Source organism: Sphingomonas kyeonggiensis (genome assembly GCF_030812785.1).
Lineage (GTDB): Bacteria > Pseudomonadota > Alphaproteobacteria > Sphingomonadales > Sphingomonadaceae > Sphingomonas > Sphingomonas kyeonggiensis_B.
On record NZ_JAUSTJ010000001.1, the window covers coordinates 1051240 to 1106542 of the forward strand.

Genomic DNA, 55303 nt, shown 5'->3' on the forward strand with positions numbered 1-55303 from the left:
CCATTTGCGCCGGCATGGAAGAGCCGCACCTTACCGCAGACTCGCAGAACAAGGCGCCGCTCGCGTTCGGCGAGTTCGTCAGCCTGATCGCCGCGATGATGGCGCTGACCGCGCTCGGCATCGATTCGATGCTTCCAGCGCTACCGGCGATCGGCGCGAGCCTGGGCGTCGACGAGCCCAATCACCGCCAGTATGTGATCACCGCCTTCCTGATCGGCTTCGCCTTCGCCCAGCTGATCTATGGCCCGCTCTCGGACCGGTTCGGCCGGCGCCCGGTGCTGGCGATCGCGCTGACTTCCTATGTGGTGACCAGCGTGGTGGCGGCGGCCTCGGGCAGCTTCACCCTGTTGCTGATCGCCCGCGCGGCGATGGGCGCCTCGGCGGCGGGCGCGCGCGTCGTCTCGGTGGCGCTGGTGCGCGATTGTTTCGCCGGGCGTTCGATGGCGCGGGTGATGAGCCTGGCCTTCATCGTCTTCATGGCCGCGCCGATCGTCGCGCCCAGCCTGGGCCAGCTGATCCTCTATGTGGGTTCCTGGCGGCTGATCTTCTGGGCGATCGGCGGCGTCGCGACGCTGGTGGTGCTGTGGTTCTGGCTGCGCATGCCCGAGACGCTGGGGCAGGAGGCGAGGCTGTCGCTCAACCCGGTGCGGGTGATCGGCGACTATGCCCTGATGCTCCGCGACCGCCAGGCGGTGGGCTATACGATCGGCATCATGCTGCTGTCGGGCGGCATGTTCGGCTTCATCGGGTCGGTGCAGCAGGTGATGGAGGATGTGTTCCACGCGCCCGAGCTGCTCGCGGTGGTCTTCCCCTGCGTCGCCTCGACCATGGCGCTTGGCTCGTTCCTCAACTCGCGGCTGGTGATGAAGGTCGGCATGCGCCGGATCTCGCATACCGCGCTGATGGGCATGATCGTCTTTGCCGCGATCCACCTCGCCATTGCCTGGACCGATCTCGAATCGATCTGGAGCTTCACCATCCTCCAGGCGCTGATGATGGGCTGCGTGGGCCTGTCCACCTCCAACTTCTCGGCGATGGCGATGGAGAAGATGGGCGAGATCGCCGGCACCGCCTCGAGCCTGCAGGGCTTCGTCACCACGCTCGGCTCGGCGCTGATCGGCGCGGCGATCGGCCAGGCATTCGACGGCACCACCGTGCCGCTCTATGCCGGATTCCTGCTTATGGGCCTCATCGCTTTCGTGGTAGTGCTGGTCACCGAGCGCGGACGGATGTTCCGGCCCAGCTGAGGGAACGCGCGGGGCATCCCCGCCGTTCGCACTTTCGGAAAGCTCCGCCGTCGTGGCGGGTGCAAGGCGCGAGGTAGATGATGGGTGGCTATCAGGTTCCCGGGCGTGGTCCGGGCGACGACGGTTTCGACGAGGAGGGCTATGACGAGAGCCAGCGCGCCGAGATCCTCGAGACGACCAATGACGGCCCGAGCGACGGCAACCTCCTGACCGACCTCGTGCCCGATTATGGCGATGACGACGATGACGATGCGGACGACCTCCGCATGGTCGACGACGAGATCGGCGAGGAGGATGACGACGCCGAGGAGGATGCGCGCGCCATATCCGAGGACGAGGTCCAGGAGGATTTCGACGAGGACGACCTCGAGGATGATGACGATCTCGACGATGCCGACGAGGATGCGCTCGAGCCCTGACCTCGCTACGTATTGACCTGCGCCACGGGGCGGCGGAACATGCCGTCCCATGGCCAGGGACCCCAGGATAGACAGCTATATCGAAGGCCGCGCCGAATTCGCGCGGCCTATCCTTTCATGGATCCGCGAACGCTTCCACGCCGCGGTGCCGGAGGTGGAGGAGACGATCAAATGGTCGCATCCCTTCTTCACGCTCGGCGGCAAGCCGCTGGCCAACATGGCGTCGTTCAAGGCGCATGCGAGCTTCGGCTTCTGGAACCGCCAGGACAATGAGACCGGCAAGGAAGGCGAGGCGATGGGCCAGTTCGGCCGGATCGAATCGCTGGACGACCTGCCGCCGGCCGAGGAAGTCGAGCGGCTGATCCGCGAGGCGGTGGTGCTGCTCGGCGAAGCGAAGCCGGCCCGTCCCCGCGCCGCGCCCAAGCCGGAGGCCGAAGTGCCGCCCGAGCTGACCGAGGCGCTTGCGGCGGACGATGCGGCAGCCGCCACCTTCAACGCCTTCCCGCCGGGCTGCCGGCGCGAATATTGCGAGTGGATCGCCGAGGCCAAGCGCCCCGAGACGAAGGCGAAGCGCGTGGCCGAAGCGGTGAGCTGGATGCGAGAGGGCAAGCGTCGGAACTGGAAATACGAGAATTGTTGACCGCTTCTCCCTCTCCCCGCTGGCGGGGGGGGGGAGAGCGGGGGAGAGGGGCGTGACGTAGCCGCGCCGCCCTGCGTCATCGATCAAGACACACTGCCCCTCTCCCCGATCCTCTCCCCCAAGGGGTAGAGGGAGAGCGCTTGCCATCCTCTTTCCTCTATGTGATGTCACAACATCATAACGAGGAGAAGTGCCATGGCCCGTGTCGTCCGTGCTCGTCGCATCCCCGATACCGCCCCGATCGGTGCGATCAACATCACTCCGTTGATCGACGTGATGCTGGTGCTGCTCGTCGTGATCATCATCGCCATTCCGATCGCAAGTCATGAAGTGCCGGTCGAGCTGCCCTCTGGCCCGAGCACCGTCACCGAACAACTGCCCCCGGCCGTCCTCGCCATCGACCGCCAGGGTGCGCTGACCTGGAACGGCGAGTCGGTGCCCGACGCCGCGCTGCCCGATCGGCTCGCAGCACTTCAGCAATCCGGCGCGACGCTCCATCTCCAGACCGATCCCGAGGCGCGCTACGAGCGGTTCGACGGCATCCTCGCCGTAGTGAAGCGCGCGGGCATCACCCGGCTTGGATTCGTCGGCAATCGTCCGCTGGAGGACTGACGGAACAGGCGCATCCGGCTAGACGTTCGTTTCGTTCCCGACGAACAAGGACCCCGGATGCGCCTGACCATCATCGCCCTGCTCGCCCTCGCTGCCTGCTCCAGCCAGCCGCCTGCGGCCAATACCAGCAACATCGTGCAGAGCGAGGAGACCAACATCACCGCCGACGCCTCGCCGGCGCCGCTCGACAAGGCGCCGATCGCCAAGGACAGCGAGGTCCGCTTCCGCTGCATGGACGGGGTGCGGATCGTGGCGCGCTTCGATGCGGACAAGGGGACGGCCACGCTCACCCGCGCCGGCCGGACGATCCGGCTGAAGCAGGAGCGCATGGCCTCGGGCATCCGCTATTCGGACGGGGGCACGGTCTTCCAGGGCAAGGGCGACGACATGTCGTTCGAAGCGTCCGGCCAGCCGCCGATCGCCTGCACGGCGATCCGCCGCTGAGTTTCGGCACCCCGGCCTAACCCCCGGCGAAGTTCCTCAGCACCGCGAGGTCGCCATCGCTGATATTGGCGCCGGTTGCGTCCTCGAGCGCGGCCGCCGCCTGGTGGCTTTCCTTGTCGCCGAAGCCGATGAAGGTGACGGCGGTGAAGATCACGCCGGCCGCCCAGAACAGGGCGGCCCAGCGGCTGCGGAAGATCCGGGAGGGGCGGCGCGGGATCATCGTGCCGGGATAAGCCGACACGATGAAGGCTGCGCTTCCGGACGTGGTTAAGCTAGAAGGCGCGCATGGCCAGCTACACCGCCACCATCACCGCCGGGCCCGAAGACATCGACGAGCTCGGCCATGTCAACAATGCCGTCTGGGTGAAGTGGATCCAGGACGTTGCGGTGGCGCATTGGTACGCCGTCGCGGCGCCGGAGCATAGCGACGCCTATATGTGGGTCGTGACCCGGCACGAGATCGATTATCGCGGCAACGTCACCGAAGGCGAGACGGTGGTCGCCGAAACCTGGGTCCCCGAGCCCCCGCGCGGCGCACGTTTCGACCGGCACATGAAGTTCACCGGCGCGGACGGCAAGGTGCGGGTCGAGGCCAAGACCACCTGGGCGATCATCGACCGGGCGAGCGGCCGGCTGATCCGCGTGCCGGCGGAGGTGGCGGCGCCGTTTCTCCAATAGCCGTCATCCCGGCGAAAGCCGGGATCTCAGGCAATGGCGCGGGACAAGAGCCGCACGAGATCCCGGCTTTCGCCGGGATGACGATTTTACCCGCTATTCCTCAGCGCCGTAGCGATCGCGTTGATCGACAGCAGGATGCCCTCGCCGATCCGCGGATCTTCCTCGCCCGCACGATGGCGCTTGAGCAGCTCGATCTGGAGCAGGTTCAGCGGCTCGATATAGGGCAGGCGCAGGCGGATCGAGGTCTCCAGCCCGGCATGCTTCTCGAGCAGCCGCGTCTGGCGGGTCGCCTGGAGCAGACCGTCATGCGTCTTCTGCCAGCCCTCGCGGATCCGGCCGAAGATCGCGTCACGAAGGCCCTCGTCCTCGACCAGAGCGGCATAATGCGCGGCGATCTCCATGTCGGATTTGGCGAGCACCTGCTCCATGTTCGCCAGCGTCGAGGCGAAGAGCGGCCAGGCCGTCGCCATCTCGCGCAACAAACCCTTGTCCTCGAACTGTTCGATCGCCTGGCCGACGCCATACCAGCCCGGCAGCATGATCCGCGCCTGTGCCCAGCTGAACACCCAGGGGATCGCGCGCAGATCCTCGATCGCGTCGCTCTTCTTGCGGCTGGCCGGGCGCGAGCCGATCTTCAGTCCGGCGATCTCGGCGATCGGCGTCGCCTGGCGGAAGAAGCTGGTGAAGCCCTCGGTCTCATAGACCAGCCCGCGATAGGCCTTGAACGCGGCGTCGGAGAGCTGGTCCATCGCCGCGGCGAAGCGCGCCGCATCGGCGGCACCCAGCTTCTCGGGCTCGAGGCTGGCGAGCAGGGTCGCCGATGCCATCGCTTCCAGGTTGGTCTGGGCGCTTTCGCGCGTGCCGTATTTGGCGGCGATGATCTCGCCCTGCTCGGTCACGCGGATGCGGCCCTGCACCGTGCCCTTGGGCTGGGCGAGGATCGCCGCGAAGCTCGATCCGCCGCCGCGCCCGACCGCGCCGCCGCGGCCATGGAACAGCTGCATGCCGAGGCCGGCCTTCTCGAACACCGGCTTGAGCGCAGTCGAGCCGCGCGACAGCTGCCAGGTCGAGGTCAGATAGCCGCCGTCCTTGTTGGAGTCGGAATAGCCGATCATCACTTCCTGGTGGCCGCGCTTCGCCGCGATCACCGCGACTTCGGGCAGGCCGAGCCAGGCCTCCATGATCGCCGGCGCGCCTTCGAGATCGCCGATCGTCTCGAACAGCGGGATCGCCATGATGTGCGCCTGGGGCTCGTCGCCGGGGATGTAGAGGCCTGCTTCCTTGAGCAGGATATGCACTTCGAGCAGGTCCGACACCGACTGCGCCATCGAGACGATATAGTGGGTGATGCACTGGCGGCCGTATTTGGCGTGCGCCTGCGCCGCGGCGCGGACGATGGCGAGCTCGGAGGCGGTCTCCTCCGAATATTCGGCATAGGGGCTGGTCAGCGGCCGGGCATTGGCCAGCTCCTTGCGCAGGATCTCGACGCGCTTGTCCTCGGGAAGCGCCGCATAGTCGTCCGCAACGCCGCCGGCCTTGAGCAGCTCTGCGATCACGCGCTCGTGCACCGCGCTGTTCTGGCGCATGTCGAGCGTGGCGAGGTGGAAGCCGAAGGTCTCGACCGCGCGGATCAGCCGGCCGAGCGCGCCGCCGGTGGCGAGGGGGCCCTGGCCCTCCTCCGCCAGCGCGTGTGCGACGATCACCAGCTCCTCGCGGAAATCGGCCGGCGTCGCATAGGGCTCGGCGGCGATCGCGGCGGGGCGGGGCGGGGCCTTGCCGGTCAGCTTCTCGTGCGTGGCCGAAAGCCGGGCATAGACGCCGGTGATCGCGCGGCGATAGGGCTCGTCGGCGCGGCTCTTCGCCTCGTCATGGCTGGCCTCGGCGAGCTTGAGCAGCGCCTCGCTCACCTGGACATGCTCGGTCGAGATCGACAGCTCGGCACCCAGCGCGTGCACCGCGTCGAGATAATAGCCGAGCACCGCCTCGGCGGCGCGAGCCAGCGCGAACTGCATCGAATCGGCGGTGACGAAGGGATTGCCGTCACGGTCGCCGCCGATCCAGCTGCCGGGGCGCAGGAACGAAGGCGCCCGGCCGCCCAGCGCGCGGTCCCAGCGGGCATAGAGCGCCGGCAGCACGGGCAGGAAGATGTCGCGGAGGTAGGAAAGCGCGGTCTCGACCTCGTCGGCGACGCCCAGCTTCTCGCGGCGCAGCACCCGGGTCTGCCAGAGCAAAGCGATCTGGCGGAGGATCGCTTCCTCGACCTGGTCGCCATCCTCGGTCTCGGCCACGCCGCGGTCGCGCAGCAGCATCAGTTCGGCGATCCGGTTCTTGTGGTCGATCATCGACTTGCGGCGCACTTCGGTCGGGTGCGCGGTGAGCACCGGGGCGACCAGCGCCTGGTCGAGCAGCGCCATCACCGCGTCGCGGCCGATGCCTTCGCCTTCGAGCCGTTTGAGCGCCGAGGCGATGTCGGCATCCTTCTCGGTCGCGACGCCCTGGCGGTCCTCGGCCAGGTTGGCGAGCATCGAGAAGAGCATGAAGCCGCGGGTGAAGTCGAGCGTCTCGTCCAGGCTCAGCCGGTCGAGCCCGCGATCCACCGCGCCGGCACCCGCCACGCCGCGCGCGCGGTCGACCGAGGTGGAGCGGATATATTCGATGCGCTTGAACAGCTCCTCGCCGCCATAGGCACGGATCACGTTGCCGAGGAGTCGACCGAGGAAGCGAACATCCTCGTTGTTTGCGATTGCGAGGCTAGCCATGAGGCGCGTTGCTGCACTGCGAAATGTTACGAGGTCAACGCGAAAGCGCTTGGGGCCGTGTTTAGTTTCGCTTGTCGTCGCAAAGGTCTGAGGAATCAGCGTGCAAAGACGCTGGCATCCTCCATCCAGTCGGCCACGCCCGGATCGTTCTCGATCAATGCGTCGGGATCCTGGGTCGGCGGGGCGAGATCGGGGCCGAGGCCGAGCGAATCGGGAATCACCACCATGGTGGTGCCGGGCCCGACCACTTCGGCCAGCGCGCGGCGGAACGGATCGCTGCCCTGGAAGCGGCCGGCATCGGGCGCCGCATAGCTGGCGGTGGCGCCGATCTGGCCCGGCAGGGTCATGCGCTGCCAGCGATAGTCGCCGCCCGTCACGTCCTGTAGCACATAGGCTTGGGTGCGCTCGATCACCCCGTCGAACGCCACCGGCGCCGATCCGATCTCCACGCCGTTGCGCAGCACCACCATCCGCCGGTCAGCGCCGCTGACCACGATCGAGACCGGGCCCGAACGCGACAGCTCGGGGCGCCATACCGCCGGGCCGGCGGGGAAGGCGGGGCTGGTCGGCTTGGGACCCACGCGCAGCGCCGGCGCCTGGTTGGTGACGATCACGGTCATGCCCAGGTCGGTCTCGTCGAACAGTAGCCGGGCGAATTCGTGCGGCAGGCGGATGCAGCCATGCGAGGCCGGATAGCCGGGCAGGCTCCCGGCGTGCAGCGCGATGCCGTACCAGGTCAGCCGCTGCATGAACGGCATCGGCGCGTTCGAATATTTGCTCGAGCGGTGCCACTTCGCCTTTTGCAGGATGGTGAACACGCCGGTCGGCGTGCGGTGCCCCGCCTTGCCGGTCGACACGGTGGAGACCGCGATCGGCACGCCGTTGCGATAGGCGACGACGCGCTGGGTGGCGATGTTGACCACCACCAGCATTGGCCCGCGCGGCGCGATCTCGGGCACCCAGATATATTGGCCGGGCTTCAGCCGCGCGACCGAGTCCATGACGGTGCCGGTGTTGATCGGCTGCATCTGCGCGGTACCCGCAGTCGCCAGCAACCCGCAGGCGGCGGCAAGCACAAGCGCGCGGATTCGCGTCGATCGGAACAAGATTCACCCCGGAACTGACGTCATGACACCCTATCAGCGCGGAGCCGTAACGGAAACGGGCGGTTGCAGGAAAGCTGTTAGTCCCTAGCTTGGGCGCATGAGTCCCGCCGACGGCATCGCGAAACGGCTCCGCGGAGCGCTGATCGGCCAGGTGCGCGCGGTGTTCAACGACCAGGCCCGCGGCGAGAAGCCGGTCCAGCGCAAGCCGGACGAGAGCCTGTTCGGCCCGGAATCGGTGGTGTGGCGGGTGCACGGCGACGTCACCACGATGATGGTCGGCGGAGTGACCGCGCTGCTCCTCCAGATGCTCCACCCCGCGGTGCTGGCGGGCGTGTGGGACCATTCTACCTTCCGCGGCGACATGCTCGGGCGATTGCGCCGCACCGCGCGCTTCATCGCGGTGACCACCTATGGCTCGGCTGCCGAGGCCGAGGCGATGATCGACAAGGTGCGCGACGTGCACACCCGGGTGAAAGGCGTGTTGCCGGATGGCACGCCCTATGCCGCCGACGATCCGCATCTTCTCGCCTGGGTGCATGTCACCGAGGCGGTGAGCTTCCTCGACGCCTGGATCCGCTATGCCGAGCCGGACATGTCGCGCGCGGATCAGGACAGCTATTTCGCCGATTTCGCCCGCATCGCCGAGGCATTGGGCACGGTGGACGTGCCGCGCAGCCGGGCCGAGGCGGAGGCGCTGATCGCGCGGATGCGTCCCGAACTGGTGGTCGATGCGCGCACCCGCGAAGTCGCGCGGATGGTGCTCGACCAGCCGGCGCCAAGCGTTGCGGTGAGGCCCTTCCAGGCGCTCACCTTCGGCGCGGCGGTCGATCTTCTGCCCGGCTGGGCGCGAACGATGCACGGGCTTTCGGGCGCCGGGCTGGCCACGCCAGCGGTGCGCCTCGGCACGCGCGGCGTCGCCAACACGCTGCGCTGGGCGTTTCGTTAGTCTTCGCTGGTCTCTGCGCCAGTCGCAGGCGCTTCTTCGTCCTCCGCCAGCGCGATCGAGACGGTGCCCCGGCCCCGGCGGGCAAGCCCGATTTCCTTCGCTGCGGCGCGGGAGATGTCGATCAGCCGGCCCTTGCCCCAGGGGCCGCGGTCATTGATCCGCACGACCACGCTGCGCCCGGTCTCGACATCGGTGACGCGCACGCGGGTGCCGAAGGGCAGGCTGCGGTGCGCGGCGGTGAAGTCGCTGGGGTCATAGGCTTCGCCGCTGGCGGTGCGCTTGCCGGCGAAACGGTCGGCATAATAGCTGGCTTCGCCCGTGGCGATCGCGGCTTCGGGCGCCAGGCCGGGCGCGTTGGCATGGGAGATCGCGCAGGACGACAGCAGCATCGCCGCAATGGCGAATGCCATCCCCCGTTCGAACCTTGCCCCCATTACCCACGCCTTGATGTTGTCCCCGGCGCGGGCCTGCCGCCGATCGGTGAACAAATCCACACCGGCAGGCGGATAGTGCGTCATGTCGTGGCGGTGCGGCGACGAGCCGCACCGCCGGGGTGCGCTCAGGCCGCGTCGAAGGCGAGCGTATAGGTATAGCTGCGATAGGGAGTCGCCGATCCCGCCGGCGCCTCGGTACGGTGGCGGACGAGGATCAGGTAGACGCCGGCATCGCTCGGGTGCAGCGCGAAATTGCCCTGCGCGTCGGACTTGACCGTGCCGACGATCTTCTTGCCGTCGTAATTGCCGGTGGCGCGGAACAGGGTGACTTCGGTGTCCGCCAGCGGCTTGCCGTCGAAGAGCAGCCTGAACTTCGCGTCGCTGCCCGCGCTGATCTCGCCCGGATGGGTGATCGCCTGCACTTCCAGCGCGGTGCCGATCGGCCTGAGCGCGCCGCTGCTCGCCGCACCCCGCGTGACATAGGCCTCGGCCAGCGTGGTGCTCTGCACCGCCACTTCGCGGGAACCGGCGGGCGGCGCGCCGTCCTCGCCGGCGATGATCCACTTGCCGCCGACCCAATACATCTTGCCCATCCGCCCGAGCCGCTGGCCGCTGGTCAGGCGATAAGTGCCCTCGGCCGACAGGTCCGCCTCGAAGATGGTCAGGTCGCGCAGATAGGTCGGCTTGCCGACTTCGCCGCGGGTGCCGTCGGGCTTGATGAAGTGGAAGGGCGCGTCCTTCATCCCGATCTCGGGCACGAACGCATCCTCGCCGAACGCCGAGGTGACGGTGACGTGATCGCCCTTGCCTACGTCGAACAGGGTGGGGAGGAGGTAGGGCATGTGCGCCTGGGCAGTGCTGCCCAGCGCCAGCGCCAGCGCGGCAAGCGCGCCCGACGGGATCAGTTTCGGAAATCGCATGATCGGCCCCCATGAAGCATTGAGGATCAATTATTGCGATTCACTATCAATCGCAAGTCTTGCATCGATCCATCGCGGCTTTGATTTGGACGGCCTGCGGCCATCCAATAGCCAGCGACCGAACCTGGCCTCCATCCGGGTGAAGGCCGGCGAGCATGACGCGCGAGTTGCGGGCCGGGCTTCTTGCGGGAGCCGGCAGGCGCGATTGGAAGAGTTGCCCACTCATCGTCTCCTCCTTGACGAGAGGCCGCATCCGCAGGTCAACTCGCCGCTCGGGGGAGGGGGCAATGCAAACCGAGTCGCTGCGGCAGGTTTCGACTGAGGGCGCACAACGCCGCGACATCACCATATTGTTTGCCGACCTTGCGGGATCCACCGAACTGGCTCGGTCGATGGATCCGGAAGCCTCCCACCGGTTGCTGAGCGCGTTCCTCGAACATTGTGCTGCGTGCGTCTCCAGCGCCGGGGGCCATGTCGCGCGCTTCATGGGAGATGGCGTGCTCGCCTATTTCGGCTTTCCGCAGGTCCGCGAAGACGATGCGGAGCGCGCCGTCTCGGCGGCGCTGGCGATACGGGATGGTTGTCCGCAATTGGGGGCCGCCCTGCTTGCGCGTTCGGGGATCGCAAGTGGCAGCGTGATATTGGGGGCAGCGATCGGGTCCGAGGAGGCTCGGGAGGTACCCGTATTCGGTGATGTCGCCAATCTTGCGTCGCGTCTCCAGGCCGCGGCCCAGCCAGGCCATATCCTTGTGGCCTCCGGCGTGGCCGAGCGTGCAGGGGCGCGCTTCCTCTTCCGGCAATCGCCGCCTCTCGTCCTGAAGGGCTTTCCTGAGTTCGGCCATGGTTGGGAGGTACTGGGACGCAGAAGTTTCGGTAGCCATGCTGGCGGCAGTCGCCCGCAGGAGGGCCTGATCGTCGGGCGGGCAGGCGAGCGGGACCGGCTCATCGCCGCATGGCGAGCAGCCCGTGAAGGCCATGGCGGGGCGTTCCTGATCGAGGGGCAGGCTGGAGTAGGCAAGACGCGGTTGGTGGAGGAACTTGCGAGACACCTCCCTCCCAGCGCCCCTGCCTACAGGGTCGCGGCGGACTCGTTGCGAACGCAGACCCCGCTCGATCTGATCTCGCGCCTCCTCGATCAGTTCGCGCCTTGTCCTGCTGTCGACAAGGGCCTGCGGTATTCGGACGCGGAAGGCGATGAGGCAGCGCAGGGCGATATGATAGCACGAGCCGTGGTCGACGCGATTGGCGAGCCTGCGATCCTCATTGTGGAGGATCTGCACTGGGCTGACCCCCCGTCGCGCGAGGTGCTCGGCGCAATGGCCGCCGAAGCCGTTGGTCGGCCAGTCCTGATCCTGGCTACCGCTCGTCCGGAATCAGGAGGGGAGCCTCAGGCGCTCGGGAAGAACTGGCAGCGCATCTCTCTGGCGCCGCTCGATCGGACCCAGACGGCCGAACTCGTTGGCGGGCTGGCCGGTCCGGCCTTGTCCGAACGTGACTTGCGACATGTCATTGACCGGTCCGGAGGGATTCCGCTTTTCGCGCGCGAGCTGGTGCGGCTTCTGTCCGACGGCGGGCACGGATCGAGCATTCGTGCGGTCCCGGAAAACCTGACCGGCCTTCTGCTGGCCCGGTTGACGGCCTTGGGACCCGCGATGGCCCTGGCCCAATGCGCTGCCGTCCTAGGTGTCGAGGCGCCTGTTTCCACGCTCTCCGCGCTCGCCAGGCGCCAAGGCGTCGACTTGGCCTCTGGCTTGGAGGCGCTTGCACGCGAAGGTGTTGCGATGGTCTCAGGAACGCCGCCTATATTGCGTTTCGCCCATGCACTATTTCGCGAGGCGGCGCTGGAAACGCTGCTGAGCGATGACAGGCGGATGCTTCACCGGGATGCGGCCGAGGTCCTTGAGGATGGTGCCGATGGTGTCCCGGATGCCGTGGTTGCGGAGTTGTGGGAAAGGGCGGGAGACGCGGAAAGGGCGCTTCTGGCACTGGATCGTGCAGTCGCCGGAGCGCGCGGGCGACGTGCATGGCTGGAGGTTCGCATCCTGACGGAACGGAGCCTTGCGCTCCTACGCCAGCTCCCCCAGGAACGTCAGGGCGTTCGGCGCGAACTGGAGATGCGGAACCTGCTCGCCGAGGCGCTCCAGATCACCACAGGCTATTCTTCGCCCCAGACGCGTGCCGCTGCCGCGGAGGCGCAGCGGACTGCCAGACGAGCCGGCGAGATCTATCAGTCGATGCTGGGCGTGGCGGGGCAATGGATGGTCGCCTCGAGCGCGGGCGACTACAAGAAGGCCCAGGCGATTGCGGCCGAGAGCATGTCGGTCGCGCGCCTTCACGGCGGCGCGGACGCGCTCGCCGCCGGGCACATGATAGACATGACGACACGCTACCGCGTGGGGGATCTGGTCGGCGCGGAAGCCAGCTTTGTCTCCGGACAGAGCTTCTTCGATGCCGAACTCTTCGTGTCGCGGGCCGGTGCGATTCCTCAGACCTTCGGAAATGCAGCCCTGGTCGCGGTGCTCCTTGGCGACAGTGTCTCGGCGAGAAGGCGCTGCGCCCATGCTCTACGGGCATCCCGACGTCAGTCCGGTCCGTACGATCGGTGTTTCGCTGCCTATATGGTGGCGATGGTCGAGATCCTGCTCGGCGCCGACCGGCGCGCAGCGGGGCTTGGCGAAACTGCGTTGCGCCTGGCCGGCGCACTCGGCTTTCCGCAGTTCGCAGCAACCGCCCGGATCGCCCTCGGTCGGGCACGCGCCGGTTGCGGTGATGTGGCATCCGGCATGCACTTGCTGCGCGAAGGGCTGCAGGCGATGGCGGAGACGCATGCGCGCAATGCCCAGACACTCTATTTCACCTGGTTCGCCGAAGCGGCATTGTCGGGCGGAGATTCCCTGGCCGCGATCGAGGCCACTCGCTCGGCGCTCGAGATCAATCCGGACGAACTGTTCTATCGCCCCGAGACGCTGCGTATCCGTGCGCTTGCCTTGCTTGGGCAGGGTCTGAAGGCGGAAGCACGGGACGCGTCGGAGGAGGGATTGGCACTCGCCCGCGCGATGCAGGCGCCTTGGTTCCTCGACCGGATGCGGCCGCTTGTCGGGCGTCTCGGCCTCGAGTGATCAGGAAATGCGGACAAGCTCACCTTCCACCACTTCCATCGCAATCTGCGTCGTCGGCAATCGACCGGTCCGAACCTGGGTGCCCGCCTTTGAAATCACCCAATAGCGATCCTGCGCGGCTGCCCTGACGAACGAGAAGTCGCCCGTCAGCGTCTGCGCTTCGTTGGCCGTGGCGTCTTGTTGCACGAATTCGAGACTGGCGGAGCCAATATGGCTAGTCGGGTCCAGTCTGAAATGCCCAGTCACTGCGAACTGCCAATGAACGGGAGGCTCCGCACCGCCACTTATCCGTACATGGGTCGAATGATGCTGGCCGCTTACTTTCCCCTTTGTAACCTCCAGCCAGCCGAGCCCGACGAGGAAATTTCCGAGCGTTGCAGTGTCCTGGGCAAATCCGCTGAACTTGTAGGTATAGATTCCATCCGAAATCGTGCTCATCGCATTCGCCCCTTCGGTCTCGCTCGTGCTATTCTCGGAAGGCTTCGAGAGCAATGGGGGGATTTGATGCAGCAACGTGATTACCTGTTCCGCGCGCGCGTGTCAGAGCAGTTGTCGAAGATGATCTGCGCCAATCCCGTCGTGAGACAGATGACGCCCGGGCAATTGGCAACGATGCACGTTTTCAAGCATGAGGTGCTGTCCGCATTTCATCGCGTCTACATCACGGTGCCTGCCAACTTCGCTGATCCCTTGCTGAAGGAATTTCTGAAGGCTCTGCCGGATCTGCTGGAGGAAGACCATGTTCCCTCGGAGGACGATCAGGCCTCCTGAACAGCGGGCTGCGCAGGCATATCTGGCCGCGTGGTAAGAGACAGGGGATAGCCCAGCTCGACCTCGACCAGCCTGGCGAGTTGGACGATATCGAGTTCGATCCACTTGCGGCCACGTCGTAGCACGCCTGCGTCGCTCAATTGCGCAAGTTCGCGGGAGACCGCCTCGCGCTGACTTCCAATGCGCTGCGCGAGCGCTTCGTGGGTAGGCGCCGGCTCGAGTTGGACCCGATCTCCCGCACGCGGAGCCGTGCCCGCCAGTCGCAGCAATTCGCAGTGGAGGCGCCCACGTGCGGCGAGCGCGCTCAGCTCGAAGATCCGGTCGGTCAGGCGCCGTACCTCCCTGCCGAGTCGGTTCATGAACCAACGGCTTGCTTCTGGAATTTCCGAGACAGCTGCGAGGAAGATTTCGGCCGGTACGCTCGCGAGCTTGCTGTCCGACGTCGCTATGACATTGGCCGAGCGGGGCTGCCGGTCGAGCGCCGAAAGATCCCCGAAAATGGCGCCGGGGCCCAGATCGCGGACGACCACATCGACACCGTCTCGTGCCGTGATCGAGACCTCGAAGCTGCCGCTCAGGACGAAATATACATCGTTCGCCAGGGTACTGTGGCCCACGACGATCTGGCTCGCCTTGATGCGCATCGTCCGGGCTCGCGGGAGGATCCTGTCGAGCAGCGCGGCCGGCGGGGCTTCTTCGGCGCCCCGTGCACCTTCATCCACCATTGCCGAGTCATGCCTCCCCGGTTCGCGTCGCGGCGCAGCGGCTGCCTGGGCAAGGTGATAAAAATCACCTTTGTCCCGTGCAAGCCGGCACCGAAGCCATTTCGGTTTTGACGCACAGATCTTCCTGCAAGGCCGGCATGCGTCGGCTTGCTCAGAAGGGGGACTCCGTCGGGCCTGACTGCGTTCGCAGCAGGTGCCGACGCGATGCCTCTCTCCGATGGATGATGAAACGCGACCGCCACTATCCGGCAGTCAGCCAGAAGGAGACCGATATGCGTTGCCTTATTGTCGCGCCGGTTCTCGCCCTTGCGGCGGTCCCCGGCACAGCGCACGCCCAGTTCGCGGAGATCGCGGCCGGGGCCACAATGGGTTCGATCGTCGACCAACTCGAGGGGTCGGTGAGGAATATCATCAACAATGCCGACGACGCTGTAAGCAACAATAGTTTCCGTATCCGACAGCAGGGCGAGGTGTTGCTCGGCCAGTTGAATGCAATGGTTGCCGATCAACGCGACAAGACCTTCGCGCAGCTCAATGAGAGCCAGAAGCAGGCCTTTCTGGGGATCCGAAACAGTATCGCGCAGCTCAGCCGGCTCGAGCGTGTGACGGCGAGGGACATTCAGCGTACGACGAACACCGTCGGAACCGCGATGGGTAATCTTCCTTTCGGCAAGTCCACGCCGCGTGTGATCGAATATGGTCCTACCTATATCCTGGGCAAGCCGGCGGGCGGTCCGGCGACACGGGAGATAGTCTCTGTGTCGGGCATCGCGCTGGGGGAGGGAACGCCTCAGTTGAAGATGCAGGGCGTGCAATGCCAGCCGCTCGCGAAGACCGAGATCTCGCTCAAATTCGCGTGCCCCGGTTCGTGGTCCGCCGACGCGGAAGTGAAGGCCGCGAGCGGAGAGCTGCAGGTCTATCAGAAGCCTGGTTTCTGGCGGGGCCTGTTTGGAGCGAGGGCCAAGCCGCGTTCCTATAAGCTCTCCGTATTCGTGGTGCCGCCGGAGCTGGGCAAGTATGATCTGTCGGTGATCCGCAAGGTGCTTGGTCAGGAGGAGAATTCCCGTAGCCAGGATTTTCGGTCGGACAATGGTCACTGCGATGGCAACCGCGAGGTCCTGTTTCCATTCAACGTTACCCCCGGTTGGAGGATCGACCCCGCTTCCATCCGCGTGAATTGCGACACTTCCAGCCGGTCGAGTTGCTCTGGCCTGCGCAATGTGACGGCGACCAGCTTCGGGTATCTCGGCGTGGTCCGTAACAGCGGCAGTTGCGGCAGGACCCCATTCGGAAACGCCTGGGTCGATGCGCGCGGCAATGTGCGCGGGCGTGCCACATGGACGGAAGTTCGTGAGATCGAGAAGATCGTGACCGAGCCGGTCGGGCAGGGTGGCCTGGAGTGGGCCAAGGCCGTGCAGCTGCCGATCCCTGAGGGCGTCCAGCGGATCAGCCTGACCGTCAACCAGCTCGACGGCAAGCGGACCATCGTGACCGGGGATGATGCGACCCAGCGCTGGTATGCGGTGCAGTCCGATCCAGTGAACAGGTTCGTCCTGGTGAGCCCTCGCACGCTCGACGAGGCTATGGGAGACTGAGTGGCGCGATCTCGGCGCTGGAGATGCCGGCGCCGAGGTCTGCGTTCGCTCCTGGCCGTCCGGACCGAATTGGTTCGGACGGCCAGGAGCGCTATTCCGGCGCAATCAAGGCCAGATACGCCCTGTCCGCATCCGCCTTCAAATCATGTGGATCAGACGTCGAGATTGGCGACGCTCAGCGCATTCTCCTGGATGAAGTCGCGGCGCGGCTCGACCACGTCGCCCATCAGCTGGGTGAAGATCTCGTCGGCAACATCGGCCTGGTCGATCTGCACCACCAGCATCGAGCGGTTGGCCGGATCGAGCGTGGTCTCCCAGAGCTGCTCGGCGTTCATCTCGCCAAGGCCCTTGTAGCGCTGGATCGACAGGCCCTTGCGGCCGAACGCCAGGATCGCGTCGAGCAACTGGCTCGGGCGCGAGACCAGGGCCTCGCCCTTGCCCACCGCCACCGGCACGTCATTCTCGTCGACGTCCACCGGTGCGGGCGCTTCGGCCTCTGCCGCGGCGCTCGCCTTGGACGGGACCAGCTTCGAGGGCACGAGATAGCTCGGTGCCTGCTCGGCGGCGAGGCTGTGCAGCTTGCGCGCCTCGGCCGATACCAGGAACGCCGCCTCGACGATGTGGTGATCGGTCACGCCGCGCCACAGCCGCTCGAAATGATAGCCGCCATCCTCGGTGATCCGCGCCGTCCAGCGCGCCTCGGTATCGGCCGCTTCCAGCCGGGCGACGGTGGTGGTCAGGCTCGCGGCGCGCTGCTCGCGCGTCGCCACCGGATCGAGCCCGCCGCCGAGCGCCAGCACTTCGATGATGTCGGGCGAATAGCGGCGCGGCACATAGCGCATCAGGGTCCGCATGCGCCGGGCATGCTCGATCAGCTCGCGCAGGTCGTTATTGACGCGGAACGTTCCCTGCGTGTCGAGCACCGTGCCGCCCACGCCGGCATCGACCAGATACTGGTCGAGCGCGGCATCGTCCTTGAGGTACACCTCGCTGCGGCCCTTGCTCGCCTTATAGAGCGGCGGCTGGGCGATATAGAGGTGCCCGTTGGCGATGATCTCGGGCATCTGGCGGTAGAAGAAGGTCAGCAGCAGCGTGCGGATGTGCGCGCCGTCCACGTCTGCGTCGGTCATGATGACGATCTTGTGGTAGCGCAGCTTCTCGATGTTGAAATCGTCGCGGATGCCGGTGCCCAGCGCCGTGATGATCGTGCCGATTTCGCGGCTGGCGAGCATCCGGTCGAAGCGCGCGCGCTCGACGTTCAGGATCTTGCCGCGCAGCGGCAGGATCGCCTGGAACTGGCGGTCGCGGCCCTGCTTGGCCGAGCCGCCCGCCGAGTCACCCTCGACGAAGAACAGCTCGGACTTGGCCGGATCGCGCTCCTGGCAGTCGGCCAGCTTGCCGGGCAGGCTGGCGATGTCGAGCACGCCCTTGCGGCGCGTCAGCTCGCGCGCCTTCTTGGCGGCTTCGCGTGCGGCGGCAGCGTCGATCACCTTCTGGATGATCGTCTTGGCGTTGGCGGGGTTCTCTTCGAGATACTCGGCCAGCTTGTCGGCCATCAGGCTTTCGAGCGGCTGGCGCACTTCGGACGAGACCAGCTTGTCCTTGGTCTGCGAGCTGAACTTCGGGTCGGGCAGCTTGACCGATACGATCGCGGTCAGCCCCTCGCGCATGTCGTCGCCGGTAAGGCTGACCTTCTCCTTCTTCAGCGCGCCGCTCTTGTCGGCATAGCTGTTGATGGTGCGGGTCAGCGCCGCGCGAAACGCCGCCAGGTGGGTGCCGCCATCCCGCTGCGGGATGTTGTTGGTGAAGCAGAGGACGTTCTCATAATAAGAATCGTTCCACTCCAGCGCCACGTCGATGGTCACGTCGTCGCGGGTGCCGGCGATCGCCACCGGTTCGGGCATCAGCGGCTGCTTGTTGCGGTCGAGCCACTTCACGAACGCCGCGATGCCGCCCTCGTAATAGAGCTCGACTTCCTTCACTTCCTCGTGCCGCGCGTCGCGCAGGAACAGGCGCACGCCCGAATTGAGGAAGGCCAGCTCGCGGTAGCGATGCTCGAGCTTGTCGAAGTCATACTCGATCTGGTTGCGGAAGGTGCCGCCGTCGCCCGGGGTCTTCTCGGTCGAGGCGAGGAAGGTCACGCGCGTGCCCTTCTTGCCCTCGGGCGCCTTGCCGATCACCTTGAGCGGGGCAGTGGCGTCGCCATAGGCGAAGCGCATCCAATGCTCTTCGCCGTCGCGCCAGATGTTGAGGTCGAGCCACTCGGAAAGCGCGTTCACCACCGAGACGCCCACGCCGTGCAGGCCGCCCGAGACCTTGTAGGCATTGTCGTCGCTGGTGTTCTCGAACTTACCGCCGGCGTGGAGCTGGGTCATGATGACCTCGGCCGCCGACACGCCTTCTTCCTTGTGGATGCCGGTCGGGATGCCGCGGCCATTGTCCTCGACCGAGACCGAGCCGTCCGGATTCAGCTGGATGATGATCTTGTCGCAGTGGCCGGCCAGCGCCTCGTCGATCGCGTTGTCCGAGACCTCGAACACCATGTGGTGGAGGCCCGAACCGTCGTCGGTGTCGCCGATATACATGCCGGGGCGCTTGCGCACGGCGTCCAGTCCCTTGAGGACCTTGATCGAGTCTGCGCCGTAGCTGTTCTGGTTCGGGGTATTTTCGGGAGTGGTGTCGTCGCTTGCCATGCCCAGCATATAGGTATTGGCGTCACGAAACGGAAGCAAAATAGGGGGCTGCGTGCCCCCTGCCGACCCTAGTCGTGCTCGAAGCTGAAAGTGACGATCGCTGCCGCGTGAACCGGCTTTCCCTTGTAGCTCGCAGGCGTGAAATGGGCGCGCTGGATCAGCCCGGAACAAGCGGCTTCGTCGAACTTGGCAATGCCGCTTCCTTTGGAAACAACGCAGCTGTTTACCGAGCCGCCCTCATCGACTTCGTAGATCAGCGTCACGCTGGCGCTCGCGCCGGCCTTCATGTCATTGACCGGATATTCGCTCGGAAGCAGCCAGTCATTGACCCGCGTCGCTGTCGTGGCGGGAACGATTCCAGCCGGAATGCCTTTGGCGATGAGCGCCGCGCAGGCAGCCTTGGTCTTGGTTGCGTCCTCGGTGGTATTGAGCGGCAGGCACTGGCTGATGCGATTTGCCTCGGTGGCGATCGCATAATTGGCGCCGCCTTCCCGCATTGCGGGCCACGCGACCGTCTGGCTGGCGGGGCTTGGAGTCAGCGTGATTGCGGCGCCGAGTATCAGTAATCCGGCCATGGCGTTTCCTTCCCTGTTCCCGGGAAGGTGCGACGAAATGCCAGGAGCGTCCAGCCCTATTCAGGAAGGACCGCGCCTTCCGCCACCCGGTAGCGCGTAGCCCCGCCCGGCACCGCCTCGAACAGCCCCGGCTCGGTGCCCGTCATCCACACCTGCCCGCGCCCCTCCAGCCGTTCGAACAGCGCTGCGCGCCGCCCGGGATCGAGATGCGCGGCGACTTCGTCGAGCAGCAGGATCGGCGCGCGGCCCGCCCGCTCGGCGACCAGCTCGGCATGTCCCAGGACGAGCCCGAGTAGCAGCGCCTTCTGCTCGCCGGTCGAGCAGAGATGCGCCGCCTGGTTCTTTCCCAGATGCGTGACGAGCAGGTCGGCGCGGTGCGGTCCGCTGAGCGTCCGCCCCGCCGCGGCATCGCGCCGGCGCCCGGTGGCGAGCTCGCGGGCGAGCGTGTCGGCATCGCCTTGCCAGCCCTCCAGTGCCAGTCCTGCTCGGGCGAACGGCCCCTCGGGCTGTGCCTCCAGCCGCTCAGCCAGCGCCGCGACCATCTCGCGCCGGGCGGCGTCGATCGCCGCGCCATGCTCGGCCATGCGCGCCTCCAGCGCGGTCAGCCAGTCGGCGTCGGGCGTGCCCTTCTCCGCCAGCAGCCGGTTGCGCTCGCGCATCGCCGCTTCGTAGCGGGTCGAGTGATGCGCGTGCCCGGGTGCCAGCGCCAGGGTCAGCCGGTCGAGGAAGCGCCGGCGCTCGCCCGCGGCATCGACGAACAGCCGGTCCATCGCCGGGGTCAGCCACAGCACGCTCACCCATTCGGCGAGCGTCGTGGCAGCGGCGGTGGCGCCGTTGATCCGCACCAGCCGCCGCTCGGGCGCATCGGGATTGGTGCCGGTGCCGATGTCCGTCTCGCCCAGCCGCGCCGCCACGCCGAACCCGCCGCTGCCGCCCTGCCGCGCCATCTCGGTTAGCGGCGCGCGGCGCAGGCCCCGGCCCGGCGCGAGCAGCGAGAGCGCCTCCAGCACGTTCGTCTTGCCCGCGCCATTCTCGCCGCTCAGCACGACGAAGCCCGGCCCCGGCACGAGCACGGCGTCTTCATGGTTGCGGAAGTCGGTCAGGACGAGGCGGGACACTGCCATGACCCGCCGATAGCCGCTATTGCCGCCGCGCGCGACATCGCGGATGATCGCGCCGACACGAAAAGGGGGATTATCGATGCGTACCCGTCTGTTCCTCGCCGCGCTGCTCGCGCTCGCGCCGATGCCGGCGCTGGCCGACGTCACCGCGCGCTACACCGCCGGCGGCAAGGAGCTGGTGATTGAAGTCGATGACGGCGGCAATTCACGCCTCGACGTCGGTGGCAAGTTCATGATCATCCACCGCGACGGCGTCGATTACATCGCCGTGACCGACAAGGAAGGCACCAAGGTCTTCGAGCTCCAGGCGATGCTCGACCTGATCAAGGGCTTCATCCCCAAGAGCGAGGATCCCAAGGCCAAGGAATTGCAGTTCGGCCTCGCACCTGGCGTCGCGGCGACCATCGCCGGCCAGCAGGGCGAGGCCTGGAAGCTGATGATGGTCAAGGGCGACGAGGCTTCGAGGAAGAAGCATATCGAGATGGTGGTCAGCGCCGATCCGAAGCTCGTGCCCGTCGGCAATGTGTTCCGCCGCGCGATCGAGGTGGTGAACAGCTTCTTCGGGTCGATGTTCCCCGAGGAGACCGGCTTCGCCGCCCGCCTCACCGAGCTGTTCGCCAAGGGCACCCCGCTGCGCGTCACGCCGATCGAGGAGGGCGCCGCCAAGCAGGAAGCGCCGCTGATCGAGTTCAAGTCGCTCGACATCGCCGAGATCGACGCCAAGCATTTCGAGCTGCCCGCCCCGGTCACCTCGGCCGACGAGATCTTCGGTGCGATGGATGCGCTGATGAAGCCGAACGCCGGCGGCGCGATCAAGGACCTGCCCTGACTGGCTGGAAATGCGCGGTTACAGCCTGAACTGATCCCCGGCGAAGGCCGGGGCCCAGTTTCGGCGCACTATCGATGACGCAGGAACCTCACGAACGACATGGCAACTGGGCCCCGGCCTTCGCCGGGGAACCGGGTAGCGATGTGCCCTAGATACCCTCGAGCCCGGCAGCCTTCAGGCTCGCCTGCGCCTTCCGATAGCGGACGGGATCGCCGATGTTCAACCGCTTGCGGACCTGGTCGAGTGGCTCGGCGAGCAAAGTCTCGTAATCCTCGCCGTGCAGCCACGCCGCGCGCTTGCCGTGGCGATAGCCCTCGACAACCGCCTTGAAGAAGTCGAGCTTGCCGGTGATGCGGATGCTCTTCAGCGCCGCGCCCATGCCGATGAACCCCCAGCCGAGCCCGCCGGTCTGGGCATAGGAGAAGGCGACCAGGCAGGCCTCGCCGAGATGCTCGTCGGCCTGGTAGCCGGTGATCACATGCCACAAATCGTGGATGTCGCGCTCGCGCCGGCCCATCCAGGCATAGGGATGCTGGAGATCGGCATTCTGGAACGCCCCCTCGACCATGCTCACCGCGACCAGCCCGTCGGCCGAATAGCCGGTCGAATCGAGGAAGCTGCGATAGGCCGCGCCCACCGTTCCCTCGGCGAAGCCGTCGATCCAGGCGCGGTCGCCCAGCCGCTCGGCCATCTCGACATGCTGGAAGGCGATGCGCCCGCCCTCGGGCATGGTGAGCAGCTTGCGATAGCTCCGCTGCGTCGCATCGCCGTTCAGCGCGCGCATGATCCGGAAGACCTGCTCGGTATCGTCGCCATTGGCGAGCAGCCGCCCCAGGGCGCGGAATGCGGTGCCCCATTCCCGCTTCATCGGGATGCCGGGGTTGAAGACCTGCGGTGCGGGCCGGGTGGCCATAAGCGATTCCCTTACTGACAAGAGTGTCAATACAGTAGTCGGGTTAAGGAATCAACCTGCGTCGCCACGCAGGCACGCCTGACAAGAGTTCTTGACAATCCAGTGCCAGAATGACAAGAACTCTTGTCATATGGTACAGAGTTCTGGACAGCGCGAATGAAGAACCGGCTGCGCGTGCTGCGGGCCGAGGCCGGGCTCAGCCAGGGTGACCTGGCCGGCCTGCTCGGCGTCTCGCGCCAGACGATCAACGCGGTCGAGACCGACAAATATGACCCGAGCCTGCCGCTGGCGATGCGGCTGTCGAAGATTTTCGGAGTGCCCATCGATGCCATCTTCCTTGACGACTGGATCCCGCCCGAGCGCCCCCATGGCTGAGCCCGGGAACCGCCGCCGCCTCGTCCGTGCCGCGATCGGCGCGGTGGTCGGCCTCGTGCTCGGCTTCGGTGCCGGACAGGCCGGGCTGTTCGACTGGCTGGAAGGCCTGCCGGGCGAGGACATCGCCTCCACCACACTCGCCGGCATATTGCTGCTGCTCGGCCTGTTCGCGCTGGTCGCCGCATCGAGCCGCACGCTCTACCGGCGCATGGCCGAGAATTACCGGGAGGGCGATCCGCTCGACGGCAGCGTGCTGCGCTATCTGCGCGCCAGCGGCGTCGTGCTGCTCCTCTCTGCGGTGCTGCTCCTCGCGCCGCCGCTGGCGGTGCGCTACGGCCTCACCGGCGACGCCGCGATCGCGGTCGCCGCGGGCATGGCGGCGCTGCTCGCCTTCCAGACCTGGCTCAACCTCCGGATCATGCGGACCAGCGACGAGCTCAGCCGCGCCGCGATGGCCGAGGCCTCGGTCGCCAGCTTCTGGCTGCTCCAGCTCGGCCTGTTCGGCTGGGCGGCACTCGCCAGGCTCGGGCTGGTCGCCGAGGTCGGCATGTGGACGCTGATGACGATCTCGACGGCGATCTATCTGGTCGTGTCGATCGTCTCGGCGCTGCGCCGGGGCATGTTCGCCTGAGGCGGAGGCGGCCAGTTCTACCTTGCTCCCCTCCCTGAAAGGGAGGGGGTGGGGGTGGGTTGCGAGCGAAGCGAGCCCAGCGAGACGGCCGGCGAAAAACAGAAAAGGCCGGGCATCGAGCCCGGCCTTTTCTAACCCACCCCTGGCCCCTCCCTTGCAGGGAGGGGGAGGCACTACGGGATCACACCCGCATCGGCATCAGCACGTACAGTGCCGGCGACTTGTCGTTCTCGCGGATCAGCGTCGGTGCCGCGGCGTCGGCAAGATGGACTTCCACCGAATCGCCTTCGATCTGGTTGAGGATGTCCATCAGGTAGCGGCTGTTGAAGCCGATCTCGAAGCCCTGGGCGGCGTAGTCGCCCGGCACTTCTTCGGCCGCCGCGCCGTTCTCCGGGCTGGTCACCGACAGGATGATCTTGTCGCGCTCCAGCGCCATCTTCACTGCGCGGGTCTTCTCGGTCGCGATGGTCGAGACGCGGTCGACGCCTTCCATGAAGCTCTTCGGATCGAGCTTCAGCAGCTTGTCGTTCGCGGTCGGGATCACGCGGGTGTAATCGGGGAAGGTGCCGTCGATCAGCTTCGAGGTCAGGATCGCCTGGCCCAGGTCGAAGCGGATCTTAGAATTGCTCAGCGACACGCCGACCGAGCCATCGACCTCGTCGAGCAGCTTGCGCAGCTCGCCCACGCACTTGCGCGGGATGATCACGCCCGGCATCGAATCGGCGCCGTCCGGCCGCGCCACGGTGACGCGGGCGAGGCGGTGGCCGTCGGTGGCGGCCGCGCGCAGCACCGGCGTCGCCTCGTCGACGACATGCAGATAGATGCCGTTGAGATAGTAGCGCGTCTCTTCGGTCGAGATCGCGAACCGGGTCTTGTCGATGATCTGCTTGAGCGTCTCGGCCGGCAGCTCGAACACGGTCGGCAGCTCGCCCTCGGCGATCATCGGGAAATCGTCGCGCGGCAGCGTGGCGAGCGTGAAGCGCGCGCGGCCGGCATTGACGGTGATGCGACCTTCCGCCGCCGACAGCTCCACCTGCGCGCCCTCGGGCAGCTTGCGGACGATGTCGAACAAGGTGTGCGCCGGCACGGTGATCGCGCCCGGCTGGTCCACCGCCGCTGCGATCGTCTCGTCGATCTGCAGGTCGAGGTCGGTCGCCATCAGGCGCAGCGCGCCGCCCGGCTGGGCCTCGATCAGCACGTTGGACAGGATGGGGATCGTGTTGCGCCGCTCGACCACGGACTGGACGTGGCTCAAGCCCCTCAACAGAGTTGCGCGTTCGATCGTCGCCTTCATCAAGAACCCCCGGGGCATGTATCGCCCGAATCTAACCCGGTACCGGGACTTATCCGACCTTTACCCTTAACGGCAAAAAGAGCCGGAGCAAGCGCTCCGGCCCTGTAGTTCACACCTTAAATAGGCGGTTGATCGCCTTTGCAGCGATCTCAGAAGCGCACGCCGAGGCCGGCGACCACCTGGTGGCGCTTGGCATCGATGCCGGCATCGTCGTTATTGTACTTCGAATAGCGATACTCGCCCTTCAGATAGACCTTGTCGTTGAGCTTCACTTCGGCGCCCGCGCCGGCGCGCCAGCCATCGGCATTGTCAGAGGTGCGGATGTCGGTCGCGCCCGCGACATAATGGCTGTCGAACTTGGCGTTGGTGTAGCCGCCCTTGGCATAGATCAGCGCCTTGCCGCCGACGGTGAAGCCGACGCGCCCGCCGACATAGAGGTCGCGGCCGGTGCTGATGCGGCCGCGGTCGCCGGCGACGAGGATGTCGGTCTCGGTGCGCTTGGCGGTGGAGCCGGTGGCCTCGCCTTCGACGCCGATCACGGCGCTGCCGGCCTGGAAGTCATAGCCGATCTGGCCGCCATAGAGCACGCCGTCGGCGCCCTTCACGCCGCTGCCCGACGGCTTCACATGATCCCAGCCGGTGATGACTTCGGCACGCGGGCCGGTGAAGCCGGCATCGGTGTCCTGGGCAAAGGCAGGCGCGGCAAAGGCCGAGCCGGCGAGAAGTGCTGCTGCGGCGGCGATGAACTTGGTACGCATAACTGAACTCCTTGGGTACGCACCCGTGCGTTTCGGCGCGGGCAGGGTTCAAAACCGGGATGCATCCCGCACTGTTTCATGAACCCCAGATAAACAGGAAAAAGCGTGACTTACGGGCAACAGCTCGGCATCGGCCGGGCAGCCCGTCGTGCCTTCACCCCGGTGCGGCGAACATGATGGACATGGAGCCTCCCTCATTTCGTTGCGCCCGTCCGGCGCTGGTGTGGTAGTGAGCTACCGCACCTGTTCGTTGGATGAACGAAACGAGGTCATATTTGGGCACTTGCCTTTCTCTCGCCACGAGGGCTTGTGCGACGGCGATGACGAACCAGCGCAAAGGCCGCGATTTCATCGCCCGCCACGGCGAAACCGTATTCAACCTCGCCCGCCGCATGCAGGGCGATCATCCGCACACCCCGCTCACCCGCGCCGGCTTCGCCCAGGCCGATGCGATGGGTGCCGCGCTGCGCGAGATCCTCGGGCCCAGGCCGAAGCTGACCATGTGGTCGTCGAGCGCCGGCCGCGCGCTGCAGACGCTGGCGGTGATCGCCGAGCATCTCGAGCTCGACTGGCACCAGGCCCGGCACGACGACCGGCTGGTCGAGATCGGCATGGGCGAATGGAGTGGGCGCTACTACGCCGACCTCATGGCCGAGGCGCCGGGCTTCCTCGATGTCGAGCACGGCCTCTACACGCGCCCGCCGCCGGGTGGCGAATGGTATGATTCGATCGCGATCCGGGTGTCGTCCTGGCTCGCCGATACCGATGACGATCCGGGCGACCGGCTGGTGATCATGCACGGCATGTCGAGCCGCATCCTGCGCGGGGTGATGACCGGCCTGCCGGTCCGCCCGGAATTCGGCGCGCCGGTGGCGCCCGATCTGCCCCAGGGCTCGGTGGTCAGGATCGAGGGCGGGGTGGAGACGGTGGTGCATCTCGGCACCGGGCGCGGGGCCGCGCCGGCATGAGCGCGCTGGCGCTGGCGCTGCTGCTCGCCCAGGGTCGGGTGCCGCTCGGCATCTATGACAGTTGGGGCGCGTTCCGCGATCCCTCGCCCTTGCGCTGCTTCGCCATCGCCCAGCCGGTGGAGAAGCGCCGCGACCCCGGGCCCTTTGCCAGCGTGGCAAACTGGCCGCGCGACGGGGTGCGCAACCAGCTCCACATCCGCCTGAGCCGCGCCCGCGCGCCGAACGCGCGGGTCACCCTGTCGATCGGTGAGCGCCGCTTCGAGCTCCAGGCCGGCGACAGCGACGCCTGGGCGCCCGACGCCCGCACCGACGCCGCGATCGTCGCGGCGATGCGCTCTGGCCGCAGCATGAGCGTGGAGACGCTGGGCGCGAACGGCGCGCCCTTCGCCGACAGCTATGCGCTCAAGGGCGCGGCGACCGCGATCGATGCGGCCGCACTGGGCTGCGCGAAGGGGTAGTTTCGACGTTCCTCGGCTTGTGTTCCTGCGAAAGCAGGAACACGGGAAACTTGAAAGGTGGACATGGAAAAGCCGGAGCCGAAGCCCCGGCTTTTCGCATCGATGCCCTGAAGCCTTACGGCTGCTTCGCCGCCGGCGCGCCGCCCGAAGCAGCGAGCTTCGCGCTGGCAGCCATCTGGATGCGCTTGTTGAGCGTCGGGTCGTTCTGCATCGCCTGACCGATCGCGTTGAAGCGCTCGGCGGTCAGGCCCGCGCCGGTGGCGGCGGCGGCCATCTTGGCGCCCTTGTCGGCTTCGGGGGTGGCGGTGTCCTTGCGGATCTTCTCGACCTCTAGCGCCGCGGTGGCGAACTGATCGACCTCCGCATCGGTCACCGGGCCATTGGCCTGCGGTGCGGCGGGGGTGGTCTGGGCCGAGGCGTCCGGCGTCGCCGGAGCCGGGCTGCTCTGCGTGGTCTGGGCCAGCGCGGCGGGGGCAAAGGCCAGCGTCGCGCCGGCAAGGATCGTACCGATAAGCTTCATTACTGCACTCCAAAACGCAACTAACTCGCCCCCTTGAACGCAATGCTGCGGTGCGGGGATGCAACAGGACAAGCCGAACGCGGTGCGTCGTGGCCTGTCCGGGGTTAGTTGAGATAGGCCTGCAGCCCCGTAACGAGTGCGTCGAATACTGTGCGGACCCGCGCGAGGCCGCGCAGATCCTCGTGACAGACCACCCAAGTCTCCAGCTCGAAGCGGAAATCGGGCAGCAATCGGACCAGCCCGTCGCGCGTGCCGATCGGCACCTGGCAGATGCCGATTCCCAGTCCTGCGCGGATCGCGGCGAGCTGGGCATGGTCGCTGTCGCTGCGAAAGGCGAGGTCGCCCAGCTCCACCGCAAACCCCGCCGCCTGCACCGCGCGCAGCGTCGGCGAATCGCTCTCCGGCCCGATCAGCCGGTGTCCGGACAGATCGGCCATGGAAGTGGGCGGCGACCGCTCGGCGAGATAGCTCGGGTGCGCATGCACGCCCAGCGGCACCGCGCCGATCCGCCGCGCGACCAGGGCGTAGGGCTGGGGCGGCACCATGCGGACCGCGACATCGGCTTCGCGGCGCAGCACGTCCTCGTTGCGGTTGCTCGGGCTCAACTCGATCACCAGACGCGGATGTTTGCGGGCAAGGTCCGCGAGGATCGGCGGCAGCGCCTCAACCGCGATCACTTCGCTGGCGGTGACCCGCACCGTGCCCGCCACCTCGTCGGGCGCGGCGGAGGCGGTGCGAACAAAGGCGTCCGAAGCGATCGCCATGGCACGGGCGTGCTCGTGCAGCGCGCGTCCGCTCTCCGTGGGGGTGAGCCCGCCGGGGGAGCGGGTGAACAGCGGCGTGCCCAGCGCCGCCTCCAGTGCGAAGATCCGCGTCCGAACCGTCGGCTGCGCCAGGTTCAGCCGACGCGCCGCTCCGGAAAGGCTCCCGGTCTCCAGCACCGCCAGGAATGCCCGCTGCTGCTCCCAGTCGATCGCTCTCATCAAATTCCTATAGGCTGACTGCAAAGGTTGGGCAATTTTCTTCCAACTCCGATTCATCCACCCTCGCAACATCGGCAAGATTGGAGGCTGGAATGGAACGGATCGCATTGGTGCTCGGCACAAGCGGCGGGGTAGGCGGCGAGACGGCGCGGGCGCTGCTCGGCAAGGGCTGGCGGGTGCGCGGGCTGGTCCGCCAGCTGCGCCCCGGCCTCGATCCCCGGATCGACTGGCGCGAGGGCGACGCAAGGGTCCTGGGTGACGTGCTGGACGCGGCGGAGGGCGTCGCGGCACTGGTCCATGCGGTCAACCCGCCGGGCTATCTCGAATGGGACAAGCGCGTCCTGCCGATGCTCGAGAACAGCATCGAGGCCGCCCGGGCCAACGACGCCCGGCTCGCCTTGCCGGGGACGATCTACAATTACGACCCCGCCCAGACGCCTGTCGCCCACCCCGATTCGCACCAGGCGCCGGGCACCCGCAAGGGCGGTATCCGCAAGGCGATGGAGGCGCGGATCGAGGCGTCGGGCGTTCGCGGGCTGATCCTGCGCGCCGGCGACTATTATGGCCCAAGGCCCGGCAATAGCTGGCTTTCCCAGGGCATGATCACTCCCGGCAAGCCGGTGACGCGGGTCACCAATCCGGGGCGCAAGGGCGTTGGTCATGCCTGGGCTTATCTCCCCGACGTCGGCGAGGCCTTTGCCCGGCTGCTCGATCGCGAGGCTGAGCTGCCCCGTTTCGCCCGCTTCCATTTCGCCGGCCACTGGGACCCCGATGGCAGCGCCTTCCCCGCGGCGATCGCGGAGGCGGGCGGGCGCAAGGCGAAGCAGGTCCGCCTCCCCTGGGCCCTCCTCCCGCTCGTCGCGCTCTTCAATCCGACGATCCGCGAGCTGCTGGAAATGCGCCCCTTCTGGAACTACCCGGTCCGCCTCGACAATCGCGAGCTGGTCGCCTTTCTCGGCGAGGAACCGCACACCCCGCTGGCCGAATCGCTGCGCATCAGTCTCAAAGCGCTGGGGTCACTGGAATAATCGCGCGAGATCGACTATGTGCGCGCCTATGCAGACAGCTTCGGCCGCCCCCATGCCCATCCCCGGGCACATCGATCCCGTGCCCGTGCCCCGCCCCGCGGTGGCGCGTGAGGACGGACGTGTCGACCTGATCGGTCTCACCCGCGACCAGCTTCGCGCGGTGCTGGCCGATGCCGGCATGGAGCCGAAGCAGGCCAAGCTGCGCGCCAAGCAGATCTGGCACTGGGTCTATAATCGCGGCGCGACCGAGTTCGAGTCGATGACCGACATTGCCAAGGCGCAGCACCCCTGGCTCACCGAGCGCTTCGTGATCGGCCGCCCCGAAGTGGTCGAGGCCCAGGTCTCGACCGACGGCACGCGCAAATGGCTGCTCCGCTCGGCGGACGGCCAGGATTACGAGATGGTCTTCATCCCCGATGCGGACCGCGGAACCCTTTGCGTGTCCTCGCAGGTCGGCTGCACGCTCAATTGCCGCTTCTGCCACACCGGCACGATGCGGCTGGTGCGCAACCTCACCGCCGGCGAGATCGTCAGCCAGGTGATGCTCGCCCGCGATTCGCTCGGCGAATGGCCGAGCCAGCCCGAGGGGCGGATGCTCACCAACATCGTGATGATGGGCATGGGCGAGCCGCTCTACAATTTCGACAATGTCCGCGACGGCCTGTCGATCGTGATGGACGGCGATGGCCTCGCCCTGTCGAAGCGCCGCATCACCCTGTCGACCTCTGGTGTGGTGCCGATGATGGCTCGGGCTGGTGTGGAGATCGGTGTCAACCTGGCGGTGTCGCTCCATGCGGTGACCAAGGAAGTGCGCGACGAGATCGTGCCGCTCAACCGCAAGTACGGCATCGAGGAGCTGCTCCAGGCCTGCGCCGACTATCCCGGCGCCAACAATGCCCGCCGCATCACCTTCGAGTACGTCATGCTCAAGGACAAGAACGACAGCGACGACGAGGCGCGCGAGCTGGTCCGCCTGCTCAAGAAGTACGATCTGCCCGCCAAGGTGAACCTGATCCCGTTCAACCCCTGGCCCGGCGCGCCCTACGACACCTCGACGCCCGAGCGCGTCCGCGCCTTCTCGAACATCATCTTCGAGGCGGGCATCTCGGCGCCGGTGCGCACGCCGCGCGGTCGCGACATCGACGCCGCCTGCGGCCAGCTCAAGACCGCCGCCGAGAAGAAGAGCCGCGCCCAGCTCGACCGCGAGGCCGAGGAGAAGATGGCGGCGCTCGGGTGAATCCCTTTGTCGAGGTCGAGCGCGTCGAAACGCTCGATCCGATGTGGTTCGCCGATTGCGATTTCAGCTTCGAGCTGTCGAGGCCGGCGGGGCAGCGTGACGCCTATCCGTTCGACCCGGCCCATGAATCGTCCCGGCTTGCGGGCGACCGGATGATCGCGGTCCTGCGCGTTGGCCGCCGCATGGCGGGCTATATCGTTTGCCAGATCGATGGGCGGGGCACTGCGGAAGTACGGCGGCTCGAGATCGATCGCCGCCGCCGGAATCAGGGCCTTGGACGCCGGCTCGTGCGTGAGGCGAAGGACTGGGCGCGGGAGTGCGGCTTGTCCGGGCTTCGGCTGGCCACGCTGGGGAATAATCGTGCGGCCGGCAATTTCTTCGGCCGGCGCGGCTTCAGGCTCGACGGCTACAAGGCCGGGGTCTTCCAATGGCATCTGCCCTTCGAGGCCTAGAAACTCCTCGACAAGCGCGCCCTGCGCCGGGATTTAGGACGCGTGCTCGACCCGACCGACCTGATCCTCGCCGCCGCGGCCGGCACGCTGGGTGGCGCGATGAACGCGCTGGCGGGGGGCGGCACCTTCGCGACGCTGCCGGCGCTGATCGCGCTGGGCCTGCCCTCGAACATCGCCAACGCCACCTCGAACGTCGCGCTGCTGCCCGGTGCCGGGGCGAGCGCCTGGACCTATCGCGACGAGCTGGCGCCGGTGGGCGGCATGTCGGTGCGCATGCTCGCTGCGATCACCTTTGCCGGCGGGCTGGCCGGCAGCGTGCTGCTGGTGCTCACGCCCTCGCGCGCCTTCGACATGATCATCCCCTGGCTGCTGCTCTTCGCCCTCGTGGTGATGATCTTCGGCAAGCGCGCCTCGGACTGGCTGCACGCCCGCGTCACGATCGGGCCGCGCACCCTGGTCACCGCGCAGAGCCTGCTCGGCATCTATGGCGGCTATTTCGGCGGCGGGGTGGGGCTGATCACCACCGCGGTCTATGGCCTGCTCGCCGGCGCCGATCCGCGCTCGCTCTTCTCGATCCGCACGCTGATGCTCGCCATCGCCAATTTCGCCGCGGCGTTCGTCTTCATCGCGATCGGCATGGTGTACTGGTCGGCCTGCCTGCCGATGCTCGCCGGCGGCGTGCTGGGGGGCTGGCTCGGCGCGCATGTCGGCAAGCGGCTGCCGCATCATGTCGTGCGGATCTGGACCTTGCTGGTGACCGCGGCGACGACCATAGTCTTCTTCGCACGCGCCTACGGATGATCGGCTGAGCAGGAATATATGCAGGTTTATCGCCACCGGCTGATCACGCGCATCTGGCACTGGATCAACGCGATTGCGGTGCTGGTGATGATCCCCAGCGGGCTGATGATCTTCAACGCCCATCCGCGCCTCTATTGGGGCAATTACGGCGCGAATTTCGATCACGCCTGGCTCAAGCTCCCGCAATGGCCGGGATGGCTGACCCTGCCTTCCACCTATGACCTGGCGGGCGCGCGGCACTGGCACCTCGCCTTCGCGCTGGTGCTCGCCTTCTCGCTGCTGGTCTATCTGCCGTGGAGCCTGCTCAACCGTCACCTCCAGCGGGACCTGCGCATCCGCAGGGCGGAGCTGGCGCCGACGCATCTCGCCGAGGATCTCGAGGCGCATTGGCAGCTGCGGTTCCACGATCCCGCCGATCCGAAGGCGTACAACATCTTCCAGAAGGCCAGCTATGCCGGGGTGCTCTTCATCCTGCTGCCTTTGCTGATCTTCACCGGCCTCGCGCTCGCGCCCGGCATGTGGCCGTGGCTCGCCGATGTGTTCGGCGGCCGGCAATCGGCGCGGTCGCTCCACTTCATCGCGATGGCGCTGCTCAGCCTGTTCGTGGTGGTGCATTTGACGCTGGTGATTCTTGCCGGTCCCGTCAACGAGGTCGGCTCGATGATCACCGGCTGGTGGAAGGCCCCCAAGGACGCGGAGGAAGCGGCATGATTACCCGGCGCGGCCTGATCGTCTCCGGAGGGGCGACGCTGCTCGCGGGCTGCGACGCCTGGAGCAACAGCCCGATCCTGCTGAACGCCGATGAAGCGCATCGCTATCTCCAGCGCTCGATCACCGGCCGCGCGGCGCTGGCGCGCGAGTTTCGTCCGGATCAGCGCAGCCCGCGCTTCCGCACCAACGGCACCGCCAATCCGAACACGCCGGAGTATAACGCGCTCGCCGCCAACGGCTTTGCCGACTGGCGGCTGCAGGTGGGCGGGATGGTGCAGCGGCCATTGTCGCTCAGCCTGGCACAGCTGCGTTCGTTGCCGCAGCGTGCCCAGATCACCCGGCACGACTGCGTCGAAGGGTGGAGCGCGATCGGCAAATGGCAGGGGCCGCAGCTGGAGCAGGTCCTCCGCCTCGCCGGCCTGCGCGACGGCGCGCGCTACATCGTCTTCCACTGCGCCGACGTGTTCGGCCAGCGGAAGATCCCCTATTATGAATCGATCGACCTGATCGACGCCTTCCATCCCCAGACGATCCTCGCCTGGTCGATGAACGACACCCCGCTCGGCGTCGGCCATGGCGCGCCCCTGCGGCTCAGGGTCGAGCGCCAGCTCGGCTACAAGCAGGCCAAATATCTCATGCGGATCGAGGCGGTGGCGAGCCTGGACGGGATCGGCCGGGGCAAGGGCGGCTTCTGGGAGGATATCGCCGGCTATGAATGGTACGCCGGAATCTGATTATGTCGGATTCTTCGCAGTCGCGGAAATATTGCGGAAATCCCGTATATCCCTAAGGTGCCTATGGGGGCTGTTGACCTTCAGATGGTGGGTGACGGCTGAATGGCGTTGATTGATCGATTTTTCGCACGCGCAGTGAAGCGCGGACAACTCACCGTCATCCACGCGGATGGCACCCAGCAGAGCTTCGGCGAACCCGATCCCGCGCTCAAGCCGGTAACGATCCGATTCGGCGCGGGTGCGACGCGGCGCATCCTGCGCGATCCCTCGCTCGGCGCGGCCGAGGCGTTCATGGACGGCGACATCGACATCGTCGAGGGCGAGATCCTCGACCTGCTGATCCTTTTCGCCTCCAACAATCGTTGGGAGGACGACAATTCGGTGCTGATGCCGGGCACCCTCAAGACGGTGATGGACAAGCTCGCCTTCCGCATCGGCCGGATCAACATGCAGCGCCGCTCGAAGAAGAACGTCGCGCATCACTATGACCTGTCGGGCAAGCTCTACGACCTCTTCCTCGATACTGACCGCCAGTATAGCTGCGCCTATTTCAGCGATGCCGGCATCAGCCTCGAACAGGCGCAGCTCGACAAGAAGGCGCACATCGTCGCCAAGCTGGCGATCGGGCCCGACATGAAGGTGCTCGACATCGGCTGCGGCTGGGGCGGCATGGCGCTCTACATCCACGAGAAGACCGGAGCCGAGGTGCTCGGCGTCACCCTGTCCGAGGAGCAGCTCAAGGTCGCGCGGCAGCGTGCCCTGGACGCCGGCGTGGCGGACAAGGTGAAGTTCGAGCTGATCGACTATCGCAACCTCACCGGCCAGTTCGACCGGATCGTCTCGGTCGGCATGTTCGAGCATGTCGGCACGCCGCATTACCGGACCTTCTTCCGCAAGGTCCGCGAGCTGCTGACGCCGGAAGGCGTGATGCTGCTCCACACGATCGGCCGCGCCGGTGCGCCGGGCGTCACCGATGCCTTCACGCTCAAGTACATCTTCCCCGGCGGCTATATCCCCGCGCTCTCCGAGATCGCCAAGGGCTATGAGGGGCTGCGCTACTTCATGACCGATGTGGAGGTGCTGCGCCTCCACTATGCCAAGACGCTCAAGCACTGGTACGAGCGCACGGTGGCATCGCGCGATGCGATCGTCGGCCTCTATGACGAGCGCTTCTACCGGATGTGGTGCTTCTACCTGGCCGGTTGCTTTGTCAGCTTCGAATATGGCGGCCTGGTCAACTACCAGCTGCAATTCTCGCGCTCGCGCGACGCGCTGCCGCTGACCCGCGACTATATGTTCGATGGCGAACGCGAACTGCGCGAGCCGCACAAGGTGACCTTGCGTCAGGCGGGATAGGTCGCGTCCATATGGGCGATGGCGGTGCGGGTGATCTCCTCCAGCACCGCCATGTCCACATCGGCCAGTTTCTTGACGTAGAGGCAGCTCTTGCCCGTCTTGTGCTTGCCCAGCCGGGCGAGCAGCGGCGCCTGATCGGGCTGGCCGGTCAGCACGTAGAGCACCAGCTCGGCCTTGCGCGGCGAGAAGCCGATCCGGCACATCTCGCCCGAATGGCCGCTGTCATAGGTGTAGCGATAGCTGCCGAAGCCGATGATCGTCGGCCCCCACATTCGGGGTTCCTCGCCGGTCAGCCGCTGCAGCATCGCGCGCACGATCTCCGCATCGGCACGGCGCACCGGATCGGGCACCGCGGCGATGAAATCGGCGACGCTGACTTCGGTCGCCTTGGTCTTGAGCTCGGCCATTGCCCGTCTCCTATCGCCAGCCCGTGGGTGCGCGGCGCAGCTTGCTGATGTTCGATGCTTGCATCGTCCTCGCCAGGTCCGGGAATCCACCCAGCAAGCCAGGTCGCGGCTTCTCGATCGCATGGACCAGGCCCGGCAGGTCGCAGCGTGCGTCATAATAGCAATAGAGCTTGATATGGGTCTCGGCGGCAAGGCGCAGCTCGCTTCCGCTTGGGTCGTCCCGCACCAGCTTGTGCAGTGCCGTCAGCCGCTGCGCTGGTGCGTCCACCCGCGCCAGTGGCGTTTCGTACCCGTTGGTATAGCGCAGGAATGCCGCCCATGCCCGGGGGCCATGCCGCAGCGCGGCGGGCCCCCAGCCAGGTTCTCGCGCCCGCATCAGCGGCGCGGCGAGACGAAAGCCCCGGGGGCCGATCTCGACCACATAGGGCATCGTCACCGTGCCCGAGAAGGCCGTGAAGGCATAGGCCGAGCTGAAGTCGTAGAGCAGCATCACCGGGCGCGGATATCCAGGCAGGCGGCGCCAGCTGCTCTTCTCATGGTCCCGCTGCGAAAGGCGCGTGACGGCTACCCCCTTGCCGTTCGCGCGGAACACGACCTGGGTGAAGCAGCAATGTGCGCCGCCCGACCAATAGGTGCTGGTCAGCTCGGTTCGCCCGTCGCCATCCAGATCGAGCGCCTTGAAGCCGGTCCAGTGCAGCGCGTCCGGTCGCACGATCCTGCGAACGAGATGCTTGCCGCGGCAGAAGGAAATCGCAGCACCGTCAACGCCATCGGGGGTCTCGCGCCGGCGCACCGCCATGCCTTGCCAGGTCATGATCCGCTCCCCGCCGGGGCAGGGCGTGGCGGCCATGAAGAGCATTGGCAGCAGGGCATTCATGAACGCGTCTTCCCCTCCGAATCGTATCGGCCGAGCATGCCCCAGCCGCAAAACTTGCGGAAGCGGCGCATGGACCCTAGAGCGCCCCGGTTTTCCCGCACATCCTTCGGAGTCGCCCATGTCAGACAAGATCAACCGTGTCGTCCTCGCCTATTCGGGCGGCCTGGACACGAGCGTGATCCTGAAATGGCTCCAGCAGGAATATCAGTGCGAGGTCGTGACCTTCACCGCCGACCTGGGCCAGGGCGAGGAGCTCGAGCCGGCGCGCAAGAAGGCCGAGATGGCCGGCGTGAAGCCCGAGCATATCTTCATCGACGATCTGCGCGAGGAGTTCGTCAAGGACTTCGTCTTCCCGATGATGCGCGCGAATGCCTTGTACGAAGGCCTGTACCTGCTCGGCACCTCGATTGCGCGCCCGCTGATCGCTAAGCGCCAGATCGAGATCGCCAAGATGGTGGGTGCCGACGCGGTCAGCCACGGCGCCACCGGCAAGGGCAACGACCAGGTCCGCTTCGAGCTCGGCTATTACGCGCTGAACCCGGACATCAAGGTGATCGCACCCTGGCGTGAATGGGACCTCACTTCGCGTACGAAGCTGATCGAGTTCGCCGAGAAGCACCAGATCCCGGTCGCCAAGGACAAGCGCGGCGAATCGCCGTTCTCGACCGACGCGAACCTTCTCCACACCTCGTCCGAGGGCAAGGTGCTCGAGGATCCGTGGGAGGAAGTGCCCGATTACGTCTATTCGCGCACGGTGAACCCGGAAGACGCGCCGAACGAGCCGGAAGTCATCACGATCGATTTCGAGCGTGGCGACGGCGTCGCGCTGAACGGCGTGGCGATGAGCCCGGCGACGCTGCTCACCGCGCTCAACGAGCTTGGCCGCAAGCACGGCATCGGCCGCCTCGACCTGGTCGAGAACCGCTTCGTCGGCATGAAGTCGCGCGGCATGTACGAGACGCCGGGCGGCACCATCTATCACCTTGCGCACCGCGGTATCGAGCAGATCACGCTCGATCGCGGCGCCGCGCACCTCAAGGACGAGCTGGCCCCGCGCTATGCCGAGCTGATCTATAACGGCTTCTGGTTCGCCCCCGAGCGCGAGATGCTCCAGGCCGCGATCGATTACAGCCAGGAAAAGGTCACCGGCACGGTGCGCCTGAAGCTCTACAAGGGCAGCGTGAACGTCACCGGCCGCAAGTCGCCGTACAGCCTGTACAGCGAGAAGGTCGTGACCTTCGAGGACGACCAGGGCGCCTATGACCAGCGCGACGCGGCGGGCTTCATCAAGCTCAACGCGCTGCGGCTTCGGTTGCTCGGCCGCCGCGAGGGTTGATCGTTTCGGACCGGCGGGCGTGCCACGTCCGCCGGCCTGGCTCTAACGCGGGATTAACCAAAATATCCTAGCGCGGGCGCATGGAAACGAGCCCGCATCGTCCCGCGTGGCGCGACCTTGGCGTCGCGCTGCTGCTGGCCGTGGTGCTGAGCCTCGCCTGGGCGGCGCGCGACTGGCACGATCTGGCGGCTTTGCGGCTGCCCGATACCGACGACATGGTGCGGCTCCAGCAGATCCGCGACTGGCTATCGGGGCAGGGCTTTGCCGATCTGGCCCAGCATCGGCTCGGCGCGCCGCCGGGACTGGAGATGCACTGGTCGCGCCTGCCCGATCTCGTGCCCGGCCTGTTGCTGGCACTGCTCACCCCGTTGCTCGGCGGCCATGGCGCGGCCCTGGCGATGGTGATCCTGTGGCCGGCGCTGCTGTTCTTCCTGGCGCTGGTGCTCACCGGAGCCGTCGCGCGTCGCCTGGGCGCGCCTGCCGCGACTGCGATCCTGATCGCGGCGCTGGCCTATCCGGCGACGAGCCTGTTCCTTCCCGGGCGGATCGATCATCACGCCTTGCAGATGGTGCTGCTCCTGCTGCTGGTGCGCGCATTGCTCGGCACCGGCAGGCTGCGCGATGGGGTGGTCGCCGCGCTCGCGATCGCCGCATCGCTGGTGATCGGCCTCGAGACGCTGCCCTTGCTCGGGGTGGCGGGGGTGGCGCTGGTGCTGCTCTGGGTGGCCGACCGGCCCGGCAGCCGTGACCGGCTGTTCGGCTTCGGTCTCGCCCTGCCGCTCGCGCTCGCCGGCGTGGCCGTGCTGTTCCGGACGAGCGGCTGGACGGTGCCGGCCTGTGACGGCTTCACCGGGCTCTCCTGGCGCGCCGCGCAGGGCGCATCGCTGGCGCCGCTGGCATTGGCGCTGTTCGCCCTTGCCGGCCAACGAACCTTGCGCAGCCGGGCGATCGCCGCAGGGATCGTCGCTGCCCTGGCGGGCCTCGCCGTGCTGACGATCGCGCCGCAATGCCTGAGCCCCTATGGCGAGGTCGACCCGCTGCTCGCCCGGCTCTGGCTGGCCGAGGTGGGCGAGGCCCAGCCCCTGTTCGGCGCTCCGCCGGCGAACGCCATCGCCTATACGGGCCTGGCGCTGGTCGGACTGCTCGCCACGCTCGTCCTCGCCTGGCGCCGCCGCTCCCCCGGCTGGTCGATCCTGGCCGCGCTCCAGTTGACCGCGCTGGCGGTCACGCTGCTCCAGTTGCGCGGGGCCTATCCCGCCGCGCTGCTCGCCGCGTCCGGGCTGGCAGTCATGGTCGGCGCGGCACGCATCCGCGGCGCGCTCGCGCTGGCCGCCGCCTGGATCGCGGGCACCGGCATCCTCTACCCGATCGCCGCCACCGCGATCTTCCCGCCACATGCCGAGCCGGGCCCGAACTGCACCGCGCCCGAAAGCCTCGCCCGGCTCGCGGCCCTGCCGCCCGGGCGCCTGCTCGCGCCGCTCGACCTGGGCGCCTATGCGCTCGCCGCCACGCCGCACGCGGTGGTCGCCGCGCCCTATCATCGCAACAATCGGGGGAATCGCGCCATGTACGACTTCTTCATGGGAGCGCCCGCGCAGTCCGAGACGATCGCGCGGCAATGGGGCATCGACTATGTCGCCTTCTGCCCCGCCGATCTCGAAGGCCTAGCGAAGCAGGCAAGCAGCCCGCACAGCCTCGCGGCGGAGCTGCGCGCAGGCCGGGTACCCGAATGGCTGGTGCCGGTCGACCCCGGAGACGCGCCGCGCGTCTACCGGCTGGCGAAGCGTCACTGATGGCGCAGGCGGCGACGCTCCGCTGGTGGGAAACGCGCTGGTTCGCGCTTGCTGCGATCCTGGCCTCCTGCGTGCCGCTGCTCGCGCCCGGCCTGCCGCCGCTCGCCGACCTGCCCGGCCATATCGGCCGCTACCACATTGCTGCCGGGATCGCCGACTCGGCCGATCTCCAGCGCCACTGGAGCTTCCACTGGGGACTGGTCGGCAATCTCGGCGTCGATCTGATCGTCCAGTTCCTTGCGCCGGTGATGGGTGCCGAGGCTGCGGCGAAGCTGGTCGTGCTGCTGATCCCGCCGCTCTGGGTCAGCGGGCTGATCCTGCTTGCACGCCGCGCGGGAGGCAGCCTGTCGCCCGCCGCCGGCTTCGCCTTCCCCCTGATCTATGGCTATGCCTTCCAGCTCGGCTTCGTGAACTTCATGCTGGCCGGCGGGCTGGCGCTGCACGCGCTGTTGCTCTGGTGCACGCTCGCGCACCGGCCGGTGCTGCGCGCGGTGCTGTTCGTGCCGATCGCCTTCCTTCTATGGGTCGCGCACAGCTTCGGCTGGGGCATGTTCGGGCTGCTCGCCTTTGGCGCCGAATGGGTGCGCCAGCGCGAAGCGGGGGAGGGGCGCGGCGCCGCGCTGGTCCGCGCCGTCGTCTGGTGCCTGCCGCTTGCCGGGCCCGCCGCGCTGATGATCGGCGCACCGCCGGGCGAAGGACCGCTCTGGGACTGGAAGGCCAAGGCGAGCTGGTTCCCCTCGCTGCTGCGCGAGCGCTGGAAATGGTATGATGTCGGCTGCGCGATCCTGGTGTTCGGGCTGCTCTGGGCGGCGGTGCGCGACCGGCGCTTCCGCTTCGATCCGCTCACCGGTACGGCTGCGCTGCTCTGCCTCGCCGCCTTTGCGGTGCTGCCCCGGCTGATCGTCGGCGGCGCCTATGTCGACATGCGGATGCTCGCCCCCGCGGTCGCCCTTGCGCTGATCGCCGTCCGGATGCGCCCCGGGCATGACCGGCTGGAACGCTGGCTGGCGCTGGCCGGCGCTGGTTTCTTCGCGATGCGCACGGCCAGCTCGACCATCGCCTTCCTGCTCTTCGCCCAGACCCAGCAGGCGGCGCTCGAGGCGGTCGATCACATCCCGCGCGGCACGGGCGTGCTGGTGCTGGTCAACGAACCCTGCTCCTCGCAGTGGCACAGCGACAGGCTCGGCCATATCGCCGGCATCGCGGTGGCGCGGCGCGACGTGTTCGAGAACGGCCAATGGGCACTCGATGGCCAGCAGCTGCTCCGTGCCCGCCACCCCGAGGCCGATCCCTATCGGACCGACCCCTCGCAGCTCGTCTATCCTGCGGTCTGCGAGTACAAGACGACGCAATTCGACACGGCGATCCGCGATTTCGATCGCGGTACTTTCCGCTATGTCTGGACGCTCGATTTCCCCGCCCGGCCCGTGCTGGCGCCCGATGTGAAGCTGATCTGGGCCAATAAAGTGTCCGCGCTGTATGCGGTGAAGTGATCCGCCGCTTGCGGCGAGGGGCTTTGCTCCCCTAAAGCCGCGGGATGGACAGGGGCGACGCGTTGCAATGGTGGCAGACACGATGGTTCGTGGCGCTCTGCATCTTCATAGCCGTGATTCCGCTGCTCTGGCCGACCATCCCGCCGCTGGTCGACCTGCCGGGGCACATGGGGCGCTACCGCGTCCAGTTCACCTATGACCAATATCCCTTCCTGCGCGAGTGGTATGATTTCCGCTGGAGCCTGATGGGCAATCTCGGCGTCGACCTGCTCGTCATCCCGCTCCACTATGTCTTCGGGCTCGAGCTGGCGGTGAAGCTGGTCGTGATCTCGATTCCCGCGATGACCGTGGCGGGCATGCTGTGGATCGCGCGCGAGGTGCATGGCCGGATCCCGGCGACCGCGCTGTTCGCGCTGCCGCTCGCCTATGCCTTCCCCTTCCATTTCGGCTTCGTCAATTTCGCGCTGTCGATGGCGTTCGCGCTGCTCGCGTTCGGCTGGTGGCTGCGGCTGGCCCGGCTGGGCAAGTTCGTCTTCCGCTCGATGGTGTTCCTGCCGGTCTCGGTGCTGATCTGGGTCTGCCACACCTATGGCTGGGGCCTGCTCGGCGTGCTCGCCTTCTCGGCCGAGCTGATCCGCCAGCACGATCTGCGCCGCAATCCGGAGTTGCCCTGGTACAAGGACATTGTCGGCGGCTGGATCCTGCCCTGCTTCTTCGCGGGCCTGCAGTGCATCGTCCTCGTCCCGCCGGCGGTGATGATGGTCGTGTGGCGCTCGGGCGACCATGTCTCGGGCCAGACCTTCGACATGTTCAACTGGCGCGCGAAGATGCTGTGGATCACCCAGGTCTTCCGCGACCGCTGGCAGCTGTTCGACCTCGCCTCGGTCGGCGTGCTGTTCCTGCTGCTGTTCAAGGCGGTGCGCGATCCGAACATCCAATATTCGCGCAACCTGGCGCTGTCGGCGATCTTCCTGACCCTGGTCTACGCGCTGCTGCCGCGCGTCGTGTTCGGCTCGGCCTATGCGGACATGCGCCTGGTGCCGTTCCTGCTCGCGGTCGGCATCCTCGCGATCCGGCCCAAGCCCGGCCTGTCGATCCGCGGCGCCGCCACCGTCGCGGTACTGGGCATGACGTTCTTCTGCGTGCGCATCGCCGCCACCACCTGGAGCTTCGCGCTCTATAGCGGCACCTATGACCGCGAGCTCAAGGCGCTCGAGCACCTGCCGCAGGGCGCGCGCCTGATCACCTTTGTCGGCGAGACCTGCCGCTATGAGTGGAAGCAGACCCGCCTCCAGCACGTTCCCGCGCTCGCGCTGGAGCGCAAGCTCGCCTATACCAACGACCAATGGTCTATGGCCGGCGGCCAGCTGCTCACCGTGCGCTACGCCGCCGCCAAGCGCTTCGCGCACGATCCCTCGCAGATCGTCACCGACGTGCAGTGCCCGCGCGAATATTGGCGCCCGGTCGCCTGGGCGCTGGCGCGCTTCCCGCGCGACGCGTTCGACTATGTCTGGATGATCGAGACGCCGGCCTACAACCCGCGCTTCGAGCAGGGCCTGATTCCGCTGTGGCGCGACGGATCAAGCGCGCTGTTCAAGATCGATCATTCGGTGCCCGCCCCCGTGATCGAGCCCGGCGAGCTGCCGGTGCCGCGCTGGGAACGCGACATCATCCTGCGCGAAGGCCATGGCGGCGAGAGCCGCCTGCCCGATCCCGAGGCGAGCCCGGTGCCGGAGCCGGAGGAATCGCCGGTGCCTGTCGCCTCGCCCAGTCCGTCGCCGTCTGCCAGCCCGACCCACAAGGCGAAGCACAGGAAGGCAAGGCACTAGCCTGCAAGTCTCCCGTCACCCCGGCCCTGTGCCGGGGTCCACCGGGAGGCGAATCATGGGCAAGAGGTTCGAGCCTATCCGGTGCGGCTTGGTGGACCCCGGAACAAGTCCGGGGTGACGGGAAGGGGGTCGCTTTCCCAACCCCAACCCAAGCGACAGCCCTAGCTACCCGCCCCGCCGGAACGGCGTCAGCTCGCCGAGATATTCCTGCTCCTGCGCCACCGATTCGCGCTCGCGCTCCAGATAATCGGCAACGGCGCGGCGGAAGCCCGGATCGGGAAGATAGTGCGCCGACCAGGTGGTGACAGGGGCATAGCCGCGCGCCAGCTTGTGCTCGCCCTGCGCGCCGGCCTCGACACGCTGCAGCCCGCGCGCGATCGCGGCATCGATCGCCTGATAATAGCAGAGCTCGAAATGGAGGAAGGGCACTTCCTCGGTGCAGCCCCAATAGCGGCCATAGAGCGTGTCGGCGCCGATCAGGTTGAGCGCGCCGGCGATCGGCCGGCCCTCGCGATAGGCGAGGATCAGCAGCACCTTGCCGGCCATCTCGCGGCCGAGCAGCGTGAAGAACTCGCGGGTGAGATAGGGGCGGCCCCATTTGCGGCTGCCGGTGTCCTGGTAGAAGGTCCAGAACACGTCCCAATGCGCCTCGTCGATCTCGCTGCCGGTCAGGTGGCGGATGTCCAGCCCTTGCACCGCCGCGGTGCGCTCCTTGCGGATCGCCTTGCGCTTGCGGCTGGCGAGCACGCCCAGGAATTCGTCGAAGTCGCCATAGCCTTCGTTCGCCCAGTGGAACTGGGTGCCGGCGCGGATCAGCCAGCCGGCCGCCTCGAACAGCGGCAGCTGGGCGTCGTCGAGGAAGGTGACGTGCGCCGAGGACAGCCGGTTCTGGTCGGTCACCGCCTCGATCCCGGCGATCAGCCCGGGGGCCAGCGCCCCGTCGCGCAGCAGCAGGCGCGGGCCGGGCACCGGCGTGAAGGGCACCGCGATCTGCAGCTTGGGATAATATTGGCCGCCCGCCTGCTCCCACGCATCGGCCCAGGCGTGGTCGAAGACATATTCGCCCTGGCTGTGGCTCTTGGCATAGGCCGGGGCGATGGCGGCGGGCACGCCCTGGCCGTCCTCGATCACGATCGGCAGCGATTGCCAGCCGGCGCGCGGGCTCACCGATCCTGAGCGTTCGAGGATCGAGAGGAAGGCGTGGCTGACGAACGGGTTGCGGTCGCCCGCGCAGGCGTCCCAGTCGCCCGGCAGGATCGAGCTGACTCCATCGGCGATGCGGGCGGTCACGGAAGCGGCGGGCACGCAGGACAGATAGGGACGGTGCCCCCGAAAGGGCAATGGGCCGCGCTTGCAATGCAGGATTTCGCCTGCTTGGTTCCCGGTGCCGGCCCCAGGCGGCGCGTAGGAAGCTAGCCCCGCTTCCCGTCGTCCCGGGTGATCCGCACCTCGCGCTGCGGCAGCGCCAGCGTGATGCCATGTTCCTTGAACATCACCCAGAGCCGGTTGAGCACGTCGCTCTTCACATTGCCGACGCCGCTCTCGGGATCGCTGATCCAGGTGAGGATCTCATGCTCCACCCCATTCTCGCCGAATGCCGAGAGGCGGACATTGGTCGGCGGGTCGTTGAGCGCGCGCGGGCTTTCCTTCGCGGCGCGCAGCATCAGTTCCTGGGCGAGCTTGAGGTCGCAGTCATAGGCGACGGTGACGGGAATGCGGACGCGGACGTTGCGATCGGTGTACGACCAATTCTCCACTTCCTGGGTCATCAGGATCTCGTTCGGGATCAGATGCTCCTTGCCGTCGCGGGTGACGACGCTGACCGCGCGGACGCCGATCTTGTTCACCCAGCCGAAGCTGTCGCCGACCACGATCACGTCGCCCGGCTTGATCGAGCGGTCCATCAGCAGGATGATCCCGGCGATCAGATTGCCGATCGTCTTCTGCAGGCCGAAGCCGATCGCCAGGCCGAACGCGCCGGAGAAGACCGCGAAGGCGGTGAGGTCGATGCCCAGCAGGTCGATGCCGACGAAGAAGGCGACCACCACCGCGGCGATCGCGGCGAGCTTCTGGAACAGCAGCTTCTGGGTCGGGTCGAAACCGCGCGCCGTTGCGATCCACTGCGTCAATATGCGGTTGAACAGGCGGACGCCGGCGAAGAGCAGCAATACCGTGATGCTGATGCTGATCAGCGAGAGCAGGGTGAGCCGGCGCGCGCCGATGTCGATGCCGACGCGCTCCAGCGTCTCGCGGGTCGCGGCGAACCCGCCGATCGCGTGGCTGAGGATCGCGGCGAAGGCGATCGCCGCCGCCGTCCAGGCGATCGAGCGCGGCAGGTTGAGGCCGCGCAATACCGCGATGCTGAACATCGCCGCCGCGGCACCGGTGGCGAAGCCCAGGCCGAGCGCCGCCAGCGGGTGCCAGTTCCAGCCGGCGAGGATGATGCCGAGCAGCACCGTCGCGACGCCGTGGCGGATCACCTCGCACACGCGCCCGCTGAACAACGGCCCGTGATCGGCGTCGCGCGACCAATATTCGGCGATCCGCGGCCCGATCCGCCGCCCGGCCAGCCAGCCCAGCGCCAGCGCGGCGATGGCGAGCCCCACGGCGATGCCTGCTTCGCTCAGCTCCGGAGGGGAGGGGAGATTGTGCCCCGCCAGCCAGTCGCCGAACCGCTGCATCATCCCCGGGCATCCCTGAAGGCAGCCAGCCCGCGCTCGAGATCGGCGATCAGGTCTTGGGGATCCTCGAGGCCGATCTGCAGGCGGACCACCGGCCCCTCGGCCTTCCATTCGGTCGCGGTGCGGAAGCGCTGCGGATCGACCGGCAAAGCGAGGCTCTCATAGCCGCCCCAGCTATAGCCGATGCCGAAATGCTCCAGCGTGTCGATCAGCGCCGCGCGCTCCTTCTCGCCGCCGCCGTTCAGCACGAAGGAGAACAGGCCGGCCGCACCCCTGAAGTCGCGGTGGAAGAGTTCATGCCCCGGGCAATCGGGCAGCGCCGGGTGGAGCACCCGCGCGACTTCGGGCCGGGTCTTGAGCCATTCGGCGATCTGCAGCGCGGCGCGGCCATGCTGCTCGAGCCGGATCGCCATGGTCCTGAGGCCGCGCGCGCCCAGCCAGGCGTCGTCGGGGCTCGCGGTCTGGCCGAGCTGGTAGCTGGTGTCGCGCAGCTTCTGATACTTGCCCTCGGCGGCGGTGACCGAACCGAGCATCACGTCCGAATGGCCGACGACATATTTGGTCGCGGCGAGGATGGTATAGTCGATCCCCAGCTGGATCGCCGGGAACAGCAGGGGCGTCGCCCAGGTATTGTCGAGTATCGTGGCGATGCCGCGATCCTTGGCCACCGCGACGATCGCCGGCACGTCCTGCACCTCGAAGGTCAGGCTGCCCGGGCTCTCGAGGAAGATCACTTTGGTGTTCTCGCGGCACAGCGCCGCGATGCCCTCGCCGATCAGCGGATCGTAATAAGTCGTCTCGACCCCCATCCGCTTGAGCAGGCCGTTGGCGAAGTTGCGGGTGGGGTCATAGGCGCTGTCGGGCACCAGCAGGTGATCGCCGGGCGAGAGCAGCGCGAGCAGGGTCGAGACGATCGCGGCGACGCCCGAGGGGTAGAGCAGGGTTGCTTCGGCGCCTGGCTCCAGCTCGGTCAGCGCCTCGGCGAGCGACCATTGGGTCGGCGTGCCGCGCCGGCCGTAGAACAGGCGGTGATGGGTGTCCTTGGCACCGCTCGCGCGCAGGTCCGCGACATTGTCGTAGAGGATCGTCGAGGCGCGCCACACCGGCGGGTTGACGATGCCCTGGGTCCATTCCTTGCGCCGGCCGGCGGAAACGACCTTGGTCTTGTCCTGCTTTTCGCTGCTCATGCCGGGCCCAATGCCTTGGCGGTCTCGGGACGGCTACCCCATTCGGTCCAGCTGCCGTCATAGAGCGCGGCCTCGTTGTCGAGCAGATGCGCGCCGAACGCCAGGATCGCGGCGGTGATGCCCGAACCACAGGTGGTGACCAGCGGCTGGGCAAGGTCGATGCCATGCTCCTCGAACACCGCGCGGATATGCTCGGGCGCCTTCCAGGTGCCGTCGGCATTGAAGAATTTGGGGTAGGGGATGTTCTTCGAGCCCGGGATATGGCCGGCGGCGACCTCGGCACGCGGATCGGCTTCGTCGCCGGTGAAGCGCGCGGCGGAGCGGGCATCGGCGATCTGGCCGGTCTCGGCCTTCATCTCGTGCAGGGTGCGGGCGCGAGCCTTGGGCGCACGGGCCTCGAAATCGCCGGGTTCGGCTTCGTGCGGCCCGTTGGTGCACAACCGGCCTTCCGCCTTCCACTTGGTCATGCCGCCGTCGAGCAGCGCGACATCGACGCCGGCGAGCCGCAGCACCCACCAGGCGCGGCACGAAGTGTGGTGCGGGCCGTTGTCGTAGAGGACGATCGGCGTCTCGGTGTTCGCGCCCAGCGCGCGCAGCCGCTCGGCGATCTTCGCGACGGTCGGCATGGTCGAGGGGAGCGGGCTGTCCTCATCGACCAGCGTGTCGAGATCGAGGAAGCGCGCGCCCGCGATATGCTCGGCCTCGAATTCCGCCCGCGGGCTGCGCGGCGGCGATCCTGGGATCGTCGATGTATAGGTTGCATCGAGCACCAGCACATGATCTGCGCCAGCCAGCCATTCGGTCGTTACGAGCCCGTCCATGGCTCCGTCTCCTAGAAGGATGCAAAGCGCATCGCAAACGCCTACATGGCGGGCATGGACGCCAAGCATCTCGGAAAAACCTCGACCCTTCCCGCCACGCCGGAAGAGGCCGAGCTCGACTATGTGCCCAATCCGCGCAAGGGCACGCGCTATCTCATCCGCTTCGCGGCACCCGAGTTCACCTCGCTCTGCCCGATCACCGGCCAGCCCGATTTCGCGCATCTGGTGATCGACTATGTGCCGAACGACACCATCGTCGAATCCAAGTCGCTCAAGCTGTTCCTGGGCAGCTTCCGCAACCACGGCGCCTTCCACGAGGATTGCACCGTCGGCATCGGCCAGCGGCTGTTCGACGAGATGCAGCCGGAATGGCTCAGGATCGGCGGGTACTGGTACCCCCGCGGTGGTATACCGATCGACGTTTTCTGGCAGTCTGGTGCAGCGCCGGAAGGTGTCTGGGTACCCGATCAGGGGGTGCCGGGCTATCGCGGCCGCGGCTGAACGACACATTTACAAGCTGCAGTGCGAGTCGTATCATGCCGCACTGCAGCATGATGAAACCTTATTGAAAACAGTTGGTTTGGAAGGATGAGCGTGGGGGCAACACGCAATTGAGTTTGCGATAGCGAAAGGAAAGATCGGCGCATGAAAGCCCCGAAAATCCAGCACATCGCGCTGATCGGCAACTTCCTGCCGCGCAAATGCGGCATCGCCACCTACACCACCGATACCCATGCCGCGCTCAAGGCGCGCTTCCCCGAGCTTCGAGTCGACGTCTATGCGATGGACGACCATCCGGGGCGCTACGCCTATCCCGATGTGGTCACCGGCTCGATCCCGCAGCAGGAGCGCCCGGCCTATATCGAGACCGCCCGTCGGATCGAGGCCTCGGGCGCGCAGGCGCTGTGGGTCCAGCATGAATATGGCATCTATGGCGGCCCGGCCGGCGAGCATCTGATCGCGCTGCTCGACCGCCTGTCGATCCCGGTGATCGCGACGCTGCACACGGTGCTGGAGAAGCCCAATCCCGACGAACGCCGCGTGATGGAGGCGCTGCTGCGCCGGGCCTCGCGGGTGATCGTGATGGCCGAGAAGGGCCGCGAGATCCTCAAGCGCGTGCACGGCGCCGACGACAAGAAGATAGCGATGATCCCGCACGGCGTGCCGGACCGTCCCTTCGCCGATCCCGAGGATTTCAAGCCGCGCTTCGGCTGGCAGGGCCGCGAGGTGATCCTCACCTTCGGCCTGCTTGCGCCGAGCAAGGGCATCGAGACGATGATCGAGGCCATGCCGGCGATCGCCGAGGCCCGGCCCGATTCGCTCTATGTGATCCTGGGCGCCACGCACCCCAATCTCGTCGCGCATGAGGGCGAGGCCTATCGCGACCGGTTGAAGGCGCTTGCCGGCGAACTGGGCGTGGCGGAGCATGTCGCGTTCGTCGATGGTTTCGTCGAGCAGGACCAACTGCTCGACTATCTCCAGGCGGCGGACGTCTATGCGACGCCCTATCCCAATCCCGCGCAGATCACCTCGGGGACGCTGTCCTATGCGGTGGCGGTGGGCAAGCCGGTGGTCTCGACCCCCTATATCCATGCGACCGAGATTCTCGGACAGGAGCATGGCGTGCTGGTGCCATTCAACGACAGCGCGGCCTTCGCGCGCGAGATCGGCCGACTGCTCGCCGACAAGGATGCCCGGCTGGCGCTGGCGCATCGCGCCTATGCCCGGGGCAGGACCATGTTGTGGCCGCGCCTTGCCGAGACCGCGATGGACACGCTGGCGAGCATCATCGCCGCCAGGCCGCGGCGCTTCGCCCGGGCCAGCCAGGAGCTCGCGCCGCTCAAGCCGGACCTCGCTGCCGTGGAGCGGATGAGCGATGCCACCGGCATGCTCCAGCACTCGATCTTCTCGGTGCCCGACCGGCGCCACGGCTATTGCATCGACGACAATGCCCGCGCGCTGATCCTGATGTCGAAGATCGACGGGATCGACGAGACGCTGCGCGACAAATGGACGAGCGTCTATGCCGCCTTCGTCCAATATGCCTGGAACCCGGATCTGCGCCGGTTCCGCAACTTCATGAACTTCGACCGGACCTGGTGCGAGGATGTGGGGTCGGAAGACTCGAACGGACGGGCGCTCTGGGCGCTGGGCGTCACTGCGCGCGATGCCAAGGCGCTCAAGCATCGCGACTGGGCGTCGGCACTGTTCGACGCCACCGCCTCGATCGCGCTGGAGCTGGGCAGTCCGCGCGCTCGCGCCTTCGCGATGCTGGGCGCGGCGGCGATGCTCGATGCGCATCCCGGGCATACGCTCAGCCGCGAGATCCTCATGCGCTTCGGCGAGGAGCTGATTGCGCTGCTCGACGGCAATCGCCGGCCCGAATGGAGCTGGTTCGAGATCGTGCTGGCCTATGACAATGCCCGCCTGCCCGAGGCGTTGCTGCGTGCCGGCATGGCGCTGGGTCGCAGCGCGTTCACCAGCGTCGGGCTCGAGACGCTCGAATGGATCGTCGGCCAACAGACTTCGCCCGAGGGCCGCTTCCGCGCCGTCGGCACCGAAAGCTTCGGTCGCGAATATGCCGCGCCGCTCCAGTTCGACCAGCAGCCGCTGGAGGCGCAGGCGACGGTGGAGGCCTGTGTCGCCGCGCATGAAGCGACGGGCGAGCGGCGCTGGGTGGACGAGGCGATGCGTGCCTATCGCTGGTATCTCGGTGCCAACGACCTCGAGCTGCCGCTGGCCAGCGCGCAGGACGGCGGCTGCTTCGACGGGCTGATGCCGCACGGGCTGAACCGCAACCAGGGCGCCGAGTCGATTTTGGCGCTCCAGTTGGCGAATTGTGCGATTTCCGCCCTTTCAAATGCAACCGGAACCGTGGCAACACCGTTACGAGCTGCCGTCGCCTAGGGCTTCAGGCCTGGGCGCCGGTGCGGGAAATGGCTGGGAGCCGGATGCTCGAACTTTTCAATCATGCATTGCGCCTGCGGGCAGATCCCTCCCGCGTGGTGGTCCGCCCGTTCCACATAGCCTGGGCCTCCAACGGGTCGGCGCCGAGCCGGACCGAGCGGCTGGTGAGCGAAGTGCTCGCCATGTCGCCCGGCGCGGCGCGGGCCCAGCTGGAGATCGTGCTCAAGGACTTCGAGGCGCGCCACTGGCAGACGCGGCGCGTGTTCATGACGCGCTATGACGAGATCGAGGGCATGCTCGGGCTCGACGGCAGCCAGATCGGGGACGAGAAGCGCCAGCTGATCGGCGCCTATTTCTGCCACGAGTACAGCTATGCCGCCGCCGCGCTGATGAACCCGAGCGCGGTGCCGCATTACGACCAGACCGGCATGCCGGAGGGGTCGTTGCGCATCCTGATGAGCCTGCGGGCGGTGGGCGAGGGGCATATCTCCTCGGTCGCCTTCCGCGAGGGGATCATCACCGAGAGCAACGAGCTGACCCTGGCGCCCGAGCCGCCCTTCGCCACCGCGGCGGATGCCCGGGAAGAGGATGAGGAGCATGTTCCCGAGGGGCCGGTGACGGTCTATCGCCACCGCGACTCGACGCTCTCCGGCACGGTGATCTTCCCGATCACCAAGGCCCAGTCGAACGGGCTCGAGGACCTGCGCATCACCCATTTCCGCCATGAGGGCGGCGAAGAGGAATGGATCGGCACCTACACCGCCTATAACGGCTCGGTGATCCAGTCCGAGCTGCTGCGTACCCGCGACTGGCGCAGCTTCGACCTGGTGCCGATGTCGGGCAGCGCCAGCCGCAACAAGGGCATGGCGTTGTTCCCGCGCACGGTGAACGGCAAGTACATGATGCTCGGCCGGCAGGACGGCGAGAACATCTTCCTCCATGCCTCGGACGACATCACCCGCTGGGAGGGCGGCGAGCTGCTGATCAAGCCGAAATTCCCCTGGGAGCTGGTCCAGATGGGCAATTGCGGCCCGCCGATCGAGCTCGATGAGGGCTGGCTGATCCTCACCCATGGCGTTGGCGCGATGCGCAAATATTCGATCGGCGCGGCGCTGCTCGACAAGAACGACCCGTCCAAGGTGCTGGCGCGCTCGCCCGAGCCTTTGCTGGCCGCGGCGGACCAGGACCGCGAGGGCTATGTGCCCAACGTCGTCTATACCTGCGGCGCCATCAAGCATGGCGACAAGCTGTTCATTCCGTACGGCGTGGCGGACAGCTCGGTGGCGTTCGGCTTCGTGCCGATCAGCTCGCTGCTCGCCCAGATGGACTGACCTGATTCCCCTCCCGCTTTGCGGGAGGGGTTAGGGAAGGGGCTATCCCGCCCTCACCCACCTCACGCCCTCCCCCGACCCCTCCCGCAAGCGGGAGGGGAGAAGTTTCAGCGATAGTTGGCGACGTCGTCGGCCGGGGTTTCCGGACCGGCGCCCGTCGGCGTGCCGCGGACCAGCTTGCGGGTCATCGCATAGGAGACCGCGATCAGCCCGAAGAACAGGAGCGGCGCGATCCACATCGCGATGCCCTCGAAGCTCTCGGGCATGATCGCCAGCGGCGCGTCGTTGGGCGGGATCGGCGAATTGCGGTTGGCCCAGGCGAGGATGCCCGCGAACGCGACGCCGAACAGCGATTCGCCCACGATAAGCCCGGTGGCCGCCAGCACGCCCATCCGCTCGGCGAACTCGGGATTGGCCTGCTTCTTCGCCCAGCGGTCGTAGAAATGGCCGATCAGCGCGCCGACCGGGATCAGCAGGGTGAGGCCCATCGGCAGATAGATGCCCATGCCGACGGCGAGCGGCGGCAGGCGCATCTTGCCGGTCTTGCCCAGCACTTCGTCGACGACGATCACGCCGACGCCGATCAGCGCGCCGAGCCCGATCAGGTTCCAGTCGATGTCGCCGCCGAGCACGCCCTTGGCGATCGACGAGATCAGCGCGGCCTGGGGTGCGGAGAGCGCATTGGGACCGGCGCCGGGCATGCCGACAAAGCCGAGCGTGTTCTTGAGCAGGTCGAGCACCAGCGGAATAGCGAGCGAGCCGAACACCACGCCGAGGATCAGCGCGAGCTGCTGCTTCCACGGCGTCGCGCCGACCAGCTGCCCGGTCTTGAGGTCCTGGAGATTGTCGTTCGAGATGGTCGCGATCGAGAAGATGATCGCGGTGGTGAACAGCGCATAGGCGATCAGTGCATTGGTGCGCGACGGATCGGCCTCGTGCCCGAACACCGCGACGAGCAGCAGCGAGGCGCCGAGCACGGCGAGGATGCCGACGCCCGAGACCGGCGAGTTAGACGCACCGATCAGGCCGGCCATGTAGCCGCAGATTGCCGCGATCATCACGCCGACGATCAGGACATAGGCGAGCGAGCCGCCGATCACTGCGATCGGATGGTCGTGCACCGGGCCGCCGGCCGAGAAGGTCCAGAGCAGCCAGGCGATGGGGATCAGCGTGGCGAGGGTGATCAGCGCAACGATGCCGATCGGCATGTCGCGCTCGGTGATGTCGAGCGCCTGGCCGCCCTGGCGGGCGCGCGAGGCGGCGAGGGCGGAGCGCAGGCCGGCGATGATCGGGCCGATGATCTTGAGCAGCGACCAGATCGCGGCGACGCCGATCGTGCCGGCGCCGATGAAGCGGACCTGGCCGCGGAAGGTGGAGCCGACCAGCGCGTCGATCGCGCTCATGTCTCCGCCCGAGGCGAAATAGGGCACCAGCACGGTCCAGGAGATCAGCATGCCGAAGAACATCGCGGCGCCGACCGAGATGCCGACGAGATGGCCGACGCCGATCAGCAGCATCGACCAGCTGGTCGACCAGCCGGTAGCGGTGCCGCCGACGGCGAAATTCTTGCCCGCCTCTTCGGCGACCAGCTTCATCTTGGCGAGCAGCGCGAACAGGCCGGAGAAGAGCGTGCCGATCACCAGCGTGCGCAGGCCCTTGGCATTCTCCGCATCGCCGGCACCCGAACCCGAGCCGACCTTGAGCACTTCGGCGGCGGCGACGCCTTCGGGATAGGGCAGGTCGGTGCCGGTGACGAGCGCACGGCGCAGCGGCACCGAGAACATCACGCCGAGCACGCCGCCGGTGATGCATACCGCCACCGTGGTCCAATAGGGGAAGCCCGACCACCAGCCGACCATGATCAGGCCGGGCAGCACGAACACGATGGCGGCGAGGGTGCCCGCGGCGGACGCGATCGTCTGGACGATGTTGTTCTCGAGGATCGTGCCGCTCTTGAACGCCTTGAGGATCGCCATCGAGACGACCGCGGCGGGGATCGAGGTGGCGAAGGTGAGGCCGACCTTGAGGCCGGCATAGACGTTGGCAGCGGTGAACAGGATGGTGATCAGCGCGCCGAGGAGGATTCCCCGGAGGGTGAGCTCGGCCATCGGGCGGGGCGATTCGCCAGTCTTTTCGGGGCTCATCGGCTCAGATCTCCGCGCGGAAGTTCACTAAGTTCACGACATGCACGCGCGATCGCGTGCCCGTGCGCGAGGCGCCAGGGGCGGCGACGAGCTTGGTAAGGAATGCATTGGTCATCGGTGGAGCGTGGCATTTGCGCGCCGTGTAGGACAGCATTTTTTGACGCGCAGTTGATTCGAATAACCAATTGGTTATGAGTCCCCACATGGAGCCGACTGCCCCTTCCGCTGCCGATGCGCTGTTCCGCGCGCTGGGCGATCCCACCCGACGCGCCCTGTTCGAGCGGCTGGCACAGTCGGAGCTGACCGTGCGGGCGCTGACCGACGGGGCGGGGATCTCGCAGCCGGCGGTGTCCAAGCATCTCGCGGTGCTGAAGGGCGCCGGGCTGGTGCTCGACCGGCCGCAGGGCCGCGAGACGCATTACCGCGCCAATCCGCGGGGGCTGGCGCCCCTGCTCGACTGGATGCGACTGCACGAGAATTTATGGGCCGACAGCTTCGACCGGCTCGAGGACCTGCTCAAGAGGATGGACCAATGACCGAGACGCGCACTTTGGTGATGGAGCGCGAATTCCCCCATCCGCCCGAGCGGCTGTGGCGGGCGATCACCCAGCCGCACCTGATCGCCGAATGGCTGCTGCCCAACGACTTCGCGGCGGAGCAGGGGCACCACTTCACCCTGCAGAGCCCGGGCGCGCCGGGCTGGAGCGGGCGGATCGATTGTGCGGTGCGCGAGATCGATCCCGGCCGGCAGCTCTCCTATAGCTGGGACACGGGCGGGGGCGAGGAAGCGATGCCGCGCTTCGAATCGGTGGTGACGCTGACGCTCGAGCCGGTCGCCGGCGGCACCAGGCTGCGGATGGAGCAGACCGGGTTCACCAATGCGAACAACTATGGTGGCGCGCGCTTTGGGTGGGGCAAGTTCCTGGAGCGGCTGGAAGGGGTTGTTGCGGGGTTGGAGCAATAACCGTCATCCCGACGAAAGTCGGGATCTCGTGCCGTATCGCGCCTTCGCCTGAGATCCCGGCTTTCGCCGGGATGACGTAAAGGGGGGAGTTGAGACGAGCCACCGTCCTGCTACGCTTCCCCCATGAACACGGGAACCGAGACGGCGCAGCGCGCCGCGCGACTGGCGCTGGTGGGGGGGCTGCTTCTGGTCGGCCTATGGGTGGCGCATGGCTTCGTGCCGGCATTGCTCTGGGCGGTTGTGCTGACCATCGCAGTCGACCCGCTGCACCTCAGGCTGCGCGCCTGGATGAAGGGGACGCACCGGATCGTCATCCCGCTGATCATCACCCTGATTGCGGCGCTGGTCGTGCTGGTGCCGCTCGGCTTCGGCATCACCCAGGCGCTGCGCGAGGCGCATGACATCTCGAGCTGGATCGGCCAGGCCCAGGCACAGGGCGTGCCGGTGCCCGACTGGGTCGCGCGCCTGCCCTTCGGCGCCGATGCGGTGCGTGACTGGTGGCAGACCCATCTCGCCCGGCCCGAGGATGCCGCCGAGCAGCTCCGCATGCTGAGCGGCGGCGAGTGGCTGGCGCATTCCCGGGCGATCGGCGCCAATGTCGCGCATCGCGGCGTGGTGTTCGGCTTTACCTTGCTCACCCTGTTCTTCGTGCTGCGCGACCGCGACGCGCTGCTCGAGCAG

The 55303-nt window shown here is 67.2% G+C and carries 54 protein-coding genes (1 of these 54 cut by a window edge); 32 read left to right on the forward strand and 22 right to left on the reverse strand.

Annotated elements, in window-relative coordinates; genetic code table 11:
• Positions 1-14: 14 nt before the first annotated feature.
• The 5 genes from J2W22_RS05235 to J2W22_RS05255 all read left to right on the forward strand — a co-directional run bounded on the left by J2W22_RS05235 (position 15) and on the right by J2W22_RS05255 (position 3362).
• A complete protein-coding gene (locus J2W22_RS05235; RefSeq protein ID WP_307117197.1) occupies positions 15-1247 on the forward strand; it encodes a multidrug effflux MFS transporter in 1233 nt (410 codons plus the stop codon).
• A gap of 80 nt (positions 1248-1327) precedes the next feature.
• Positions 1328-1666 carry a DNA primase gene (locus J2W22_RS05240; protein WP_307117992.1) on the forward strand — a complete coding sequence of 113 codons (339 nt, stop codon included), beginning with the start codon at positions 1328-1330 and terminating at the stop codon, positions 1664-1666.
• A 49-nt stretch (positions 1667-1715) separates the two neighbouring features.
• Positions 1716-2306 carry a YdeI/OmpD-associated family protein gene (locus J2W22_RS05245; protein ID WP_307117198.1) on the forward strand — a complete coding sequence of 197 codons (591 nt, stop codon included), beginning with the start codon at positions 1716-1718 and terminating at the stop codon, positions 2304-2306.
• Between the two features lie 195 nt (positions 2307-2501).
• The gene (locus J2W22_RS05250) at positions 2502-2918 is read left to right on the forward strand and encodes an ExbD/TolR family protein (RefSeq protein WP_307117199.1); all 417 of its coding nucleotides are present in this window, start codon (positions 2502-2504) and stop codon (positions 2916-2918) included.
• Positions 2919-2975: 57 nt separating this feature from the next.
• Positions 2976-3362 (forward strand): MliC family protein, encoded by a 387-nt coding sequence (locus J2W22_RS05255; protein WP_307117200.1) that lies wholly within the window; start codon positions 2976-2978, stop codon positions 3360-3362.
• Between the two features lie 16 nt (positions 3363-3378).
• Here J2W22_RS05255 and J2W22_RS05260 read toward each other — a convergent pair whose 3' ends face one another.
• Positions 3379-3603, reverse strand: a complete 225-nt coding sequence (locus J2W22_RS05260) for a hypothetical protein (RefSeq protein ID WP_307117201.1) — start codon at positions 3601-3603, stop codon at positions 3379-3381.
• 44 nt (positions 3604-3647) lie between these two features.
• On the opposite strand from J2W22_RS05260, the gene J2W22_RS05265 reads away from it, so the two are divergent.
• Positions 3648-4040 (forward strand): acyl-CoA thioesterase, encoded by a 393-nt coding sequence (locus J2W22_RS05265; protein ID WP_307117202.1) that lies wholly within the window; start codon positions 3648-3650, stop codon positions 4038-4040.
• An 86-nt stretch (positions 4041-4126) separates the two neighbouring features.
• Here the strand turns inward: J2W22_RS05265 and ppc are convergent, their stop codons facing one another.
• Positions 4127-6799 carry a phosphoenolpyruvate carboxylase gene (ppc, locus tag J2W22_RS05270; protein ID WP_307117203.1) on the reverse strand — a complete coding sequence of 891 codons (2673 nt, stop codon included), beginning with the start codon at positions 6797-6799 and terminating at the stop codon, positions 4127-4129.
• Positions 6800-6894: 95 nt separating this feature from the next.
• Positions 6895-7905: a L,D-transpeptidase gene (locus J2W22_RS05275; protein ID WP_307117204.1), complete on the reverse strand. Its 1011-nt coding sequence runs from the start codon at positions 7903-7905 to the stop codon at positions 6895-6897.
• A gap of 97 nt (positions 7906-8002) precedes the next feature.
• Here J2W22_RS05275 and J2W22_RS05280 point away from each other — a divergent pair, with 97 nt between their 5' ends.
• Complete coding sequence (locus J2W22_RS05280; RefSeq protein ID WP_307117205.1) at positions 8003-8851, forward strand: oxygenase MpaB family protein; 849 nt, start codon at positions 8003-8005, stop codon at positions 8849-8851.
• On the opposite strand, the gene J2W22_RS05285 is transcribed toward J2W22_RS05280, so the two are convergent.
• Positions 8848-9261, reverse strand: a complete 414-nt coding sequence (locus J2W22_RS05285) for a septal ring lytic transglycosylase RlpA family protein (RefSeq protein ID WP_307117206.1) — start codon at positions 9259-9261, stop codon at positions 8848-8850. The two genes, J2W22_RS05280 and J2W22_RS05285, sit on opposite strands and share 4 nt — an antisense overlap.
• A 149-nt stretch (positions 9262-9410) precedes the next feature.
• On the reverse strand, positions 9411-10205 hold the full coding sequence (locus J2W22_RS05290; RefSeq protein WP_307117207.1) for a DUF4198 domain-containing protein: 795 nt from the start codon (positions 10203-10205) through the stop codon (positions 9411-9413).
• Between the two features lie 287 nt (positions 10206-10492).
• On the opposite strand from J2W22_RS05290, the gene J2W22_RS05295 reads away from it, so the two are divergent.
• A complete protein-coding gene (locus J2W22_RS05295; protein ID WP_307117208.1) occupies positions 10493-13324 on the forward strand; it encodes an AAA family ATPase in 2832 nt (943 codons plus the stop codon).
• Here the strand turns inward: J2W22_RS05295 and J2W22_RS05300 are convergent, their stop codons facing one another.
• The gene (locus tag J2W22_RS05300; RefSeq protein WP_307117209.1) at positions 13325-13762 is read right to left on the reverse strand and encodes a hypothetical protein; all 438 of its coding nucleotides are present in this window, start codon (positions 13760-13762) and stop codon (positions 13325-13327) included.
• Positions 13763-13828: 66 nt separating this feature from the next.
• On the opposite strand from J2W22_RS05300, the gene J2W22_RS05305 reads away from it, so the two are divergent.
• Complete coding sequence (locus J2W22_RS05305; protein WP_307117210.1) at positions 13829-14095, forward strand: hypothetical protein; 267 nt, start codon at positions 13829-13831, stop codon at positions 14093-14095.
• Here J2W22_RS05305 and J2W22_RS05310 read toward each other — a convergent pair.
• Positions 14083-14820 (reverse strand): Crp/Fnr family transcriptional regulator, encoded by a 738-nt coding sequence (locus tag J2W22_RS05310; RefSeq protein WP_307117211.1) that lies wholly within the window; start codon positions 14818-14820, stop codon positions 14083-14085. The two genes, J2W22_RS05305 and J2W22_RS05310, sit on opposite strands and share 13 nt — an antisense overlap.
• 224 nt (positions 14821-15044) lie before the next feature.
• Here J2W22_RS05310 and J2W22_RS05315 point away from each other — a divergent pair, with 224 nt between their 5' ends.
• Positions 15045-16415 carry a hypothetical protein gene (locus tag J2W22_RS05315; protein ID WP_307117212.1) on the forward strand — a complete coding sequence of 457 codons (1371 nt, stop codon included), beginning with the start codon at positions 15045-15047 and terminating at the stop codon, positions 16413-16415.
• A 152-nt stretch (positions 16416-16567) separates the two neighbouring features.
• Here the strand turns inward: J2W22_RS05315 and gyrB are convergent, their stop codons facing one another.
• Genes gyrB through recF form a run of 3 tightly spaced genes read right to left on the reverse strand, consistent with a single transcriptional unit; the run spans position 16568 to position 20807 of the window.
• Complete coding sequence (gyrB, locus tag J2W22_RS05320; RefSeq protein ID WP_307117993.1) at positions 16568-19117, reverse strand: DNA topoisomerase (ATP-hydrolyzing) subunit B; 2550 nt, start codon at positions 19115-19117, stop codon at positions 16568-16570.
• 59 nt (positions 19118-19176) lie between these two features.
• Positions 19177-19683: an energy transducer TonB gene (locus tag J2W22_RS05325; protein ID WP_307117213.1), complete on the reverse strand. Its 507-nt coding sequence runs from the start codon at positions 19681-19683 to the stop codon at positions 19177-19179.
• A gap of 56 nt (positions 19684-19739) precedes the next feature.
• Entirely contained in the window at positions 19740-20807 is a 1068-nt protein-coding gene (recF, locus tag J2W22_RS05330) for a DNA replication/repair protein RecF (RefSeq protein ID WP_307117214.1), read from the reverse strand.
• 76 nt (positions 20808-20883) lie between these two features.
• On the opposite strand from recF, the gene J2W22_RS05335 reads away from it, so the two are divergent.
• Positions 20884-21633, forward strand: coding sequence for a hypothetical protein (locus J2W22_RS05335; RefSeq protein ID WP_307117215.1), 750 nt, complete (start codon positions 20884-20886; stop codon positions 21631-21633).
• 148 nt (positions 21634-21781) lie between these two features.
• Here J2W22_RS05335 and J2W22_RS05340 read toward each other — a convergent pair whose 3' ends face one another.
• Positions 21782-22546, reverse strand: coding sequence for a Coq4 family protein (locus J2W22_RS05340; RefSeq protein WP_307117216.1), 765 nt, complete (start codon positions 22544-22546; stop codon positions 21782-21784).
• 156 nt (positions 22547-22702) lie between these two features.
• Here J2W22_RS05340 and J2W22_RS05345 point away from each other — a divergent pair, with 156 nt between their 5' ends.
• Both J2W22_RS05345 and J2W22_RS05350 read left to right on the forward strand, forming a co-directional pair.
• Complete coding sequence (locus J2W22_RS05345; RefSeq protein ID WP_307117217.1) at positions 22703-22921, forward strand: helix-turn-helix transcriptional regulator; 219 nt, start codon at positions 22703-22705, stop codon at positions 22919-22921.
• Positions 22914-23552, forward strand: coding sequence for a hypothetical protein (locus J2W22_RS05350; protein ID WP_307117218.1), 639 nt, complete (start codon positions 22914-22916; stop codon positions 23550-23552). The genes J2W22_RS05345 and J2W22_RS05350 overlap by 8 nt, the downstream gene beginning before the upstream one ends.
• Positions 23553-23733: 181 nt before the next feature.
• On the opposite strand, the gene dnaN is transcribed toward J2W22_RS05350, so the two are convergent.
• Together dnaN and J2W22_RS05360 are read right to left on the reverse strand one after the other, a co-directional pair.
• Positions 23734-24846 (reverse strand): DNA polymerase III subunit beta, encoded by a 1113-nt coding sequence (gene dnaN, locus J2W22_RS05355; protein ID WP_307117219.1) that lies wholly within the window; start codon positions 24844-24846, stop codon positions 23734-23736.
• 149 nt (positions 24847-24995) lie between these two features.
• Complete coding sequence (locus J2W22_RS05360) at positions 24996-25604, reverse strand: outer membrane protein (RefSeq protein WP_307117220.1); 609 nt, start codon at positions 25602-25604, stop codon at positions 24996-24998.
• A gap of 320 nt (positions 25605-25924) precedes the next feature.
• Here J2W22_RS05360 and J2W22_RS05365 point away from each other — a divergent pair, with 320 nt between their 5' ends.
• Positions 25925-26572, forward strand: coding sequence for a histidine phosphatase family protein (locus J2W22_RS05365; RefSeq protein WP_307117221.1), 648 nt, complete (start codon positions 25925-25927; stop codon positions 26570-26572).
• A complete protein-coding gene (locus J2W22_RS05370; protein ID WP_307117222.1) occupies positions 26569-27030 on the forward strand; it encodes an invasion associated locus B family protein in 462 nt (153 codons plus the stop codon). Before J2W22_RS05365 ends, J2W22_RS05370 begins: the two co-directional genes overlap by 4 nt.
• Positions 27031-27145: 115 nt before the next feature.
• Here J2W22_RS05370 and J2W22_RS05375 read toward each other — a convergent pair whose 3' ends face one another.
• Both J2W22_RS05375 and J2W22_RS05380 read right to left on the reverse strand, forming a co-directional pair.
• On the reverse strand, positions 27146-27550 hold the full coding sequence (locus tag J2W22_RS05375) for a DUF4168 domain-containing protein (RefSeq protein ID WP_307117223.1): 405 nt from the start codon (positions 27548-27550) through the stop codon (positions 27146-27148).
• Between the two features lie 104 nt (positions 27551-27654).
• Entirely contained in the window at positions 27655-28533 is an 879-nt protein-coding gene (locus J2W22_RS05380; protein WP_307117224.1) for a LysR family transcriptional regulator, read from the reverse strand.
• A gap of 92 nt (positions 28534-28625) precedes the next feature.
• Here J2W22_RS05380 and J2W22_RS05385 point away from each other — a divergent pair, with 92 nt between their 5' ends.
• The 7 genes from J2W22_RS05385 (at position 28626) to J2W22_RS05415 (ending at position 34852) form a co-directional block, all read left to right on the forward strand.
• On the forward strand, positions 28626-29561 hold the full coding sequence (locus J2W22_RS05385; RefSeq protein WP_307117225.1) for an NAD-dependent epimerase/dehydratase family protein: 936 nt from the start codon (positions 28626-28628) through the stop codon (positions 29559-29561).
• 52 nt (positions 29562-29613) lie between these two features.
• Positions 29614-30798, forward strand: coding sequence for a 23S rRNA (adenine(2503)-C(2))-methyltransferase RlmN (gene rlmN, locus J2W22_RS05390; RefSeq protein ID WP_307117226.1), 1185 nt, complete (start codon positions 29614-29616; stop codon positions 30796-30798).
• Positions 30795-31250 carry a GNAT family N-acetyltransferase gene (locus tag J2W22_RS05395; protein WP_307117227.1) on the forward strand — a complete coding sequence of 152 codons (456 nt, stop codon included), beginning with the start codon at positions 30795-30797 and terminating at the stop codon, positions 31248-31250. The genes rlmN and J2W22_RS05395 overlap by 4 nt, the downstream gene beginning before the upstream one ends.
• 42 nt (positions 31251-31292) lie before the next feature.
• On the forward strand, positions 31293-32051 hold the full coding sequence (locus tag J2W22_RS05400) for a sulfite exporter TauE/SafE family protein (protein WP_307117228.1): 759 nt from the start codon (positions 31293-31295) through the stop codon (positions 32049-32051).
• Positions 32052-32069: 18 nt separating this feature from the next.
• Positions 32070-32762: a cytochrome b/b6 domain-containing protein gene (locus tag J2W22_RS05405; RefSeq protein ID WP_307117229.1), complete on the forward strand. Its 693-nt coding sequence runs from the start codon at positions 32070-32072 to the stop codon at positions 32760-32762.
• A complete protein-coding gene (locus tag J2W22_RS05410; protein WP_307117230.1) occupies positions 32759-33496 on the forward strand; it encodes a molybdopterin-binding protein in 738 nt (245 codons plus the stop codon). The genes J2W22_RS05405 and J2W22_RS05410 overlap by 4 nt, the downstream gene beginning before the upstream one ends.
• A 102-nt stretch (positions 33497-33598) precedes the next feature.
• Positions 33599-34852, forward strand: a complete 1254-nt coding sequence (locus tag J2W22_RS05415) for an SAM-dependent methyltransferase (RefSeq protein WP_307117231.1) — start codon at positions 33599-33601, stop codon at positions 34850-34852.
• Here J2W22_RS05415 and J2W22_RS05420 read toward each other — a convergent pair.
• Together J2W22_RS05420 and J2W22_RS05425 are read right to left on the reverse strand one after the other, a co-directional pair.
• Positions 34840-35259, reverse strand: a complete 420-nt coding sequence (locus tag J2W22_RS05420) for a DUF1801 domain-containing protein (protein ID WP_307117232.1) — start codon at positions 35257-35259, stop codon at positions 34840-34842. The genes J2W22_RS05415 and J2W22_RS05420 overlap by 13 nt on opposite strands.
• 10 nt (positions 35260-35269) lie before the next feature.
• A complete protein-coding gene (locus J2W22_RS05425; RefSeq protein ID WP_307117233.1) occupies positions 35270-36136 on the reverse strand; it encodes a hypothetical protein in 867 nt (288 codons plus the stop codon).
• 118 nt (positions 36137-36254) lie between these two features.
• Here J2W22_RS05425 and J2W22_RS05430 point away from each other — a divergent pair, with 118 nt between their 5' ends.
• The 4 genes from J2W22_RS05430 to J2W22_RS05445 all read left to right on the forward strand — a co-directional run bounded on the left by J2W22_RS05430 (position 36255) and on the right by J2W22_RS05445 (position 42587).
• Complete coding sequence (locus J2W22_RS05430; protein WP_307117234.1) at positions 36255-37472, forward strand: argininosuccinate synthase; 1218 nt, start codon at positions 36255-36257, stop codon at positions 37470-37472.
• Between the two features lie 80 nt (positions 37473-37552).
• A complete protein-coding gene (locus J2W22_RS05435; protein ID WP_307117235.1) occupies positions 37553-39265 on the forward strand; it encodes a hypothetical protein in 1713 nt (570 codons plus the stop codon).
• Entirely contained in the window at positions 39265-40758 is a 1494-nt protein-coding gene (locus tag J2W22_RS05440) for a hypothetical protein (RefSeq protein WP_307117236.1), read from the forward strand. The genes J2W22_RS05435 and J2W22_RS05440 overlap by 1 nt, the downstream gene beginning before the upstream one ends.
• Before the next feature lie 44 nt (positions 40759-40802).
• Entirely contained in the window at positions 40803-42587 is a 1785-nt protein-coding gene (locus J2W22_RS05445; protein ID WP_307117237.1) for a hypothetical protein, read from the forward strand.
• Positions 42588-42752: 165 nt separating this feature from the next.
• On the opposite strand, the gene J2W22_RS05450 is transcribed toward J2W22_RS05445, so the two are convergent.
• From J2W22_RS05450 to J2W22_RS05465, 4 genes are all read right to left on the reverse strand, one after another.
• Positions 42753-43892 (reverse strand): GNAT family N-acetyltransferase, encoded by a 1140-nt coding sequence (locus J2W22_RS05450; RefSeq protein WP_307117238.1) that lies wholly within the window; start codon positions 43890-43892, stop codon positions 42753-42755.
• 107 nt (positions 43893-43999) lie between these two features.
• Positions 44000-45271, reverse strand: coding sequence for a mechanosensitive ion channel family protein (locus J2W22_RS05455; protein WP_307117239.1), 1272 nt, complete (start codon positions 45269-45271; stop codon positions 44000-44002).
• The gene (metC, locus tag J2W22_RS05460; RefSeq protein ID WP_307117240.1) at positions 45268-46455 is read right to left on the reverse strand and encodes a cystathionine beta-lyase; all 1188 of its coding nucleotides are present in this window, start codon (positions 46453-46455) and stop codon (positions 45268-45270) included. Before metC ends, J2W22_RS05455 begins: the two co-directional genes overlap by 4 nt.
• Positions 46452-47276 carry a sulfurtransferase gene (locus J2W22_RS05465; protein ID WP_307117241.1) on the reverse strand — a complete coding sequence of 275 codons (825 nt, stop codon included), beginning with the start codon at positions 47274-47276 and terminating at the stop codon, positions 46452-46454. The genes metC and J2W22_RS05465 overlap by 4 nt, the downstream gene beginning before the upstream one ends.
• A gap of 54 nt (positions 47277-47330) precedes the next feature.
• Between J2W22_RS05465 and queF the strand changes: the two genes are divergently transcribed.
• From queF to J2W22_RS05480, 3 genes are all read left to right on the forward strand, one after another.
• Positions 47331-47777 (forward strand): preQ(1) synthase, encoded by a 447-nt coding sequence (gene queF, locus J2W22_RS05470; RefSeq protein ID WP_307117994.1) that lies wholly within the window; start codon positions 47331-47333, stop codon positions 47775-47777.
• Between the two features lie 144 nt (positions 47778-47921).
• Positions 47922-50183, forward strand: coding sequence for a glycosyltransferase family 4 protein (locus J2W22_RS05475; RefSeq protein ID WP_307117242.1), 2262 nt, complete (start codon positions 47922-47924; stop codon positions 50181-50183).
• Positions 50184-50227: 44 nt separating this feature from the next.
• Positions 50228-51514 carry a glycoside hydrolase family 130 protein gene (locus tag J2W22_RS05480; protein ID WP_307117243.1) on the forward strand — a complete coding sequence of 429 codons (1287 nt, stop codon included), beginning with the start codon at positions 50228-50230 and terminating at the stop codon, positions 51512-51514.
• Positions 51515-51621: 107 nt separating this feature from the next.
• Here J2W22_RS05480 and J2W22_RS05485 read toward each other — a convergent pair whose 3' ends face one another.
• Positions 51622-53658: an OPT family oligopeptide transporter gene (locus J2W22_RS05485; RefSeq protein ID WP_307117244.1), complete on the reverse strand. Its 2037-nt coding sequence runs from the start codon at positions 53656-53658 to the stop codon at positions 51622-51624.
• A 203-nt stretch (positions 53659-53861) separates the two neighbouring features.
• Here J2W22_RS05485 and J2W22_RS05490 point away from each other — a divergent pair, with 203 nt between their 5' ends.
• The 3 genes from J2W22_RS05490 to J2W22_RS05500 all read left to right on the forward strand — a co-directional run.
• Complete coding sequence (locus J2W22_RS05490; protein ID WP_307117245.1) at positions 53862-54194, forward strand: ArsR/SmtB family transcription factor; 333 nt, start codon at positions 53862-53864, stop codon at positions 54192-54194.
• Positions 54191-54622, forward strand: coding sequence for an SRPBCC family protein (locus J2W22_RS05495; RefSeq protein ID WP_307117246.1), 432 nt, complete (start codon positions 54191-54193; stop codon positions 54620-54622). The genes J2W22_RS05490 and J2W22_RS05495 overlap by 4 nt, the downstream gene beginning before the upstream one ends.
• A gap of 123 nt (positions 54623-54745) precedes the next feature.
• Positions 54746-55303, forward strand: partial view of an AI-2E family transporter gene (locus tag J2W22_RS05500; protein WP_307117247.1) — the 5' portion only. 510 nt of this gene lie beyond the right edge of the window; the window shows 558 of its 1068 coding nt (coding positions 1-558); its start codon is at positions 54746-54748; the stop codon falls past the right edge of the window.

What these genes read in the sequence shown, in the direction of transcription:
- J2W22_RS05455 (WP_307117239.1), bottom strand. Translation starts at nt 45,271, where the DNA reads ATGATGCAGCGGTTCGGCGACTGGCTGGCGGGGCACAATCTCCCCTCC.
- J2W22_RS05495 (WP_307117246.1), top strand. Translation starts at nt 54,191, where the DNA reads ATGACCGAGACGCGCACTTTGGTGATGGAGCGCGAATTCCCCCATCCG.
- J2W22_RS05430 (WP_307117234.1), top strand. Translation starts at nt 36,255, where the DNA reads ATGTCAGACAAGATCAACCGTGTCGTCCTCGCCTATTCGGGCGGCCTG.
- J2W22_RS05365 (WP_307117221.1), top strand. Translation starts at nt 25,925, where the DNA reads ATGACGAACCAGCGCAAAGGCCGCGATTTCATCGCCCGCCACGGCGAA.
- J2W22_RS05420 (WP_307117232.1), bottom strand. Translation starts at nt 35,259, where the DNA reads ATGGCCGAGCTCAAGACCAAGGCGACCGAAGTCAGCGTCGCCGATTTC.
- J2W22_RS05305 (WP_307117210.1), top strand. Translation starts at nt 13,829, where the DNA reads ATGCAGCAACGTGATTACCTGTTCCGCGCGCGCGTGTCAGAGCAGTTG.
- J2W22_RS05315 (WP_307117212.1), top strand. Translation starts at nt 15,045, where the DNA reads ATGAAACGCGACCGCCACTATCCGGCAGTCAGCCAGAAGGAGACCGAT.
- J2W22_RS05445 (WP_307117237.1), top strand. Translation starts at nt 40,803, where the DNA reads ATGGACAGGGGCGACGCGTTGCAATGGTGGCAGACACGATGGTTCGTG.
- J2W22_RS05265 (WP_307117202.1), top strand. Translation starts at nt 3,648, where the DNA reads ATGGCCAGCTACACCGCCACCATCACCGCCGGGCCCGAAGACATCGAC.
- J2W22_RS05255 (WP_307117200.1), top strand. Translation starts at nt 2,976, where the DNA reads ATGCGCCTGACCATCATCGCCCTGCTCGCCCTCGCTGCCTGCTCCAGC.
- J2W22_RS05300 (WP_307117209.1), bottom strand. Translation starts at nt 13,762, where the DNA reads ATGAGCACGATTTCGGATGGAATCTATACCTACAAGTTCAGCGGATTT.
- J2W22_RS05245 (WP_307117198.1), top strand. Translation starts at nt 1,716, where the DNA reads ATGGCCAGGGACCCCAGGATAGACAGCTATATCGAAGGCCGCGCCGAA.
- J2W22_RS05415 (WP_307117231.1), top strand. Translation starts at nt 33,599, where the DNA reads ATGGCGTTGATTGATCGATTTTTCGCACGCGCAGTGAAGCGCGGACAA.
- J2W22_RS05380 (WP_307117224.1), bottom strand. Translation starts at nt 28,533, where the DNA reads ATGAGAGCGATCGACTGGGAGCAGCAGCGGGCATTCCTGGCGGTGCTG.
- J2W22_RS05285 (WP_307117206.1), bottom strand. Translation starts at nt 9,261, where the DNA reads ATGGCATTCGCCATTGCGGCGATGCTGCTGTCGTCCTGCGCGATCTCC.
- J2W22_RS05335 (WP_307117215.1), top strand. Translation starts at nt 20,884, where the DNA reads ATGCGTACCCGTCTGTTCCTCGCCGCGCTGCTCGCGCTCGCGCCGATG.
- J2W22_RS05250 (WP_307117199.1), top strand. Translation starts at nt 2,502, where the DNA reads ATGGCCCGTGTCGTCCGTGCTCGTCGCATCCCCGATACCGCCCCGATC.
- J2W22_RS05490 (WP_307117245.1), top strand. Translation starts at nt 53,862, where the DNA reads ATGGAGCCGACTGCCCCTTCCGCTGCCGATGCGCTGTTCCGCGCGCTG.
- J2W22_RS05435 (WP_307117235.1), top strand. Translation starts at nt 37,553, where the DNA reads ATGGAAACGAGCCCGCATCGTCCCGCGTGGCGCGACCTTGGCGTCGCG.
- ppc (WP_307117203.1), bottom strand. Translation starts at nt 6,799, where the DNA reads ATGGCTAGCCTCGCAATCGCAAACAACGAGGATGTTCGCTTCCTCGGT.
- J2W22_RS05425 (WP_307117233.1), bottom strand. Translation starts at nt 36,136, where the DNA reads ATGAATGCCCTGCTGCCAATGCTCTTCATGGCCGCCACGCCCTGCCCC.
- J2W22_RS05410 (WP_307117230.1), top strand. Translation starts at nt 32,759, where the DNA reads ATGATTACCCGGCGCGGCCTGATCGTCTCCGGAGGGGCGACGCTGCTC.
- rlmN (WP_307117226.1), top strand. Translation starts at nt 29,614, where the DNA reads ATGCCCATCCCCGGGCACATCGATCCCGTGCCCGTGCCCCGCCCCGCG.
- J2W22_RS05405 (WP_307117229.1), top strand. Translation starts at nt 32,070, where the DNA reads ATGCAGGTTTATCGCCACCGGCTGATCACGCGCATCTGGCACTGGATC.
- J2W22_RS05325 (WP_307117213.1), bottom strand. Translation starts at nt 19,683, where the DNA reads ATGGCCGGATTACTGATACTCGGCGCCGCAATCACGCTGACTCCAAGC.
- dnaN (WP_307117219.1), bottom strand. Translation starts at nt 24,846, where the DNA reads ATGAAGGCGACGATCGAACGCGCAACTCTGTTGAGGGGCTTGAGCCAC.
- J2W22_RS05340 (WP_307117216.1), bottom strand. Translation starts at nt 22,546, where the DNA reads ATGGCCACCCGGCCCGCACCGCAGGTCTTCAACCCCGGCATCCCGATG.
- gyrB (WP_307117993.1), bottom strand. Translation starts at nt 19,117, where the DNA reads ATGCTGGGCATGGCAAGCGACGACACCACTCCCGAAAATACCCCGAAC.
- J2W22_RS05475 (WP_307117242.1), top strand. Translation starts at nt 47,922, where the DNA reads ATGAAAGCCCCGAAAATCCAGCACATCGCGCTGATCGGCAACTTCCTG.
- J2W22_RS05295 (WP_307117208.1), top strand. Translation starts at nt 10,493, where the DNA reads ATGCAAACCGAGTCGCTGCGGCAGGTTTCGACTGAGGGCGCACAACGC.
- J2W22_RS05235 (WP_307117197.1), top strand. Translation starts at nt 15, where the DNA reads ATGGAAGAGCCGCACCTTACCGCAGACTCGCAGAACAAGGCGCCGCTC.
- queF (WP_307117994.1), top strand. Translation starts at nt 47,331, where the DNA reads ATGGACGCCAAGCATCTCGGAAAAACCTCGACCCTTCCCGCCACGCCG.
- J2W22_RS05385 (WP_307117225.1), top strand. Translation starts at nt 28,626, where the DNA reads ATGGAACGGATCGCATTGGTGCTCGGCACAAGCGGCGGGGTAGGCGGC.
- J2W22_RS05375 (WP_307117223.1), bottom strand. Translation starts at nt 27,550, where the DNA reads ATGAAGCTTATCGGTACGATCCTTGCCGGCGCGACGCTGGCCTTTGCC.
- J2W22_RS05290 (WP_307117207.1), bottom strand. Translation starts at nt 10,205, where the DNA reads ATGCGATTTCCGAAACTGATCCCGTCGGGCGCGCTTGCCGCGCTGGCG.
- J2W22_RS05465 (WP_307117241.1), bottom strand. Translation starts at nt 47,276, where the DNA reads ATGGACGGGCTCGTAACGACCGAATGGCTGGCTGGCGCAGATCATGTG.
- J2W22_RS05345 (WP_307117217.1), top strand. Translation starts at nt 22,703, where the DNA reads ATGAAGAACCGGCTGCGCGTGCTGCGGGCCGAGGCCGGGCTCAGCCAG.
- J2W22_RS05310 (WP_307117211.1), bottom strand. Translation starts at nt 14,820, where the DNA reads ATGGTGGATGAAGGTGCACGGGGCGCCGAAGAAGCCCCGCCGGCCGCG.
- metC (WP_307117240.1), bottom strand. Translation starts at nt 46,455, where the DNA reads ATGAGCAGCGAAAAGCAGGACAAGACCAAGGTCGTTTCCGCCGGCCGG.
- J2W22_RS05360 (WP_307117220.1), bottom strand. Translation starts at nt 25,604, where the DNA reads ATGCGTACCAAGTTCATCGCCGCCGCAGCAGCACTTCTCGCCGGCTCG.
- J2W22_RS05280 (WP_307117205.1), top strand. Translation starts at nt 8,003, where the DNA reads ATGAGTCCCGCCGACGGCATCGCGAAACGGCTCCGCGGAGCGCTGATC.
- J2W22_RS05240 (WP_307117992.1), top strand. Translation starts at nt 1,328, where the DNA reads ATGGGTGGCTATCAGGTTCCCGGGCGTGGTCCGGGCGACGACGGTTTC.
- J2W22_RS05485 (WP_307117244.1), bottom strand. Translation starts at nt 53,658, where the DNA reads ATGAGCCCCGAAAAGACTGGCGAATCGCCCCGCCCGATGGCCGAGCTC.
- J2W22_RS05440 (WP_307117236.1), top strand. Translation starts at nt 39,265, where the DNA reads ATGGCGCAGGCGGCGACGCTCCGCTGGTGGGAAACGCGCTGGTTCGCG.
- J2W22_RS05370 (WP_307117222.1), top strand. Translation starts at nt 26,569, where the DNA reads ATGAGCGCGCTGGCGCTGGCGCTGCTGCTCGCCCAGGGTCGGGTGCCG.
- J2W22_RS05350 (WP_307117218.1), top strand. Translation starts at nt 22,914, where the DNA reads ATGGCTGAGCCCGGGAACCGCCGCCGCCTCGTCCGTGCCGCGATCGGC.
- recF (WP_307117214.1), bottom strand. Translation starts at nt 20,807, where the DNA reads ATGGCAGTGTCCCGCCTCGTCCTGACCGACTTCCGCAACCATGAAGAC.
- J2W22_RS05480 (WP_307117243.1), top strand. Translation starts at nt 50,228, where the DNA reads ATGCTCGAACTTTTCAATCATGCATTGCGCCTGCGGGCAGATCCCTCC.